The organism is Novosphingobium sp. BL-S-32, assembly GCF_056857055.1.
The window spans coordinates 2045001-2100567 of the sequence record NZ_CM166476.1; the positions used below are offsets into that span (position 1 = coordinate 2045001).

General features: G+C 65.4%; 57 protein-coding genes, 2 tRNA genes and 1 pseudogene (2 of these 60 only partly in view). 28 read left to right on the forward strand and 32 right to left on the reverse strand.

Annotated elements, in window-relative coordinates:
- The 5 genes from AC1VVK_RS09400 to AC1VVK_RS09420 form a co-directional block, all read right to left on the reverse strand.
- Window positions 1-1945 carry the 5' portion of a TonB-dependent receptor gene (locus AC1VVK_RS09400; protein WP_482902776.1) on the reverse strand. It extends 617 nt beyond the left edge of the window, so the window shows 1945 of its 2562 coding nt (coding positions 1-1945); its start codon is at window positions 1943-1945; its stop codon lies beyond the left edge, outside the window.
- Window positions 1946-2040: 95 nt separating this feature from the next.
- The gene (locus tag AC1VVK_RS09405) at window positions 2041-2241 is read right to left on the reverse strand and encodes a YezD family protein (protein ID WP_132387513.1); all 201 of its coding nucleotides are present in this window, start codon (window positions 2239-2241) and stop codon (window positions 2041-2043) included.
- 218 nt (window positions 2242-2459) lie between these two features.
- The gene (locus tag AC1VVK_RS09410; protein WP_132387515.1) at window positions 2460-2903 is read right to left on the reverse strand and encodes an RrF2 family transcriptional regulator; all 444 of its coding nucleotides are present in this window, start codon (window positions 2901-2903) and stop codon (window positions 2460-2462) included.
- Between the two features lie 157 nt (window positions 2904-3060).
- Window positions 3061-3549, reverse strand: a complete 489-nt coding sequence (locus tag AC1VVK_RS09415) for a hypothetical protein (protein ID WP_482902777.1) — start codon at window positions 3547-3549, stop codon at window positions 3061-3063.
- A 13-nt stretch (window positions 3550-3562) separates the two neighbouring features.
- The gene (locus AC1VVK_RS09420; RefSeq protein WP_482902778.1) at window positions 3563-4354 is read right to left on the reverse strand and encodes an SDR family NAD(P)-dependent oxidoreductase; all 792 of its coding nucleotides are present in this window, start codon (window positions 4352-4354) and stop codon (window positions 3563-3565) included.
- A 326-nt stretch (window positions 4355-4680) separates the two neighbouring features.
- On the opposite strand from AC1VVK_RS09420, the gene AC1VVK_RS09425 reads away from it, so the two are divergent.
- A complete protein-coding gene (locus AC1VVK_RS09425) occupies window positions 4681-5682 on the forward strand; it encodes a GlxA family transcriptional regulator (RefSeq protein ID WP_482902779.1) in 1002 nt (333 codons plus the stop codon).
- A gap of 75 nt (window positions 5683-5757) precedes the next feature.
- On the opposite strand, the gene AC1VVK_RS09430 is transcribed toward AC1VVK_RS09425, so the two are convergent.
- Window positions 5758-5834: transfer RNA gene (locus AC1VVK_RS09430), tRNA-Arg, on the reverse strand.
- A gap of 136 nt (window positions 5835-5970) precedes the next feature.
- On the opposite strand from AC1VVK_RS09430, the gene AC1VVK_RS09435 reads away from it, so the two are divergent.
- From AC1VVK_RS09435 to AC1VVK_RS09470, 8 genes are all read left to right on the forward strand, one after another.
- Entirely contained in the window at window positions 5971-6411 is a 441-nt protein-coding gene (locus tag AC1VVK_RS09435; RefSeq protein ID WP_482902780.1) for a hypothetical protein, read from the forward strand.
- 57 nt (window positions 6412-6468) lie between these two features.
- Window positions 6469-6954, forward strand: a complete 486-nt coding sequence (locus AC1VVK_RS09440; protein WP_482902781.1) for an MmcB family DNA repair protein — start codon at window positions 6469-6471, stop codon at window positions 6952-6954.
- Window positions 6955-7256: 302 nt separating this feature from the next.
- Window positions 7257-8777 carry a DEAD/DEAH box helicase gene (locus AC1VVK_RS09445; protein WP_482902782.1) on the forward strand — a complete coding sequence of 507 codons (1521 nt, stop codon included), beginning with the start codon at window positions 7257-7259 and terminating at the stop codon, window positions 8775-8777.
- Window positions 8778-8867: 90 nt separating this feature from the next.
- On the forward strand, window positions 8868-10112 hold the full coding sequence (locus tag AC1VVK_RS09450; RefSeq protein ID WP_132387527.1) for a murein hydrolase activator EnvC family protein: 1245 nt from the start codon (window positions 8868-8870) through the stop codon (window positions 10110-10112).
- 194 nt (window positions 10113-10306) lie between these two features.
- Window positions 10307-11716 carry a S41 family peptidase gene (locus AC1VVK_RS09455; RefSeq protein WP_482902783.1) on the forward strand — a complete coding sequence of 470 codons (1410 nt, stop codon included), beginning with the start codon at window positions 10307-10309 and terminating at the stop codon, window positions 11714-11716.
- Between the two features lie 11 nt (window positions 11717-11727).
- The gene (locus AC1VVK_RS09460) at window positions 11728-12207 is read left to right on the forward strand and encodes a disulfide bond formation protein B (RefSeq protein WP_132387531.1); all 480 of its coding nucleotides are present in this window, start codon (window positions 11728-11730) and stop codon (window positions 12205-12207) included.
- A gap of 5 nt (window positions 12208-12212) precedes the next feature.
- On the forward strand, window positions 12213-12728 hold the full coding sequence (locus AC1VVK_RS09465) for a demethoxyubiquinone hydroxylase family protein (protein ID WP_132387533.1): 516 nt from the start codon (window positions 12213-12215) through the stop codon (window positions 12726-12728).
- 115 nt (window positions 12729-12843) lie between these two features.
- Window positions 12844-13461 (forward strand): hypothetical protein, encoded by a 618-nt coding sequence (locus tag AC1VVK_RS09470; protein ID WP_482902784.1) that lies wholly within the window; start codon window positions 12844-12846, stop codon window positions 13459-13461.
- 83 nt (window positions 13462-13544) lie between these two features.
- Here the strand turns inward: AC1VVK_RS09470 and fabI are convergent, their stop codons facing one another.
- From fabI to AC1VVK_RS09510, 8 genes are all read right to left on the reverse strand, one after another.
- On the reverse strand, window positions 13545-14348 hold the full coding sequence (fabI, locus tag AC1VVK_RS09475; RefSeq protein ID WP_482902785.1) for an enoyl-ACP reductase FabI: 804 nt from the start codon (window positions 14346-14348) through the stop codon (window positions 13545-13547).
- Window positions 14345-15355, reverse strand: a complete 1011-nt coding sequence (locus tag AC1VVK_RS09480; RefSeq protein WP_482902786.1) for a YihY/virulence factor BrkB family protein — start codon at window positions 15353-15355, stop codon at window positions 14345-14347. The genes fabI and AC1VVK_RS09480 overlap by 4 nt, the downstream gene beginning before the upstream one ends.
- A 73-nt stretch (window positions 15356-15428) precedes the next feature.
- Window positions 15429-16361 carry a bifunctional riboflavin kinase/FAD synthetase gene (locus AC1VVK_RS09485; RefSeq protein ID WP_482902787.1) on the reverse strand — a complete coding sequence of 311 codons (933 nt, stop codon included), beginning with the start codon at window positions 16359-16361 and terminating at the stop codon, window positions 15429-15431.
- Window positions 16362-16373: 12 nt separating this feature from the next.
- Entirely contained in the window at window positions 16374-16856 is a 483-nt protein-coding gene (locus AC1VVK_RS09490; RefSeq protein ID WP_482902788.1) for a dihydrofolate reductase, read from the reverse strand.
- An 11-nt stretch (window positions 16857-16867) separates the two neighbouring features.
- Window positions 16868-17932, reverse strand: a complete 1065-nt coding sequence (locus AC1VVK_RS09495) for a 5-(carboxyamino)imidazole ribonucleotide synthase (RefSeq protein WP_482902789.1) — start codon at window positions 17930-17932, stop codon at window positions 16868-16870.
- A 34-nt stretch (window positions 17933-17966) separates the two neighbouring features.
- Complete coding sequence (purE, locus tag AC1VVK_RS09500; protein ID WP_132387544.1) at window positions 17967-18464, reverse strand: 5-(carboxyamino)imidazole ribonucleotide mutase; 498 nt, start codon at window positions 18462-18464, stop codon at window positions 17967-17969.
- A 1-nt stretch (window position 18465) separates the two neighbouring features.
- Entirely contained in the window at window positions 18466-19152 is a 687-nt protein-coding gene (gene gpmA / locus AC1VVK_RS09505; protein ID WP_482902790.1) for a 2,3-diphosphoglycerate-dependent phosphoglycerate mutase, read from the reverse strand.
- 75 nt (window positions 19153-19227) lie between these two features.
- A complete protein-coding gene (locus AC1VVK_RS09510; protein ID WP_482902791.1) occupies window positions 19228-19473 on the reverse strand; it encodes a hypothetical protein in 246 nt (81 codons plus the stop codon).
- 103 nt (window positions 19474-19576) lie between these two features.
- Here AC1VVK_RS09510 and AC1VVK_RS09515 point away from each other — a divergent pair.
- Both AC1VVK_RS09515 and AC1VVK_RS09520 read left to right on the forward strand, forming a co-directional pair.
- Window positions 19577-19651 (forward strand) — tRNA-Thr (locus tag AC1VVK_RS09515).
- A 146-nt stretch (window positions 19652-19797) separates the two neighbouring features.
- A complete protein-coding gene (locus AC1VVK_RS09520) occupies window positions 19798-20466 on the forward strand; it encodes a lytic transglycosylase domain-containing protein (protein WP_482902792.1) in 669 nt (222 codons plus the stop codon).
- Window positions 20467-20523: 57 nt separating this feature from the next.
- Here AC1VVK_RS09520 and AC1VVK_RS09525 read toward each other — a convergent pair whose 3' ends face one another.
- On the reverse strand, window positions 20524-21405 hold the full coding sequence (locus tag AC1VVK_RS09525) for a UTP--glucose-1-phosphate uridylyltransferase (protein WP_132387550.1): 882 nt from the start codon (window positions 21403-21405) through the stop codon (window positions 20524-20526).
- Window positions 21406-21543: 138 nt separating this feature from the next.
- Here AC1VVK_RS09525 and murA point away from each other — a divergent pair, with 138 nt between their 5' ends.
- Window positions 21544-22827, forward strand: coding sequence for a UDP-N-acetylglucosamine 1-carboxyvinyltransferase (gene murA / locus AC1VVK_RS09530; protein ID WP_482902793.1), 1284 nt, complete (start codon window positions 21544-21546; stop codon window positions 22825-22827).
- 114 nt (window positions 22828-22941) lie between these two features.
- The gene (locus AC1VVK_RS09535) at window positions 22942-23172 is read left to right on the forward strand and encodes a hypothetical protein (protein ID WP_132387554.1); all 231 of its coding nucleotides are present in this window, start codon (window positions 22942-22944) and stop codon (window positions 23170-23172) included.
- Window positions 23173-23228: 56 nt separating this feature from the next.
- Here the strand turns inward: AC1VVK_RS09535 and AC1VVK_RS09540 are convergent, their stop codons facing one another.
- The 7 genes from AC1VVK_RS09540 to AC1VVK_RS09570 all read right to left on the reverse strand — a co-directional run bounded on the left by AC1VVK_RS09540 (window position 23229) and on the right by AC1VVK_RS09570 (window position 30007).
- Window positions 23229-24641, reverse strand: a complete 1413-nt coding sequence (locus tag AC1VVK_RS09540) for a PAS domain-containing protein (protein WP_482902794.1) — start codon at window positions 24639-24641, stop codon at window positions 23229-23231.
- 109 nt (window positions 24642-24750) lie between these two features.
- A complete protein-coding gene (locus tag AC1VVK_RS09545; protein WP_482902795.1) occupies window positions 24751-26052 on the reverse strand; it encodes an MFS transporter in 1302 nt (433 codons plus the stop codon).
- Window positions 26053-26102: 50 nt separating this feature from the next.
- Window positions 26103-26798 carry a sterol desaturase family protein gene (locus AC1VVK_RS09550; protein WP_482902796.1) on the reverse strand — a complete coding sequence of 232 codons (696 nt, stop codon included), beginning with the start codon at window positions 26796-26798 and terminating at the stop codon, window positions 26103-26105.
- Between the two features lie 159 nt (window positions 26799-26957).
- The gene (locus AC1VVK_RS09555; RefSeq protein ID WP_132387560.1) at window positions 26958-27383 is read right to left on the reverse strand and encodes a 23S rRNA (pseudouridine(1915)-N(3))-methyltransferase RlmH; all 426 of its coding nucleotides are present in this window, start codon (window positions 27381-27383) and stop codon (window positions 26958-26960) included.
- A gap of 127 nt (window positions 27384-27510) precedes the next feature.
- Window positions 27511-27909 (reverse strand): ribosome silencing factor, encoded by a 399-nt coding sequence (gene rsfS, locus AC1VVK_RS09560; protein ID WP_207904688.1) that lies wholly within the window; start codon window positions 27907-27909, stop codon window positions 27511-27513.
- Window positions 27910-28022: 113 nt separating this feature from the next.
- On the reverse strand, window positions 28023-28721 hold the full coding sequence (locus AC1VVK_RS09565) for a nicotinate-nucleotide adenylyltransferase (protein WP_482905146.1): 699 nt from the start codon (window positions 28719-28721) through the stop codon (window positions 28023-28025).
- Window positions 28718-30007, reverse strand: coding sequence for a glutamate-5-semialdehyde dehydrogenase (locus AC1VVK_RS09570; RefSeq protein ID WP_482902797.1), 1290 nt, complete (start codon window positions 30005-30007; stop codon window positions 28718-28720). Before AC1VVK_RS09570 ends, AC1VVK_RS09565 begins: the two co-directional genes overlap by 4 nt.
- Window positions 30008-30334: 327 nt before the next feature.
- Between AC1VVK_RS09570 and AC1VVK_RS09575 the strand changes: the two genes are divergently transcribed.
- Both AC1VVK_RS09575 and AC1VVK_RS09580 read left to right on the forward strand, forming a co-directional pair.
- Window positions 30335-31471 carry a M23 family metallopeptidase gene (locus AC1VVK_RS09575; RefSeq protein WP_482902798.1) on the forward strand — a complete coding sequence of 379 codons (1137 nt, stop codon included), beginning with the start codon at window positions 30335-30337 and terminating at the stop codon, window positions 31469-31471.
- A 4-nt stretch (window positions 31472-31475) separates the two neighbouring features.
- Window positions 31476-31886, forward strand: coding sequence for a bactofilin family protein (locus tag AC1VVK_RS09580; RefSeq protein ID WP_132388525.1), 411 nt, complete (start codon window positions 31476-31478; stop codon window positions 31884-31886).
- A gap of 345 nt (window positions 31887-32231) precedes the next feature.
- On the opposite strand, the gene AC1VVK_RS09585 is transcribed toward AC1VVK_RS09580, so the two are convergent.
- Window positions 32232-32939, reverse strand: a complete 708-nt coding sequence (locus AC1VVK_RS09585; protein WP_132387566.1) for a DUF1013 domain-containing protein — start codon at window positions 32937-32939, stop codon at window positions 32232-32234.
- A 240-nt stretch (window positions 32940-33179) separates the two neighbouring features.
- The gene (locus tag AC1VVK_RS09590) at window positions 33180-34157 is read right to left on the reverse strand and encodes an NAD(P)H-quinone oxidoreductase (protein ID WP_482902799.1); all 978 of its coding nucleotides are present in this window, start codon (window positions 34155-34157) and stop codon (window positions 33180-33182) included.
- Window positions 34158-34270: 113 nt separating this feature from the next.
- On the opposite strand from AC1VVK_RS09590, the gene AC1VVK_RS09595 reads away from it, so the two are divergent.
- The 5 genes from AC1VVK_RS09595 to AC1VVK_RS09615 all read left to right on the forward strand — a co-directional run bounded on the left by AC1VVK_RS09595 (window position 34271) and on the right by AC1VVK_RS09615 (window position 40358).
- Window positions 34271-34489, forward strand: coding sequence for a DUF1192 domain-containing protein (locus tag AC1VVK_RS09595; RefSeq protein ID WP_132387570.1), 219 nt, complete (start codon window positions 34271-34273; stop codon window positions 34487-34489).
- Between the two features lie 166 nt (window positions 34490-34655).
- On the forward strand, window positions 34656-37025 hold the full coding sequence (gene clpA / locus AC1VVK_RS09600; protein WP_132387572.1) for an ATP-dependent Clp protease ATP-binding subunit ClpA: 2370 nt from the start codon (window positions 34656-34658) through the stop codon (window positions 37023-37025).
- A 68-nt stretch (window positions 37026-37093) separates the two neighbouring features.
- On the forward strand, window positions 37094-38098 hold the full coding sequence (locus tag AC1VVK_RS09605) for a ligase-associated DNA damage response exonuclease (RefSeq protein ID WP_482902800.1): 1005 nt from the start codon (window positions 37094-37096) through the stop codon (window positions 38096-38098).
- Between the two features lie 189 nt (window positions 38099-38287).
- A complete protein-coding gene (locus AC1VVK_RS09610) occupies window positions 38288-39880 on the forward strand; it encodes a cisplatin damage response ATP-dependent DNA ligase (protein ID WP_482902801.1) in 1593 nt (530 codons plus the stop codon).
- Window positions 39881-39956: 76 nt separating this feature from the next.
- Window positions 39957-40358, forward strand: coding sequence for a group II truncated hemoglobin (locus AC1VVK_RS09615; protein WP_482902802.1), 402 nt, complete (start codon window positions 39957-39959; stop codon window positions 40356-40358).
- Window positions 40359-40470: 112 nt separating this feature from the next.
- Here AC1VVK_RS09615 and AC1VVK_RS09620 read toward each other — a convergent pair.
- The 5 genes and pseudogenes from AC1VVK_RS09620 to AC1VVK_RS09640 form a co-directional block, all read right to left on the reverse strand.
- Window positions 40471-40752: pseudogene (locus tag AC1VVK_RS09620) on the reverse strand (DUF167 domain-containing protein).
- Window positions 40752-41315 carry a gamma carbonic anhydrase family protein gene (locus AC1VVK_RS09625; RefSeq protein ID WP_482902803.1) on the reverse strand — a complete coding sequence of 188 codons (564 nt, stop codon included), beginning with the start codon at window positions 41313-41315 and terminating at the stop codon, window positions 40752-40754. The pseudogene AC1VVK_RS09620 and the gene AC1VVK_RS09625 overlap by 1 nt, the downstream one beginning before the upstream one ends.
- A gap of 16 nt (window positions 41316-41331) precedes the next feature.
- Window positions 41332-41895 (reverse strand): GNAT family N-acetyltransferase, encoded by a 564-nt coding sequence (locus AC1VVK_RS09630; protein ID WP_482902804.1) that lies wholly within the window; start codon window positions 41893-41895, stop codon window positions 41332-41334.
- Window positions 41896-41899: 4 nt separating this feature from the next.
- On the reverse strand, window positions 41900-42895 hold the full coding sequence (hemB, locus tag AC1VVK_RS09635) for a porphobilinogen synthase (protein ID WP_482902805.1): 996 nt from the start codon (window positions 42893-42895) through the stop codon (window positions 41900-41902).
- Between the two features lie 100 nt (window positions 42896-42995).
- Window positions 42996-44549, reverse strand: a complete 1554-nt coding sequence (locus tag AC1VVK_RS09640) for a peptidoglycan DD-metalloendopeptidase family protein (RefSeq protein ID WP_482902806.1) — start codon at window positions 44547-44549, stop codon at window positions 42996-42998.
- 287 nt (window positions 44550-44836) lie between these two features.
- Between AC1VVK_RS09640 and AC1VVK_RS09645 the strand changes: the two genes are divergently transcribed.
- From AC1VVK_RS09645 to AC1VVK_RS09665, 5 genes are all read left to right on the forward strand, one after another.
- On the forward strand, window positions 44837-47404 hold the full coding sequence (locus AC1VVK_RS09645) for a helicase-related protein (protein WP_482902807.1): 2568 nt from the start codon (window positions 44837-44839) through the stop codon (window positions 47402-47404).
- Window positions 47405-47438: 34 nt separating this feature from the next.
- Window positions 47439-47732: an RNA-binding S4 domain-containing protein gene (locus tag AC1VVK_RS09650; RefSeq protein ID WP_132387590.1), complete on the forward strand. Its 294-nt coding sequence runs from the start codon at window positions 47439-47441 to the stop codon at window positions 47730-47732.
- An 18-nt stretch (window positions 47733-47750) separates the two neighbouring features.
- Entirely contained in the window at window positions 47751-48089 is a 339-nt protein-coding gene (gene fdxA / locus AC1VVK_RS09655) for a ferredoxin FdxA (RefSeq protein WP_132387592.1), read from the forward strand.
- A gap of 333 nt (window positions 48090-48422) precedes the next feature.
- A complete protein-coding gene (locus AC1VVK_RS09660) occupies window positions 48423-48956 on the forward strand; it encodes a CarD family transcriptional regulator (protein WP_132387594.1) in 534 nt (177 codons plus the stop codon).
- A 154-nt stretch (window positions 48957-49110) separates the two neighbouring features.
- Window positions 49111-49437, forward strand: coding sequence for a DUF6726 family protein (locus AC1VVK_RS09665; RefSeq protein WP_482902808.1), 327 nt, complete (start codon window positions 49111-49113; stop codon window positions 49435-49437).
- A 12-nt stretch (window positions 49438-49449) separates the two neighbouring features.
- Here AC1VVK_RS09665 and AC1VVK_RS09670 read toward each other — a convergent pair whose 3' ends face one another.
- Entirely contained in the window at window positions 49450-50397 is a 948-nt protein-coding gene (locus AC1VVK_RS09670; protein ID WP_482902809.1) for an L-threonylcarbamoyladenylate synthase, read from the reverse strand.
- A gap of 49 nt (window positions 50398-50446) precedes the next feature.
- Here AC1VVK_RS09670 and AC1VVK_RS09675 point away from each other — a divergent pair, with 49 nt between their 5' ends.
- On the forward strand, window positions 50447-52180 hold the full coding sequence (locus tag AC1VVK_RS09675; RefSeq protein ID WP_482902810.1) for an acyl-CoA dehydrogenase family protein: 1734 nt from the start codon (window positions 50447-50449) through the stop codon (window positions 52178-52180).
- A complete protein-coding gene (locus AC1VVK_RS09680; RefSeq protein WP_132387600.1) occupies window positions 52177-53004 on the forward strand; it encodes a DUF815 domain-containing protein in 828 nt (275 codons plus the stop codon). The genes AC1VVK_RS09675 and AC1VVK_RS09680 overlap by 4 nt, the downstream gene beginning before the upstream one ends.
- A gap of 60 nt (window positions 53005-53064) precedes the next feature.
- On the opposite strand, the gene AC1VVK_RS09685 is transcribed toward AC1VVK_RS09680, so the two are convergent.
- The gene (locus tag AC1VVK_RS09685; RefSeq protein WP_482902811.1) at window positions 53065-54552 is read right to left on the reverse strand and encodes a PQQ-dependent sugar dehydrogenase; all 1488 of its coding nucleotides are present in this window, start codon (window positions 54550-54552) and stop codon (window positions 53065-53067) included.
- 62 nt (window positions 54553-54614) lie between these two features.
- Between AC1VVK_RS09685 and AC1VVK_RS09690 the strand changes: the two genes are divergently transcribed.
- Window positions 54615-55097, forward strand: a complete 483-nt coding sequence (locus AC1VVK_RS09690; RefSeq protein WP_482902812.1) for a GAF domain-containing protein — start codon at window positions 54615-54617, stop codon at window positions 55095-55097.
- A 237-nt stretch (window positions 55098-55334) separates the two neighbouring features.
- Here the strand turns inward: AC1VVK_RS09690 and AC1VVK_RS09695 are convergent, their stop codons facing one another.
- Window positions 55335-55567, reverse strand: the 3' portion of a protein-coding gene (locus tag AC1VVK_RS09695) for a ParB/RepB/Spo0J family partition protein (RefSeq protein ID WP_132387606.1). Its footprint extends 739 nt past the window's final position; 233 of the gene's 972 nt are visible here — the last part of the coding sequence; its start codon lies beyond the right edge, outside the window — the gene reads right to left on this strand; the stop codon is at window positions 55335-55337.

A 55567-nucleotide genomic window follows, 5' to 3' on the forward strand; every position in this document is an offset into this window, starting at 1 on the left:
GGCCGTTGGTGACGTTGGCCTGGTAATTGCCAATGTCGGAGCGGAAGATCGCCAGGTTGAAGGTCGCACGGCGATCCCAGAACTGGGTCTTGATGCCGACTTCGTAGTTGTGGACCGATTCCGGCTTCACCGTCTGCGCGGCGAGGATCGGGTTATTCTGCGAATCGACCGGCACGCCGTTCAGGTTGATGCCACCCGACTTGAAGCTCTTCGCATAGGTCGCATAGACGAGGATGTCGGGCGTGACCTTGTAGCTGACGTTGAAATCGTAGCTGAAGTTCCAGTCGCTGAACTCGGGCGAAATTTCCTGCGGGGTGTAGATCGCCAACTGGGCGGTCTGGCGCGCGGTATAGGACGGCAGTCCCAGCAGCAGTTCGTTACCCTGCCCGTCGAACACGCGGCGCTGGTAGTAGCCCTCCTTCTTGTCGTAGTTCAGGCGCACACCGGGCTGCACGGTCAGTTCGGGCGTGACGTGCCAGCTGAGCTGGCCATACAGCGCGGCGCTGGTGTTCTTCAGGTACTGCGTGTTGTAGGCGGTCAGCCCATTGAGCACCGTGGGATCGCAGGCCAGCTTGTTCGATGCGCTGGGGCCGCAGCCCGACGATCCCGGCGGGACCTGGGCATTGGTGCCGGGATTGATATTCCAGCGGCTGGCGGCCGAGCCTTGCGATTCGGTGCCCTGCGTATCGATCCGCTGATAGAAGCCGAAGGCGCCGACCACGAAATCGAAGTGCTTGCCGCTGTAGTTGTAGCGCAGTTCCTGCGTGTACTGGTTCTGCTGCGACGGGTTCTGTGAGAGCGTGACGATCGGCAAAGCGGTGAAGTCACGGTCGTTCGACGGATCCCAGTCCCAGAAGCGCCAGGCAGAAACGGAGGTCAGCGTACCGGGACCGACATCCCACTTCACGCGCACCGAAGCGCCGCCGATCTTGTTCTTCGCCCTCAGCGGCGTGTCGAGGTCGGTCAGGCGATCGTATGGATTGGTGCTGGGCGGCGTATAGCCGAGCGCGGCGGCCAGCGCCGGGTACTGGCGGTTGCTGGCGCGCTGGGTGGGGCCATAGCCGACGAAGACCGAGCCGCAGCAATTCGCATCCTGGGTGGAATAGTCACCGGCGAACGTGATCGCCAGATCTTCGGTGGGCTTCCAGAGCACCTGCCCGCGCAAACCGATATTGTCCTGGCTCTGGATCCACTGGTTGGTCGTCACATTGTAGATCGTGCCGCGACGATCGGTGGTCGAGGCCGCGATACGGATCGCCACATTGTCGGTCAGCGGGCCGGAGACGGCGACCTTGGCCTGCTTGAAGTTGTAATTGCCGACCGAGACCTCTGCCTTGCCCTGGAAATCGAAGGTCGGCTGGTTGGTCGTGATGTTGATCGCGCCGGCCGTGGTGTTCTTGCCGTAGAGCGTACCCTGCGGGCCGCGCAGCACTTCGATCTGGGCAACGTCGAGGAAGTCGAACGTGGCGGAGGCGACGCGCGAATTGTAGACGTCGTCGATATAGATGCCGACGCCCTGCTCGATGCCGTCGTTGGTGAGACCGAACGGCGCGCCGAGGCCGCGGATGTTCACCGCCGTGTTGCGCGGGTTCGACGAATAGAACTGCAAGGTCGGTGTCAGCTGTTGCAGGCGGCCAACGTTGAAGGCGCCCGTTGAATCAAGGTGTTCGCCGCCCACGACCGAGATCGCCAGCGGCACTTCCTGACTCGATTCCTGACGGCGCCGCGCGGTGACGAGAATCTCGCCGCCACGGTCATGGGCACCGGTGCCGACCGACGTGGGCGATTCCTGTTCGGCATCCGCCGAAGTCGTCGCGGCGGCGGCAGAAGTCGCGGCAGCCGGCGCTTCGGATGCCAGCGCCGGCGTAGCGGCCAGTAGCAGCGTAAACGAAAGGCAGGCGAGCGGAAGCGGGGCCGGCAGCGGCCCGCGGACGTGTCTTCTCATGAAGTCCCCCTTGGATTTGTTGTATGGTTAGGGGCCTCACATCCGGCGGTCCGGTCTGCTCGGCAGATTATCGGTGTTCTGTGTGGCGCGCGCCTTTAGGAGGCGAAGCGCTTGCGTTCGGTGATGTCGAGCTGGACCAGCTTGCCATCGTGGACTGTCAGCTGGATGACGCCGTAGCGCATCGTGCCGAGAGCATCGGCAACCACCTGGAGCGGTGCCGGCTTGGGAATGGCGCTCTCGGAATCCCTGGAAAGGTGCAGTCCCGATCGCTGGGTGTCCGTTGACGGTTGAGCCATTGCGAATCTTCCTCTGAGCGCGGCGTTTGAGCGTCGCATTCGCATTGGTATTCTCAACCTAAAAAGTTGACAATACCCCTACCCGAAAGTTTCTGGTTTTCGCGCCAGAGCAAAAACTATTTGCGCCGAAGCGATGCTCCGGCGCGGGCTTGATTCCGAAAGGGGTAGAGGCTGCCAGAAAGGGCAGGAAACCGCCAAAAAGCCGAAGAAATCCGGGATCAGGCGGCTTCGTCTTCTTCCTGCGCGGGGACCAGATCGATACGGTCGGACAGGCGGATTCCGTCAAGGAGATCGGCGGTGCGATCTCGCACTTCGAGCATCAGCGCGCGTGTGCGGCACTCGCCTTCTTCAAGGCAGTTCTTGCATTTTTCATGCGCAAAGCGGCTGGCGCAGGGCACGAGTGCCAGCGATCCGCGCATGATCCGGATAAGGTCGCCATAGGTGATGTCGACCGGCGCCACCGCCAGCCAGTATCCGCCATCCTTGCCACGCTGCGAATCGACAATGCCGAAGCGGGTCAGCTCGGACAGGATCGTCGTCAGGAACTTGGCGGGGATGTTCTGCGCCTCTGCGATCGGCGCCAGTTGTATCGGCCCCTGACCGTAGTGGTCGGCGAGGTGCTGCATGGCGCGGATGGCGTAGCGGGTCTTCTGCGAAAGCACGAAGCCCTCATGCCCCAAGCCGCAAGGCCCATGCAAGCGCGCGCAAGCCCGATTCGCACTTTGTCAGCCATTGCGGTTGGGAATTCGGTGGATAGCTTGCGCGCGCAGGATCCGAAGGTTCCTGCGCGCGCTGCAAGGCCGGTTCTTTCAGCCCCGGTCAGGCCCGGCGCGCGGCGCGAAACGAGAGCGTTCCCAGTCCGATCATCGCCGCCAGCATCACCACTTGCGCCACCAGGAAAGGCGGCTCGGTTCCCGAAGGTGCCAGCGCGTGGAGCGGCGGTACCTTGAGGAATGCCTGAGTCACGAAGGCCAGCAGATTGAAGTAGAGCGCGATGCTGGCGCTCACCGCGTAGACGGCCGCCGCCCTGCCCCGCAGCTTGCATCCGAAGTAGGCGGCGAATGCCACGGCGAGCACCGGGATGGAGATGACGCCGGTGACGAAGGCCGGGGTCGGTCCGTTGAAGGGGAACAGGAACCCCGTCAGCGTTGTCGCCGCCGTGGTAATCAGGAACAGGCCGGAGAGCCCGGCGATGCGCCGCCGTCCGCCAGCGAAGGCGAGGAGGACCACCAGGCCGCTGGCGATTCCCACAAGGCTGATCGCGACATGGAGCGCAGTGAACTGGCCCAGCGTGAGACCGAGGATCATGGCGCGCCCTCCCTCAGTTAGCGAAGACCGCGCCGTAGCGCGCGGCGGGTTTTGCCAGCGAAAGACCGGGGCGCAGCGCCGTGCGGGCGGCGATATAGGCCTCGTACTGCGCCATGTCTGGCAGAGCCGGGATCGTCACCGCCTCCCCCATGTCGAGCCCCGTAAGCGCGGCATCGACCATATCTTCGGCCTCCATGACCATGTGCGCGGGCAGCGCGGCCATCTTCTCCTCGGTCCAGATCGGAGTTCGGGTGATCCCGGGCAGCACGGCCTGCACGCGCACGCCCTTGGGCCCCAGTTCGGCGGCCAGCGCCTCGGACAAGGCCAGGACATAGGCCTTGGTCGCGGGATAGACCGCCGTGAATGCCTCCGGCATCAACGCGGTAACCGAAGTGACGTTGACGATGGTCCCCTCACCCGCCGCCGCCAGCCGGGGCGCGATGGCCGCCGAAAGGCGCGTGACGGCGCGGATATTGAGATCGATCATGGCCGAGAGGTAATCGGGGTCCGCCTCCAGGATCGTGCCCTCGTTGGCGATCCCGGCATTGTTGATGAGGCCGACGATGGCCGCATCTTCGCGCAGCCGCTGTTCCACGTGCAACAGGTCGCCGGCATTGGCGAGGTCCGCGCCGATCACCTCCACCGAGACTCTCGTCTCCGCTTCCAGCCGGGCGGCAAGATCGGCCAGCTTGTCCTTGCGGCGCGCCACGAGAATCAGGTCGTGGCCCCGGCGGGCCAGCCGGTCTGCATAGAGCGCACCGATACCGTCGGATGCCCCGGTGACGAGATAAGTCTTGCTGGTCATGCCATTACTCCTTTTCGGGAGGAGCCCGGCGATCATCGCTGCCACCGGGTCTCCAGGGTTCGGGGTACGGATGGAATCGAGAAGATGGGCATTGAAGCGGTCGGCCGCGACCTGCGTCAGGCCATGACAGCTCCGCTTGTATACCTTGAGTATGGCCTGCTTGACGATTCCTGCCGTTTCGAGCGCGGAGGCAACGATCCAATGGTCCTTGTCATCCGGGACCACCTTTGCGCTCCATGGGATTGAAGGTACGCTCGGCCGGTTCCGCCCGGAATTGTCGCATGCGACATTGAACAGGCCGATTACGACACAGGAGCATGGCGACGATGACATCGGCCTCCGCGAATTTGGGCCCGCATACCCGCGAAATAGGACTGGTGCTTTACCGGGACTGTCAGGCGGCCATGGTCCACGGCATCACCGACCTTTTCGCGATCGCCTCGCTCTTCTCCACGCGCAACGGCGGACCGGCCCTGCGGATCAGCCACTGGCAACGCGGCAACGACGGCACTTTCGCGCGCTGTCATGACACCGCACCCGAGGAAACCGGCGAACCGGCCGTACTGATCGTGCCGGGCCGCCTGACCGGTCCGGCCGACCGCGACGAAGCCGCGCCCTATGCCGATTGGCTGCGGGACCGCCATGCCCGCGGCACCACACTCGCCTCGAACTGCGGCGGCGCCTTCATCCTTGCCGCCACCGGCCTGCTCGATGGCCGCCCGGCCACCACGCACTGGCTCTTCGCACGCGAGTTGCAGGACCGCTTCCCCGAAGTGCGGGTCGATGCCGACCGAATCGTTATCGAGGATGGCGACCTGATCACCGCCGGCGGCCTGATGGCCTGGACCGATCTGGGCTTGCGGCTGGTCGACCGCCTGCTGGCCCCCACCGTCACGATCGAGACCGCCAAATTCCTGCTGATCGATCCCGCCGGGCGCGAGCAGCGCCACTATTCCAGCTTCGCCCCCCGCTTCACCCATGGCGACGAGGCGATTCTCAAAGTCCAGCACTGGCTGCAATCGCGCGCCGGCCGCGCAACGAATCTTGCCGAGATGGCGCAACAGGCGGGTCTGGAGGAACGCACACTGCAACGCCGCTTCAAGGCCGCCACCGGCATGAAGCCGATCGAGTACGTCCAGCACCTGAGAATCGGCAAGGCGCGCGAGCTGCTGGAATTCACCCGCCGCCCGATCGATCAGGTCGCCTGGACCGTGGGATACGAGGACGCGACCGCGTTTCGCCGCACCTTCCACCGCATCCTCGGCCTGACACCGGGCGATTACCGCGCACGCTTCCACAGCGGCGCCGATCTCGCGGTCGCGGCGTGAAACGGGCCATGTCTTGATGGGGTGACGCAAGGCCGGGCGGGCGGATGTCCGCGCTGAGGCCGAAATATGGGAAAATGGTGCACCCGACAGGATTCGAACCTGTGGCCTCTGCCTTCGGAGGGCAGCGCTCTATCCAGCTGAGCTACGGGTGCAGTGCGGGGGCGACTAGCAGAGCATGCGCAGCGTTTCCAGCCACAAATGATTTCATCCACCGCGAGAATGCCGTAAAATTCTCAGGCCGCACCGGGTTAGGGAATTGGCAAGGGGCTTCGCGCTATGAATCCGGCCATGGACGCAACGGGTATCATCTCGGACGGACACTGGTCGGACGCTCAGGCGTCCGAGCACGACTTCGTCGACTCCTGGCCCCAACCGGCAGAAGCGGAGTCCGCCCCCGCCGCGTTGGGATCCATCGCCATCAAATGGGCGGCGCTGCATCAGGCCGGGCAAGTGGTGGCCGCCATTGCCGGTATCGAGGGCGAGAGCCCCAGCCTGGAAGCCCGCGCCTTCCCCGCCATCATGCGCGAAACCGGCGGCTGGCGCTGCCGCCTTGCCGAACAGGGCATCGAAGACCTGACCGCGATTATGGAACCGGGCCTTTCTGCCCTGATCGCCGCGCTCGATCGCGGTGCCGATCCCCGCGCGGCGGCGCGGTCGCTGTGGACCGAATTCGTCGCCGCGCGCGATGCCATGGTTGCACTCGCCCCGCCGGACGCACTCAAGCTGTAAAGCCACCGGCCCCATCGGCCGACTTGTAAGTTCCTGCTATGTTCTTATTATAGGGACATGGCCGACGTCGATTCTCCCCTTTCCTCGTACACCTCGGTCGACGTCGCACGCGGCGTCGGACGGCTGTTTGCCCGCAACGACATCTGGTGCTTGCCGGAAATGCCGCTGCGCTGCGGCCGCCGGGCAGACCTCATGGGAGTCGATGCCAAGGGCCATGTCATCATCGTCGAGATCAAGGTCAGCCGCGCCGATCTGCTGGGTGACGGGAAGTGGACCGACTATCTCGATTATTGCGACCGCTTCTACTGGGCGCTTCCCCCTTCGCTCGATCGCGCGCCGCTGGAAACCGAGCTGTTTCTGCCGGAGCGCTGCGGCGTGATCGTCGCCGATGGCTATGATGCCGAAATCCTGCGCCCTGCCCCGCTCCACCAGCTTGCCGCCGCCCGCCGCAAGGTAGAGACCGAGCGCCTTGCCCGCGCGGCGCTGCGCCGGCTGGTGACATCGGGCGATCCGCAGACCCTACAATGGGGCAGCGAAGCCTGAAGCGAGCGGGCCCGCCAGCGCGATGATTCCCGTCAGCGCGACCCTCATTCCCCTAACGCGCAATTTTCTTGCGTTTTGCCGCGCCGCACACTAAATGCGCGTCAAGCAACCGGCGCGCGGGATCCGTTTTCCCGCCGCAATCCGAGAGCAGCGTGAGGTTTCCGGCGTTCGACGCCAGATCCGGCCCGGACGAGCGGTTGCACCTGAACCAGCTTCCTTCTTCACGCAGGGTCGCCAAAACGACACCTAGCTCCGCGCGCCATTTCCTATCCGCGCGCCCGGGCTGCTTGTGAAAGTGACTTATGTCCTATTTCTCCGAACTTGGTCTGGCCGAGCCGATTCTCCGTGCGCTCGAGGCCAAGGGCTATACCGATCCCTCGCCGATTCAGCGCCAGGCCATTCCCGCGCTGCTTGAGGGCCGCGACATTCTTGGCATCGCGCAGACCGGCACCGGCAAGACCGCCGCGTTCTCGCTGCCCTCGCTGCACCGCCTTGCAAACGATCCCAAGCCGCGCACCAACGCCGGCTGCCGCATGCTGGTGCTTTCGCCGACCCGTGAACTCGCGGCGCAGATCGCCGACAACATGCGCGGCTATGCCAAGTTCCTGAACCTTTCGGTCCAGTGCATCTTCGGCGGCGTTCCCGCCGGCAAACAGGCCCGCGCGCTTGAGCGCGGCACCGACATCCTCGTCGCCACGCCCGGCCGCCTGCTCGACCTGATCGACAGCCGCGCGCTGACGCTGCGCAATGTCGAGATCTTCGTGCTCGACGAAGCCGACCAGATGATGGACCTTGGCTTCATCGTTCCGCTGAAGCGCGTCGCCGCGCTGCTGCCGAAGCAGCGCCAGAGCCTGTTCTTCTCGGCCACCATGCCGCAGGCGATCGCCGAGCTGGGCAAGCAGTTCATCAACAACCCGGTCAAGGTCGAAGTCGCTCCGCAGTCGACCACCGCCGAGCGCGTCGAACAGTACGCCACGTTCATCAACCAGGCCGAAAAGCAGGCCCTGCTGACCATCCGTCTGCGTGAAGGCCTTGCGCCCGACGCCGCCGAGAAGGCCGAGCACGGCGCCATCGACCGCGCACTGGTCTTCACCCGCACCAAGCACGGCGCTGACCGCGTAGTGCGTCATCTGGTCGCCGCCGGCATCCCCGCCGCCGCGATTCACGGCAACAAGAGCCAGGCCCAGCGCACCGCCGCACTGGGCGGCTTCCGCCAGGGCACCGTGCGCGTGCTCGTCGCCACCGACATTGCCGCGCGCGGCATCGACGTGTCGGGCGTCAGCCACGTCTACAACTTCGAAATCCCGAACGTGGCCGAACAGTACGTCCACCGCATTGGCCGCACCGCGCGTGCAGGTGCCGACGGCGTGGCCGTGAGCTTCGTCGCGCCGGACGAGAAGCCCTATATCCGCGACATTGAGAAGCTGACCCGCGTCAAGCTGACCGCGCTCGGCCTGCCCGAGGACTTCATGAAGGAAGCCTCGCGCCTTCCCGCTCCCTCGCGTCAGGCACCCGCCGCGCCGCAGGGTGCACGCGGCAACGGCCAGGGCAAGCGCAACGGCGGCAATGGTGGCAGCGGCAACCGCAGCCAGCAGCCGCGCGGCGATCGCCGTCCCGGTGGCGAAGGCCGCCGTGACGATCGTCCGCGCAGCGAACCGCGTGGTGACGACCGTCGCCGTGACGACCGCCCGCGCGGCGACGCCCCGCGTGGCGAACGCCGCGAAGCCGGCACCGAAGAGCAGGGCGAGCGCAAGCGTCGTTTCCGTCCGCGCGGCGGCAACGGCGTCGGTGCGCACAAGAACGCCGTTCGCCGCGCTGGGTAAGCAGCAGGCCGGAGGGTTTCCTCCGGTTGTTGCCCTTCCCGCCTTTCGCCCCTCTTTCCGTCGGACTCCGAGTGCTCTAATCGAGCACTCGTGAGCCCACGCAACCGCACAATTCTGGCAGCTTCGACCGCCGTCGCCATCGGCGCGGTCGTGCTTGCCGGACAGGGCCTCAGCCGGGTCGGCGCTCTTGCGGTGCTGGACCCGGCGGTCGATGCGACCCGCGCCCAGCAGGACATGATCGCCGCCCGCCGCGATGGCGAGGCTGCACGGCGCCGCGCCGAAGCGCTTGAGGCCAAGGCACGCGGCGTCAGCGCGCAGGCCGAAAAGACCGGACGCGAGGCCGCTGCCCTTGCCGCGCGCATTCAGGAAACCGAAGCGGGAATCGCCGCGCAGCAAGCCAAGATGCGGCTGATCGCCTCTCAGCGCGTCGCCTTGCGGGAACGGCTTGCGGTCCGGCAGGCCCCGCTTGCCCGGCTGACCGGCTCGCTGCAATTGCTGAGCCGCCGCCCGCCGATCCTCGCCATGTTCCGGCCCGGCTCGGTGCAGGATGCGGTCTATCTGCGCGCCCTGCTCGACACCATGCTGCCGCAAGTCCGCCGCCGTACCGCCGGCCTGCGCGCCGAGATCGAGCGCGGCCACGCGCTGGAGAGTCAGGCGTTGGCCGCCCGCGAGGAACTCACCGCCTCCGAAGCACAGATGCGCGAGCGGCGCGGCAAGCTGGCCGTACTCGAAACGCGCCAGCGGCTCGCCAGCCGCGAGGCCAGCGGCATTGCCGCGCGCGAGGCCGAACACGCGCTCGCCTTGGCCGAAACCGCGCGCGATCTGGGCGATCTGGTCGACGAAGTGGGCCGTCAGGGCACGCTGCGCGAACAGCTGGCCGCCCTGCCCGGTCCAGTCATGCGGCCCGACCGGCCCGAGGATGCGCGCGTCATCGAAGCCTCCCGGTTCGATGCGCCGCCCGAAGGGCTGGCGAGCTATATCCTGCCGGTGACCGGCCGCGTGGTGACGGGCTTCGGCGAAGTCCTGCCCGGGCAGGCGCCGTCGCGCGGGCTCTCGCTGGCGACGCGGGCCAATGCGCAAGTCGTCGCACCGGCGCCGGGCCGCGTGGCCTATGCCGGGTCTTACAGCGGCTTCGGACGCATCGTCATCATCGAACACGAGGGCGGCTGGACCTCCCTAGTCACCGGCCTTGCCCAGCTGGACGTGGCGGTGGGCGACAGCATCGTCGCCGGATCGCCGCTGGGCGCGACCGGCCCGGGCGATCCGCGCGTGCAGGTCGAACTGCGGCGCGGCGGCGTGCCGGTCAATCCGCTGCAATATGTCCGTTCGCTCTGAGATTGCGGTGCCGATCCGCCCGCGCCCGGTCTCATCCTCCCATTCATCACGCCGCTGGCAATTGCTGCGGCGCATCGGTAGAATGCTGCGTTGACTGACACGTGCAGCATGACAGTCGAGAATGTCCCCGGCCCTCATCATGGCCCCCATCCCGGTCGTTGCCGGACGCGATTCACGAGAGGCGATCAAGCCCGATGAAATTTGGCTCTACCAAGTTCGTTTCCTTCCTCCGTGCGACCCTGCTGGTTTCCGCGGTTGCCGTGCTTCCCGCGGCAACGTCCGGACTGGCGGCGGTGGACGGCAATGCCGACCGCGAATTCCAGAAGCTCTTCACCATCTACGAGCTGATCAAGGCGAACTACGTAGACCCGGTTGACGACGACAAGCTGCTCAAGGGCGCGATCGACGGCATGCTGGCCAGTCTCGATCCCCATTCGAACTATCTCGACGGTCCTGCCAAGCAGCGGCTGGAAACGATGATCGACGGCAATTACACCGGCCTCGGCCTCTCGGTGGTCGAAGATGACGGCGCCGTGAAGGTGGTTTCGCCGTTCAAGGGCAGCCCGGCCGAGAAGGCGGGCATCAAGGCGGGCGACTACATCACCCACCTCGACGGCGTGCTCTATTACGAGCGCGACCTTGACGAGGCGGTGGAGAAGATGCGCGGCACCGCCGGCACCTCGATCCGGCTGACGATCTTCCGCCCCGGCCGCGACCAGCCTTTCGACGTGACCGTCACGCGCGGCGTGATCGAGCTTGAGCCGGTCACCTGGGAACTGAAGGACGATGTCGGCGTCATCTCGGTCAACGAGTTCTCGCGCGATGTCGGCAACTTCGTGAACAAGGGCATTGCCGACCTGAAGCTTCAGGCTGCCAAAAAGGGCACCAAGCTGGACGGTCTGGTGCTCGACCTGCGCTCCAACCCCGGCGGTTCGCTGGATGAGGCGGTGGCGCTGTCCGACTTGTTCCTCGATCACGGCACGATCGTCTCGCAGCGCGGCCGCATCGCCAGCGAAAACCAGTATTACCGCGCCGAAACGGTGTTCAAGGGCGATGTCGTCAAGGGCATGCCGCTGGTCGTTCTGGTGGACGCGGGGTCGGCCTCGGCCTCCGAGATCGTGGCCGGCGCCTTGCAGGACCTGCACCGCGCGGTGATCATGGGCGACCGCACGTTCGGCAAGGGCTCGGTCCAGTCCTACATCCCGCTCGACAAGGACAGCGCGGTCAAGCTCACGACCGCCCGGTACTACACGCCGTCGGGCCATTCGGTGCAGGAAGGCGGCATCGTGCCCGACATCAAGGTGCCGCAGCTTTCCGATCCGGACGCGCGCTCGCGCGCGGAGCGGGCTGTGCGCGAATCCGACTTGCGCAGTCACCTGATCAACGAGGCGGCGATCAACGACAAGGAACTGGAAACCGACAAGGCCGACGATCCGCGCTTCAAGATCAGCGCGGATGAGCTGAAGAAGCGCGGCATTACCGACTTCCAGCTTACTTACGCGATCGACACGCTGCGCCGCACCGCCGGCAAGCCCGCGCTGGCCACCGCCGCAACGCCCGCCACGCCGGGCTCCATCCCGAGCGCCAAGCCGGGTAAGGACTGAAAGCGCCCGCAATGACCGTTGCCGTTGCCGCTCCCCTGCGCGCCGCCCGCCTGCTTGCGCTGGCGATCCCCGTCATCGCGCTGGGCGGGGCCTACCTCAGCCAATACGGCTTTGGCCTCCACCCGTGCGAGATGTGCTGGTGGCAGCGCTACGGCCAGATGTTCGCGCTGCCCTTCGCCGCGCTCGCCTTCTTCTGGCGGCCGGTGCGCCCGCTGGTGGCGGTGGCGGCGCTGGGCATCCTGACTTCGGGCCTGATCGGCGGCTTCCACGCCGGCGTCGAATATGGCTGGTGGGAAGGCTTCACTGCCTGCACAGCCAGCCCCTTCGCGGCCGGCGGCGATCCGATGGCCGCGATCATGGCCGCCCCGCTGATCCGCTGCGATGTCGCCCCCTGGACTCTGGGCGGTGTTTCGCTCGCCGGTTTCAACTTCCTGCTTTCCACTTTCGGCGCGCTGGCGGTCTTCGCCCTTGTCGCCCGCAGCAAGGACTGACCGTCATGACGTCCCCCAAAGCCGCGCGCATGCTGCGCGTCGATCAGGCCGGCGAATATGGCGCAGTGTGCATCTATTCCGGGCAGATGGCGGTCATGGGCGCCCGCGCCCCGCTTTCGACCGAGATTGCCGGCATGGCCGAGCAGGAGGCCGAGCATCAGGCCCGTTTCGACAAGATGATTGCCGAACGCGGCGTGCGCCCCACCCTGCTTCAGCCGGTATGGTCGGTCGCGGGTTATGCGCTGGGCGCGGCAACCGCGCTGATCGGGCCCGAGGCGGCGATGGCCTGCACTGCCGCGATCGAGACCGAGATCGACCGCCACTATACCGAGCAGCTTGAGGATCTAGGCGACGAGGATCCCGAACTGGGCGAGGTGATCCGCAAGTTCCGCGATGACGAGCGCGAGCACCGCGACGCGGCTCTGGCCGCCGGGGCCGAGCGGGCACCTGCCTATCCCCTGCTGTTCAATGCCATCCGACTGGGATGCCGCGTGGCCATCAAACTATCCGAAAGAATCTGATTTTTCGGAGAGATGTTGACGCAGCCTGTCGGATGGGCGCACGCTTGCGCTACCTTTCAAAGGCCACATACCCTATATCATTGACTGCGACATACTCTCGACTGGAGCAATTCCGATGACGCGCCTCCTGACCACCGCCTCAGCCATTGCCACTTTCGGCCTCGGGTTGGGGCTGACCATGGGCGCGCCACTCGCAGCAGCGCAGGCACCCGCCGCACAGGAACAGTCCGAAGACACGGGCGGCGAGCGGGTCAACCAGCTCATCATCTACGGCAACGACACTTGCCCGAAGTCGAGCGCCAACGAGATCACGGTCTGCGCGCGCAAGTCCGAATCGGAGCGCTACCGCATTCCCGAACCGCTGCGCGGTCTCGATTCCCACGCCTCGGAAGCCTGGTCGAACCGCGTCCAGGACTATGAGACCGTCGGCGCTTTCGGTAACATGAGCTGTTCGCCGGTCGGTCCCGGCGGCGCGTCGGGGTGTACCCAGAAGCTGATCAACCAGGCTTACTCCGAACGCGCGAATGCTTCCGACGTCCGCTTCGGCGAACTGATCTCTGCCGAGCGCCAGAAGCGCCTCTCGACGATCGACGCACAGGCCGCAGCCGACCAGAAGCGCGTCGAGGAAGCGGAAAAGGCCTACTTCGACCAGCAGGCACGCCAGCAGGCCCAGACCGATGCGGCAGACGCAGCCTCAAGCAAGACCGACACGCCGCTGCCCAAGCCGAAGTAAGGCTGCTTCTCTCGGGAGCGCCCATGAAAAAAGGGCCGGAGGATCGCTCCCCCGGCCCTTTTTCGTATCTTCGGGACGCGCGCTCAGCTCAGCGCGATATCCGGCGCATCTTCCTGCTTCATGCCGACGACATGGTAGCCCGCGTCGACATGGTGGACTTCGCCGGTGACGCCCGCCGAAAGGTCCGAGAGGAAATAGAGGCCCGAGCCGCCGACGTCTTCGATCGTGACATTGCGGCGCAGCGGCGAGTTCAGCTCGTTCCACTTCAAAATGTAGCGGAAATCGCCGATCCCGCTGGCCGCCAGAGTCTTGATCGGGCCTGCCGAGATCGCGTTGACGCGGATGTTACGCGGGCCAAGATCGTTGGCGAGGTACTGCACCGAGGTTTCCAGCGCGGCCTTCGCCACACCCATGACGTTGTAATGCGGCACGACCTTCTCGGCGCCGTAATAGGTCAGCGTCAGGATCGAGCCGCCATCCGACATCATCTCGATCGCGCGCTTGGTGACGGCGACCAGGCTGTAGGCCGAGATGTTCATCGTCATCAGGAAGTTATCGAGCGTGGTGTCGTAATAATGGCCGCGCAGCTGGGTCTTGTCCGAATAGCCGATGGCGTGGACGATGAAGTCGATCGTCTCCCACCGCGCCTTGAGCTGGCCGAATGCCGCGTCGAGCGCGTCCATGTCGGAAACGTCGCAATCGATGAGGAAATCGCTGCCAAGGCTTTCCGCCAGCGGCTTGACGCGCTTGGCTAGGGCTTCGCCCTGATAGGAGAAGGCCAGTTCGGCGCCCTGTTCGTGCAGCTTCTTCGCGATGCCCCAGGCCAGGGACTTATCATTGGCAAGGCCCATGATCAGGCCGCGTTTACCCTGCATCAGACCGGTCATTCGTGTTCTTCCTGTGCTTCGTTGTTCTTGACGGCAGAACCGCCATTACCGTTCCCGCCCCCGGCAAGCATTTCCTGCTCCTCGGGGCTGACGGTGAGGGCCGCGTTGAGTTCGGCACCCGCAACCATCCCTAGTCCGACAAACCAGAAAAAGAAAAGCGCGATCATCACTCCGGCAAGGCTTCCGTAAGTCAGATCGTAAGCGATGAAATTGCGCAACACTCTGGGGAGTGCCCATGCGGTGGTGAGCCACCATGTCGTCACCAGTACCGCGCCAGGCCACCGGGGGAACCCTCGGCCCTGATAGCGCGTCGGCGCAAGCATGTAAAAAAGCACGTAAAGCGAGCCGAACAGCGTGCCCGTGGTGATCAGGCGCGACATCGCCAACTGGTAGTCGAAACGGGCGAGACGCGGGAACAGATCAAGCAGCACTTCCTCGATCAGCGAGATGAAGACCTGCGAAGACAGCGACAGCAGCATCAACAGCACCGCGCCAAAAATCAGCCCACCCGATATCAGCCGGTTGCGCCAGAACGCCCGGCGCTTGGTGATTCCATAGGCACGATGGAGAATATCGCGGATCGTTTCGATCAGGCTGGTCGCCGTCCACACCCCCAGCGCGCCGCCGACCCAGAGCAGCCAGCCGTGCCGCGCCCGCACTGCATCGCGCGCGACCGGGGCCAGCGCTTCTTCCACGCGCGGCGGCAAGGCCGCAAGCAGGGCCGAGATCGACTGGTCGAGCTGGCCCTGTTCGCCGAAGGCCGAATAGATCGCCGCCACCGCGATGCAGAACGGGAAGAGGGCAACGATCGTCATGTAGGCCAGATTGCCCGCGTGAATGAACCCGTCTTCCCAGGTTCCCTCGATGACGCGGCGGATAATGACGAACGGGCGCGTGGTCAGGTTGGGACGCGGAATGCGCGGCCCACGCCCCTCATGCCAGAGCAAGGCTGCCCGCCGCCGCGCCTCAGGCGTGATCGGGGGCTCGTTCGGCGGATCGACCTGCACCGGGCCGACATAGGCATTGTGAGCGAGTTGTTCAAATCCGGTAAGGATTTGAACATCATTTAACCGGCGAGATTTACACCAGATTGGCGAGCAATTCGCGCGCGCGGTCGCAATCGAGCGCCATCTGGGCCTTCAGGGCGTCGATCGAATCGAACTTCGCCTCGCCCCGCAGATAGTGGTGGAAGGCCACCTCGATTTCCTGATCGTAGAGATCGCCGGAAAAATCGAAGAAATGCGGCTCCAGCAATTCCTTGGGCGGGTCGAACGTCGGGCGAATGCCCATGTTGGCCGCGCCCATGACCACGCGGCCGCCGGGAAGATGGCCGGTCACCGCATAGATGCCGTAGCGCGGGCGCAGATAGTTCGCCATGTCGAGATTAGCGGTGGGGAAGCCGATCACGCGGCCGCGCTTGTCGCCGTGCTGGACGTGCCCACGGATCGCGAAAGGCCGCGTGAGGAGGCGCGCGGCCGTCTCGCAATCGCCCGAAGTCAGCGCATCGCGGATGCGGCTGGAACTGACCGGCTCACCCTGATCGAGCACGGCACCGACCGCGCGCGATTCGATGCCGAATTCGCCGCCCACGTCCCGCAGAACGCCGGGATTGCCGCTGCGCGCCTTGCCAAAGGTGAAATCGTCGCCGGTGACGACGCCCGCTACGCCAAGCTGCGCCGACAGGATCTTCTCGATCCACTCGGTGGCGGGCATGCCGGCCATCGCGCCGTCGAAGTGGAACACCAGCATGGCATCCGCCCCGGCCTTGGCGAAGAGTTCCTGCCGCTGGTCCAGCGTGGTCAGGCGGAACGGTTCGGCATCGGGCTGGAAATGACGGACGGGATGCGGATCGAACGTGGCGACGATCGCCTTGCGCCCGGTCGTCCGCGCCCAGCGAATCGCCTCGCCGACGACGGCCTGATGGCCGAGGTGGAATCCATCGAAGTTGCCCAGCGCCAATATGGCACCGCGCATGGCATCGGGAACGGGTTCACGGTTGTCGAGGCGAATCATGTCGTTTCGGGCCTATAAGTCGCGCACGAGCGTCACGAAAGCATATGCGGGGCGCTCGCCTTCCGCCGCATGGTCTTCGCGGGCGATCTGATGCCATTCGGGGCCGGTCTCGGGCATGAAGGTATCGCCTTCATAAGTCCCGTGAATCTCGGTCAGTTCGATACGCGCGGCGAGCCCGGTGAAGAGCCCGTAGATTTCGGCTCCGCCGATAACCGCAACCTCGCCATCGCCCGCCAGCTCGCGGGCCTGCTCGACACTATGCGCCACTTCGGCGCCGTCCGCCTGCCACGATTCGTCGCGGGTGAGCACGATGTGCCGGCGGCCGGGAAGCGGCGCGGGGAAGCTCTCGAACGTCTTGCGCCCCATGATCATGGGCTTTCCCATGGTGAGCGCCTTGAACCGCTTGAGATCGGCCGGAAGCCGCCAGGGCAAAGCCCCGTCGCGGCCGATCACGCCGTTGGCGGCGCGGGCATAGATGAGGAAAAGATCCTGCACCCGGCCGCCGGTCAGTCCTGCCCGAAGACGAGGCGCGTCACGTGCCCCATCTTGCGGCCTGGGCGGGCGGCCTCCTTGCCGTAGAGGTGAAGGTGGTTGGCCGGATCGGCAAGGATCGTCGGCCAGTCATGCGCCTCGTCACCGATCAGGTTGCGCATTTCCACCTTGTTCGCGGCGAGCCCGGTACCGCCCAGCGGCAGTCCGCAGATCGCGCGCACATGGTTCTCGAACTGCGAGGTGACCGCGCCTTCGATTGTCCAGTGCCCGGAATTGTGCACGCGCGGCGCCATCTCGTTGAACACAGGGCCGTTTTCGGTCGCAAAGAATTCGAGCGTGAGCACGCCGACGTAATCGAGCGCTTCGGCCACCTTGGCGGCAAGCGCGCGGGCAGCGGGAAGCTGCTCAAGAATCGCGGGCGATGCCGGAACCGTGCTGAGCGCGAGAATCCCGCTTTCGTGGACGTTCTCGGCCGAATCGAAGTAGCGGATATCGCCATCGGCGCCCCGGCACAGGATCACCGAGAATTCGGCGAAGAAAGTGACGAAGCCTTCGTAGATCAGCGGCTGGGCCGGAAGGTCGAGCCCTTCGGCGTCCGCCGGCGTCATGATCCGCCACTGGCCCTTGCCGTCATAACCGTCGCGCCGGGTCTTGAGGATGCCGGGCGTGCCGATCTGGGCAATCGCAGCCGCCAGATCCTCGGCCGAATCGACCGGGAAGAACGGCGCGGGCGTGCCGCCCAGTTCGGTGACGAAACGCTTCTCGTTCAGCCGGTCCTGCGCGGTTTCGAGCGCACGGGCATGGGCCAGCAGCGGCACGTCGCCCAGCGCCGCCAGCGGCGCGACAGGCACGTTCTCGAACTCGTAAGTCACGACGGCGCAGTCCGCCCCGAACTTCGCCATCGCCTCGGCATCGTCCCATGCGGCGCAAGTGAAGGCTGCGCTCACTTCGGCGGCGATAGAATCGGCCTCCGGCGCGTAGATGTGGCAGCGGTAGCCGAGCTGCGCGGCGGCCATCGCGATCATTCGGCCGAGCTGGCCGCCGCCGAGAATGCCGATGGTTTCGCCGGGGGGTATCATTACGCCGTTACTCGATATGTCAGGAGGGAAAGGGTCAGGACGGGCGGACAGCCACGCTTTCGGTCTGCGCGGCGCGGAAAGCCTTGAGCCGTTCGGCCAGCGCCGCATCGGTGATGGCCAGAATCGCGGCGGCGAGCAGGCCCGCATTGGCCGCGCCCGCTTCGCCGATGGCCAGCGTGCCGACCGGGATACCGGCCGGCATCTGGACGATCGAGAGCAGGCTGTCCTGCCCCGAAAGCGCCTTCGACTGGACCGGCACGCCCAGCACCGGCAGGTGCGTGAGCGCGGCAACCATGCCCGGCAGATGCGCAGCACCGCCGGCCCCGGCGATCACGACCTTGAAGCCTTCGTCGGCCGCACCCTTGGCGAAGTCCACCATGCGCTCAGGCGTACGGTGCGCCGAAACAATGCGCGCGTCATAGGCAATGCCGAGCTTGTCGAGCATCTCGGCGGCCTTGCCCATGGTCGGCCAGTCGGACTGGCTGCCCATGATGATCGCGACCGGCGGAGTGCCCGTTTCCGAAGCGGCCATCTCAGCGCTCCGAGAGATAGTAGCGGTCGAGCACCGTCAGATCGTCAGCCAGTTCGTAAACGATTGGCTGGCCGGTCGGGATCTCCAGACCGGTGATCTCGTCGTCCGAGATGTTCGAGAGGTGCTTCACCAGCGCGCGCAGCGAATTGCCGTGTGCTGAGACGAGCACGTCGGCGCCCGCCTTCAGGTGCGGCACGATCGATCCCTGATAGTAGGGCAGGACGCGCGCGATGGTGTCCTTGAGGCTTTCGGTCTGCGGCACGTCGATCCCGGCGTAGCGCGGATCGGTGGAGAGATCGAACTCGCTGCCCTTCTCCAGCACCGGCGGCGGCGTGTCGAAGCTGCGGCGCCAGATCTTCACCTGATCCTCGCCATGCTTGGCAGCGGTCTCCGCCTTGTTGAGGCCGGTGAGCCCGCCATAGTGACGCTCGTTGAGGCGCCAGTCCTTGGTTTCCGGGATCCACAGCAGGCCGGCAGCTTCCAGCGCGAAGTGCAGCGTGCGGATCGCGCGCGTTTGCAGCGAGGTGAAGGCGACGGTGGGCGCGATGCCCTTTTCCTTGAGCAGCGCACCGGCGGCGCGGGCCTCTTCCTCACCCTTTTCGGTAAGGTCCACGTCCCACCAGCCGGTGAAACGGTTTTCGAGGTTCCATTGGCTCTGGCCGTGGCGGACGAGAATCAGGCGAGGCAAGGCATCACTCCGAGGTCTGGTCGGCGCCCGGGGGAACGCCGGAAGGCAGGCGGACGTTATCTCCGCGCGCAGCCCCTAGCTTTCCGGGGACGATTTGGAAAGCCTGTCCGATTCGCAATCGTCGCCGATCGCGCGGTCGGCGCGCAGGTGAGTCTCGGCATCTTCGCTATCGACAGTCAGGGCCCGCGCCTGCGCCTTGCGGCGATGCAGATTTTCACGAAGCTTTGCCGCAAGCCTTTCCTCGCGGGTTTTCGCCGATTGTGCGTCTTTGGGCCGGCCGTTCATGCCGTTTTCAATGGCCTTGCGAAAAAGAATGCGCAAGCACCGCTTGACAATTGTCCCGCCCCCAGACATTAGCGCGCCCCTGCCCCGGGTCGCCGGCGGCAGGCGCTGAAGCGCTGGCCGAAAGGCCTTCGGATCAGGCGCTGCTGTAGCTCAGTGGTAGAGCGCGTCATTGGTAATGACGAGGTCGGGAGTTCAATCCTCCCCAGCAGCACCATTCCTTCCCTTTTACATTTTTGGAATCGGTGTCCGCCACGCGGTGGGCGATTCGCGCTGCGTCGGCACTTCACCGGGCGCGGCGATGCTTGAGCCTTGCCCATAGTCCGGGGTAAAGACGCCGCGATGGTGAGGGAATCGAATCGGATGGACCGGGCTCCGGCCCCTGCTTCGGCGGCCGGTATGCTGGCGGCGCTGATTCTCGCCGCCGTGCCGGGGATGGCCAAGGCCGATGTGCTCGAAATCGGCAAGGGCGGCACCTATCAATGGGTTGCCGGAGGGCCCGCGCGGGCCGCCATTGATCCCCTGACTCCGAATTCCGATGGCACGGGCACGGCCGAATTCACCGACAGTGCCGCGCCTCCTCCCGAAGTCGAAGCCGCCGCGCTTGCGCCGCAATCGATCACCGATGCGCTCGATGCCGCCGGTCCCACGCGCTGGCGTGCCCGCATCGCCCAGCTCGCCGCCAAGTACGACATCAGCCCGACTCTGCTGGAAGCGGTGGTCTGGCAGGAAAGCCGGTGGAATGAACTTGCCGTCTCGCCCGTAGGCGCGCGCGGCCTTACCCAGCTGATGCCCGGCACGGCCGCACAGATGGGCGTGAATGCGGGCGACCCCATGGCCAACCTCGAAGGCGGCGCGCGCTATTTGCGCATGCAGCTAGACGCCTTTGGCGGCGATATCGAAAAGGCGCTGGCCGCCTACAATGCCGGCCCCGGCCGCGTCGCCAAGGCTGGCGGAGTCCCCAATATTCGCGAAACCCGCGCGTATGTCGCAGCGATCATGGCGCGCCTCACGGATCCGGTGCGCCAATAAACGAGCCGCATCCGGGGACCTGTTGGTCCCGGACACGATTCCTGAAGCGCTTTGACGTCAATCCAGCAGGCGCTTTGCGATTCGGCGCACTTCCTCGCCCATGTCGGCACGGTCGAGCGCGATGGCGAGTGTCGCCTCGACGAAGCCCACTTTCGAACCGCAATCGAAGCGCTGGCCTGCAAAAGTCACCGCGTGGAACGGCTGCTGGCCGATAAGCTTGGCCATCGAATCGGTGAGCTGAATCTCGCCCCCCGCGCCCTTGCCCTGGTTGGCGAGCAGATCCATCACTTCGGGCTGTAGGATATAGCGCCCCGAAACGATCTTGTTCGACGGCGCGTCCTCGACCTTCGGCTTTTCGACCAGGCCCTTCACTTCGGTAAGATTGCCTCGCGATTCGCCCGGCGCGATCACGCCGTAGCTGGAGACTTCCTCGCGCGGCACTTCCAGCACCGAGACGAGGTTGCCGCCCACTTCATTGTAGGCCTCCACCATCTGCGCCATGCAGCCCGGCGAACCATACATCAGCTCGTCCGGCAGGAAGATCGCGAAAGGTTCGTCGCCCGTCACGGCACGCGCGCACCACACCGCATGGCCGAGCCCGAGCGGCACCTGCTGGCGCACGGTCACGAGATTGCCCGGCTGGATACGGGTGGGATCAAGCGCGTCGAGCGACTTGCCCCGCGCGCTCATCGTCGCTTCCAGTTCGTAGGCCGTGTCGAAATGCTCGACGATCGCGGTCTTGCCGCGGCCAGTGACGAAGATGAATTCCTCGATCCCCGCCTCCCGCGCTTCGTCCACCGCGTACTGGATCAGCGGCCGGTCGACGACCGGCAGAAGTTCCTTGGGGATGGCTTTGGTTGCGGGGAGAAATCGAGTGCCCAGGCCGGCAACGGGAAAGACGGCCTTGCGAACGGGCTTTTTGAACTGTTCTGCCGACATAGCCGAAAGTCTGGCTCCTTGATGTTTCGATGCGATTAAAGACACTTCGCAGACGCAGCGCAACTGTCCATCGCCGATCTGCTCCGGAACTGCCGAGGTGTGCTTGCTGCGGGCCCAAATCCCGCTAAAGGACGGGAAATGGACAAGATCATCATCGAAGGCGGCAAGCGCCTTTCCGGCACGATTCCTGTTTCGGGCGCGAAGAACGCGGCGCTGACCCTGCTGCCCTGCGCCCTGCTGACCGAAGAACCGCTGACGCTGCGCAATCTGCCGCGTCTGGCGGACATCGACGGGTTCCAGCACCTGATGAACCAATTCGGCATCTCGACGATGATCGCCGGCAACCGCCCGGAAGATTTCGGCCGCGTGATGACGCTTCAGGCGACGCGCATCACCAGCTCGGTCGCGCCTTACGACCTCGTGCGCAAGATGCGCGCCTCGATCCTCGTGCTCGGCCCGATGCTGGCGCGCATGGGTGAGGCCACCGTCTCGCTGCCCGGCGGCTGCGCCATCGGCAATCGCCCGATCGACCTGCACCTGAAAGCGCTCGAAGCGCTTGGCGCCCAGATCGAGATGGCGGCGGGCTACGTCCGCGCCGTTGCACCCGATGGTGGCTTGCCCGGCGGGCGCTATTCCTTCCCGGTGGTCTCGGTCGGCGCGACCGAGAACGCGCTGATGGCCGCCGTGCTCTGCACCGGCACCTCGACGCTCCATAATGCCGCGCGCGAGCCGGAAATCGTCGACTTGTGCAACCTGCTCGTCGCGATGGGCGCGCAGATCGAGGGCATCGGCACTTCCGACCTCACCATCCACGGCGTGAAGCGCCTCCACGGCGCGACCTACATGGTCATGCCCGATCGTATCGAAGCGGGCTCCTATGCCTGCGCGGCCGCGATCACCGGCGGTGAAGTCACGCTCAAGGGCGCCAAGATCGAGGACATGGAAGCGACCGTGCAGGCCCTGCGCGACGCCGGCGTCCATGTCGAGCAGACTGCAGGAGGCCTCCACGTCGCCGCCGATGGTCCGTTGAAGCCCGTCACCCTCTCGACCGCGCCCTACCCCGGTTTCGCCACCGACATGCAGGCCCAGCTCATGGCCCTGCTTTGCCGCGCCGAGGGCTCCAGCGTGCTGACCGAAACGATCTTCGAGAACCGCTACATGCACGTTCCCGAACTCAATCGCATGAGCGCACATATCGAGACCAAGGGCCGCACCGCGATCGTCCACGGCGTGCCGAAGCTGACGGGTGCCGAAGTCATGGCGACCGACTTGCGCGCTTCGATGAGCCTGGTGATCGCCGGCCTCGCGGCCGAGGGCGAGACGCAAGTCCACCGGCTCTATCACCTCGATCGCGGTTATGAGCGGCTTGAGGAAAAGCTCGCTCTGGTCGGCGCGCAGATCGAACGGATCGGCGGCGACTGAGGCAACCGCGCCCAGCGTCCTGCGTTGCTTCACGTGGAACACCCCCGGAATGGCAATTCCATGCAGACACCGGGGGCCTGGTGGGGCCACGTCCCCCAAAGAGGAGCAGGACCGATGGGACTGATCAAGTTGGCCGTCGCCGGTGCCGCCGGCTACGCGCTCTATAAGTACGCAACCCGGGACCAGGAAGAACCGCTGGCGGCCACCGCCGGCAACGGAACCGCGTGCCCGCCGGTACGCGATGCGGGCCCCGAAAACATGACAACCAAGCCGAAGAAGTGGTCGAAGACCGACGAGGCGATCGACGAGAGCTTCCCCGCCAGCGATCCGCCTTCCACCTATTAAAACCCTCCACATGCAAAAAGGGCGGCAACTTCGCAGTTGCCGCCCTTTTTGCATGTTCATTCCAGCAGACGGCGCGCGGCACGGTCCAGCAACGTCTCATCGTCGCTGACTTCGCCCAGGAGTACCACCTCGCCACGTTCGTCGCGGCGGGCAATGAGAATGGTGAATTCGCTGTCCTTGCCCACTTCGCTCAGCGCCTTGGGCGATAGCGCGCGCAGGCCGCGCACCATGCGATCATGGCGCGTCTCGCCCTGTGCGGCACGGTCGCTCTCCTCGCGGCGCAGGCGGCGTTCGTCGCGGACGACGGCCTTGATGCCGCCCGGTTGCGCGGCCAGGAACGGCGTCAGATCGCCCCGTCCGAGCCCCAACCGCTGGGCATGGGCAATGACTCCGGCGAATTCGGTCAGGCGGGTCTTGTCATAGTCGGCGCCGAACACGAGCTTCATGAGCGGCACCAGCGGCGCACGGTCCTGCACCTTGAGGCCCGCATCTTCCAGCAATTCGGCAAGTTCATCGGGCGCGTCAGAGGCCGCCAGCACGAAGTCGTAGGCGCGGCCGATCGCCGCATAGAGCGCCTGACGAGAGCGATCCTCGGCCCCCACCGCCGCCTGCGCCAGTTCGCGCGCGGAGGCCAGCCAATCGGCCAGTTCCATGTCGGCGGTGAGTTCGAGGATATCCAGTTCGCCGGTTTCATCGAGCATGCCCGGTTCGCCGAGCATAAACGTGTCATCGAGCACGAACTCGCCATCGCCCGAGCCGCCGAAAGCCTCACCCTCGCCGAAAGCCACATCGGGCAGGGCCCCGCCCGCACCCGCGATTTCGGCCGGGCCATCGGCCCAGCCGCCGAGCGGCAGCGGCTCGCGCGGGAGCGGCGAACGTGCGACGAGCATATCGTCCACCTGCCGCATCAGCGCGTCGGTGCTCGCCTGATCGGCGATCTCCTTCCAGTTGATGACGCCGTAGATCCACTCGATCCGCGAAGGATCCCGCGCGAAAGGCAGCAGGATGCCGCGATAGAGCACTGTCGCCCCGCGCAGATTGACGAATTCCGCCTCGAATCCGATCGGCGCCTCGTTGGCGAGAATCTGCATGTAATGGTCGGTAATGCGCGAGAGCAGCGAGCGACTGGGCACTTGCCCCAGACTGCCGATTTCGCCCTGCGCGCCGCATTCCTCGGCCAGTGCGGCGCCGAGCCATGCGATCCGGGGATCGTCGATACCGCCGGAAAAGTCGAGCAGGACGCCGTGAGGGCCGAAATCGGGGTGTTCGTCCGGCCTCAGGTCGGCAATGTCGGGGAACTGGCGGTCCCCCAGCAGGCTGGCCCAGAAGTTATAGGCGCGCACCTGCATGCGCCGTTCGTCGCCCATGGCGAAAGACGAGCGGGTCTCATGCCCGCCGATGCTGTCGTCCGAATCATAGCCACTATCCGGCCCATCCCGGGTGGTGAACTCGCCGCGCAACGTATCCATCGTCGGAAAACCCCATTTCAGTGGTTCCGATTGTGATCCATCGTGGTGAATCATTCTTTAAAGCGCGGCAGGAAATGCCGCGTAGCAATGCCCTGTCTCGCGAACCCCGTCAGCGCGGTCGCAGCACGCCCTCGCCCGGGCGCGGCATCGGCGCTATGAATCGCAGCACGATGAAGGACACGAACAGCAGCACCGCCCCGCCGTGGAGTGCGAACGGCAGTCCCTTCCAGTCCGCCAGCGTGCCCCATGTTCCGGCCCCCATCGCCATGCCGCCGAACGTCACCGCCTGATAGATCGACAGGCAGCGGCCCAGCACCTCATCGGGCGAGCGCATCTGCACGGCGGTGTTGATCGTGGTGAGAATCAGCACCCAGCTCACCCCGGCCAGAAAAGCGCTGGGCATGACCGCCACCAGCGTATGCCCCGCCGCGGCAATCAGCAGCGCCACGATATAGAGCGACGCCCCCAGTGCGAGAATGCCCTCCAGCCCCAGCCTACGGCGAATCGGGCCGATCGACGGCGCCGCCAGTATCGAGCCGATGCCGAACAGGCCGAGCATGATTCCATAATCGACCTCGCTGCCGTGGATCGACGTGTTCACCACCCCCGGAAGCAGCGACTGGAAAGTTGCAAGGCAAAAGCCCAGCCCGAAGCCGCGAATCAGGATCCGTCGCAGCGGCACGGACCGCGCGCAAAAGGCAATCCCAGCACCGACGGCGGGCAGGATCGGGCGGGCATTGATGGTCCGCGCCTCGGGCCGCCACCAGAGCAGCACAACGATCAGACCGATATAGCTCACCGCATTGATCGCGAATGCGAAAGCCGGATTCCAGATCGAGATCAGTAGCCCGCCCAGTGCCGGGCCAACCGAGCGCGCGATGTTGAACGAGATCGAATTGAGCGCGATCGCCTGCGGCAATTGCTCGGGATCGACCTGTTGCCGCACCGAGGCCTGCCACGCGGGCGAATTGAGCGCTGTGCCCGTCCCCACGCCGAACGTGAAGCTCAGCAGCAGGTATGGCGTCATCCACCCGGCATAAGTCAGCACCGCCAGCAGCGCCGAGACCACCAGCATGCCCACTTGCGAGATGAGCATGACCATGCGGCGGTCGTAATTGTCGGCGATAGCCCCGGCGAAGACGCCCAGAAACATGATGGGCACAGTTGCCGAGGCCTGCACCAGCGCAACCAGTTTGTGCGACGTGGTCAGCTCGGTCATCAGCCAGGCCGCTCCCACGCTCTGGAGGGTCGAGCCGAGGTTCGAGAACAAGTTGGCGATCCAGATCGCGCGGAACACCGGATAGCGGAACGGCGAGAATGTGCCGTGCGCGGGGCGCGGGACCAGCCCCGAGGTCGCCGCGTCGACGACGTCCTCGATCAGTTCCTCGACGATATCGTGCTGCTTGGTCACCCTACCGCGTTAAGCCGCAAGCGCCTGATCGGCAACCGCCCGGCCTGCTTTCACGGCGTGGCGATGCCGCGATCGGTGCCGCAGAGGTGATCCCAGAAGCGGAAATAGAGTCCATAGTTGCAGCGATAATGCTCGTGATGGCGATGATGGTGGCTCGCCGTGATCAGCCAGTGCCCCAGCCGCGAGGTAACCAGCCGGCGCGGGAACATTTCCCAGCCCATGTGATTGGCGATTCCCATCACCGTCATGATTGTCAGCACCAGCCCCAGCATGCCGACGTGAATCGGCACCACGAAGACCAGTGCCGGGATGACTACCGCGCCGGTCACCGCTTCCAGCGGATGGAAACTCATCGCCGCCCATGCCGTCGGCGGGCGGCTTGCGTGGTGGACCGCATGCATCATCCGAAACACGCGCGGTCGGTGCATCCAGCGGTGAGTCCAGTAAAACCAGGTGTCATGGAGGAAGAGGTAGACGAGCAGTGAAAGCGGCATCCACCAGAGCGGAAAGGCGCGCGGATCGGTGTAGATCCGGGTCCATCCGTGTGCCTGCCAGCCCCAGGCGACCACGCCCGCCGGGATTCCGTAGATCGCGCTCGACAGCAGCGACCAGCGGATCTCGGCGCAAACCTGCCCCTGCATGCCCGAGTAGAGTCCGGGCCGCACCCGCGCGGTGATCCACGCGAAGAGTCCCGAAGTGCCGAGATAGCGCAGGCCGACGATCGCCGTCATGCTGACGGCAGACATGCAAAGCGCCCAAAGGCCGGGACCGGAAATCGAAGGCATTGGGGGCTTATGCGCTGTCAGATCGATCGTGGCCAGCACGCAACCGAAGCTCCTCCCCTACAAGGGGAGGTGGCAGCGCGAAGCGCTGACGGAGGGGTGTCACCGCTGGAGAGGAACCCCTCAGCCGGACCGATGGTATGGATGCCCCGCCAGAATGGCGGTCGCCCGCCACAACTGCTCGGCCAGCATCGCGCGGGCCAGCAGATGGGGCCAGGTCATCCGGCCGAAGCAGAGAAGATGGTCGGCCCGGGCGCGGGCCTCGTCGCCGTGGCCGTCCGCCGCGCCGATCAGGAAGCGGCACTCGCGCACGCCCTCATCGCGCCAGCGACCCAGAAGTTCGGCGAATTCCTCGGAACTCATCACCTTGCCGCGTTCGTCCAGCAGGACTTCGCGGAAAGGCGTAAGCGAGGGCGGCGGCACTTTGCCGCCGGTATCGGGCAGTTCGGTGTGCCTGAAAGGCCATGTGAGACGCTTGGCATAGCGGTCAAGCAGCTCGGCCTCGGGCGAGCGGGCGATCTTGCCGCGGGCGATGATGTGGAGAAGCATTCCTCCAGCATCGTCCCCCGGTGCGGAGCGCGCAAGCCCCGGTGGCGCATGGAGATGCGCCATCTTGCCGTTTCAGGGCCCGGCCACGCGTCGCGGCCGGGCTATCCCATCAGGCCCTGTCTAAACCTCAGGCGGCGCCGGAAGGACCGTCAAAGCCCCACATGCGTTCAAGGTTATAGAAGCTGCGCACTTCCGGGCGGAACAGGTGAATGACAACGCTGCCGGCGTCGACCAGCACCCAGTCCGCTGCAGGCAGACCTTCGATGCGGGCATGACCGAAGCCGCCCTGTTTGAGTCGTTCGCCGAGTTTCTGTGCCATCGCCGCCACCTGGCGGGTCGAACGGCCCGAAGCGATCACCATAAAATCGGCGATGCTCGACTTGCCTTCGAGGTCGATGGTGACAAGGTCCTGCGCCTGATCGTCGTCAAGGCTTTGCAGGACGAGGGCCAATTGCGGGTCGTCGGACTCGACAATGGCCGGGGGCTTGGCGCCGGTTTCGGCCGGCTGTATCTGTGCCTGTGGCATCTAGTGGGGTACTGCTCCTTTCTCACGACCGTCAGGGCAGGATCCGGGGATCCTGCCACCTTCGATCTCACTTTCGATATGCGGACGTGCGAAAGAAAGGCAAAATGCCCCACTCACGCTGCATGTCCGGGGATACGGTGGTGCGTGACACCATCCCGAAGGAAGCCGGCGCGCGAAAGTCTTTCCATGGACTTTCGGTCCCACTCCGGATCGGCCTGGCGGATCGCCGTGGCCGACCGCTCATCGGGGTCGAATCGCAATGTCACCAGCGCGGGTGCGCTCCACCTTTCCGGACTGCGAAGACTGTGCTGGGGCCTCCGGAATCTCCCCAACCAGGCCATCGCGGGGCTCGCGAAGGCAGCGCCATCATACCCCGGACGGGCAATTACCGCAATCGGCATGAGTCTCGCGATGGCGCGCCAGTCTTTCCACTGGTGGAACTGGGCCAGATTATCGGCCCCCATCAACCACACAAAGCGCCGCCGGGGGTAGCGCCGCAGCAGTGCGCGCAGGCTGTCGACCGTGTAGCGGGTGCCCAGTTCGCGCTCGATCACGGTCGCCCGGATTTGTGCACGCCGCGCCTGCTTCGCGGCCGAGTCCAAGCGGGCGGCAAGCGGTGCCATGCCGGCCTTGGGCTTGAGCGGGTTACCGGGCGAAACCAGCCACCAGACCTCGTCGAGCCCCAGCGCTTCGGCTGCGAAAAGGCTGATCCGCCGGTGCCCGCCATGCGCCGGATTGAAGCTGCCGCCCAGCAGCCCGGTAACGGGGCCGACGCGCCGATGGGACACCTCGGTCGAGAAAATGCCGCTCAGGGTCGGGCCTGCCCGGTGCCGCGCACGATCCACTTGTATGTCGTCAGCCCTTCAAGCGCGACCGGTCCGCGCGCATGAAGACGGCCCGTGGCAATGCCGATCTCGGCGCCGAGCCCAAATTCGCCGCCATCGGCAAACTGGCTCGATGCGTTGACCATGACGATGGCGCTGTCCACTTCCGCCAGGAAGCGCTCCGCCGTCGCCGCATCCTCGGTGACGATCACATCGGTGTGATGCGACGAATGCGCCGCAATATGATCGAGTGCGGCATCGAGGCCGTCCACCACTGCGACCGAAAGGACCGCATCGAGGTACTCGGTATCCCAATCCTCGTCGCTCGCGGGGAGAATGCGCGGATCGAGTGCCTGCGCACGGGCATCGCCGCGCAGTTCGCAGCCTGCGTCGAGCAGCTTGCGAACTACCGCACCCGAAGCGGAGAACTGCGTATCGAGCAGCAGCGTCTCCATCGCCCCGCAAATGCCGGTGCGACGCATCTTGGCATTGAGCGCAAGACCCACCGCCATCTCCGGATCGGCGGCGGCGTGGATATAGGTGTGGCAGATGCCGTCGAGGTGCGCGAGCACCGGCACCCGCGCATCGGCCTGAACGCGCGCGACAAGGCTCTTGCCGCCGCGGGGCACGATCATGTCGATCAGCCCGGCCGCCGTCAGCATGGCGCCGACTGCCGCACGGTCCTGCGTGGGCATGAGCTGAATCGCCGCCTCGGGCATGCCCGCAGCGACAAGGCCTGACGTCATGGCGTCAAGGATCGCCCGGTTCGAATGAAGCGCTTCGGTGCCGCCGCGCAGCAGCGCCGCATTGCCCGAACGCAAGCAGAGCGCGGCGGCATCGGCGGTGACGTTGGGACGGCTTTCGTAAATGATGCCGATCAGCCCGATCGGAATGCGCACGCGCGAAAGCTGGAGGCCGTTGGGTCGCTCGCCGGTGGAAATCACTTCGCCGACCGGATCGGCGAGCCCCGCCACTTGCTCCACGGCATCGGCGATACCGGCGAGCCTTGCGGAATCGAGGCGCAGACGGTCGAGCATCGCGCCGGTCAGGCCCTTGGCCTCCCCGGCCGCCACATCGATCGCATTGGCGGCAAGAATCGCTGGCGCGGCGCGGCGTAGCGCGGCAGCGGCGGCGCGCAGGGCGTCTGCCTTCTGCGCATCGCTCATCTTCGCAAGGTCGCGCTGGGCGGCGCGGCCTGCGTGGGCCAACCGGGCGACAAGCGCCTCGGGAGCCTCGACAACCTCTTGGGCGGCAAGCGTGGTCTGCTCGGTCATGGAGGCGGCGTAGCACCGTTGCGCGAACCTGTCACCGATGCGGCCGACCGATGCATGTCATGCAATCGTCGCCTGTCAGTCATCCACAGGGAAATTTTGCGAATCTCTGGTACTTTTGCGCGAATTCAACAGGATAGAGCCGCGAATCGAGGTTAATTCTGGAAAACGGTTTGCCGCAAATGCGCAACCGTTCCCTCAATTCATCGCAACCGCGGTCCGTCTCATCCCGTTTTTGCAACCATTCGGGGCGAGTCGATTCGCCTTTGCCCCCCTCCCCTGCTAGCCCGCCGCCCGGGGTCAAGAACAAGCTTTCCAAGCGGGGTCGTTTTGAAGTTCATCTCTGCCGAGACGCTCAAATCGCGTCTCCAGGCGGCTTTTCCCGAACGCGAATTCATCATGCGCTCGCAGGGACAGGTCCGCTTCATCCGCATTTCGTCGCGAATGCAGAAAGTGGCCGCTGGCGCCTGCGCCATGCTGCTGGGCGCTTGGTGCGTGTCGATGGGCGCGGTCGCCGTCTCGCAGTTCAGCTCGACCAGCGAGCATGCCATGCTGCGCATGCGCGAAGCCAATGTCGCCACTGCCGAGAGCCGCGTACAGCAGTATCGCAATAATCTCGACGGCACCGTGGCCGATCTTGCGCGCCGCCAGAAGTTCATCGAGACCATGGTCGAAGCGCACATCGGCGATCTGCCGGAAGACGCCAAGCCCGGTGAAACCGGGGCCGACAGCAGCGCCGAAGCCGCCAAAACCGTCAAGAAAGTCAGCGTCGCGGTGCCCGAGGCCGGCAAGCTCGCCGGGGTGGAAGCCGAACAGCTCGCCTTCGTTGAACGCCTGACCCGCTATGCCGACCGCCGTGCCGCCTCTACCGCCGACACGATCCGCAAGCTCGGACTCAATCCCAACTCTATCGCTGCCGGCAATCGCGGCGGCGAGGGTGGTCCGCTCGAAAAGCTCTCCACGGCGGCCGATGGTTCGATCGACCCGCGCTTCCAGCGTCTTGGCCAGAGCCTTGCCCGCATGGACGCGCTGGAAAACGGCCTCGCCTCGATCCCGCAGGTGAGCCCCGCGCACGTCGCCTACGTTTCCTCCAGCTTCGGCTACCGCGCAGACCCCTTCACCGGCGGCGCTGCGTTCCACGCCGGACTCGACTTCCCCGGCCCGATGGGCTCGCCGATCTACGCCGCCGCCAAAGGCCGCGTGACTTTCGTCGGCCAGCGCCAGGGTTACGGCAACTGTGTAGAGATCAGCCACGGCAATGGTTTGATGACTCGTTACGGCCATCTTTCGGGCTTTAGCGTCCATCCCGGCCAACTCGTCGACGGCGGTACCCGCATCGCCGCAATGGGCTCGACCGGCCGCTCCACGGGCCCCCACCTCCACTTCGAGGTGCGAATCAACAACCGGCCCGTCAATCCGCGCACCTTCCTAGAGGCCGCCCGAAATGTTCAGCAAGAAGCCCGATAACGCTATGGCCAAGACCTTTTCCAGCACAACTGCCCGCACCGGCTCCACGAGCTTTTCGGTGCTCGGCACCGATACTGCCATTACCGGCAACATCGTGGCTTCTGTCGATCTCCATATCGACGGCCGCGTAACCGGTGACATTTCCTGCAAATCGCTCGTCCAGGGCGATGCCAGCGAGATCGCGGGTGCGATCAGCGCCGAGACCGTGCGCATTGCCGGTTTCGTGCGGGGCAGCATCTCCGCACGCGAAGTCGTGATCCTGCGCACCGCGCGCATCGAGGGCGACGTTTCCTACGACGCGCTCACTATCGAACAGGGCGCCCGCCTCGAAGGCCGGCTCAACCCGAACGGCGGGCAGATTCCGCCTGCCATCGCCCAGCTCACCGATGAAAGCGAGCTGGTTCCGGCGGAGTGATATTCGGCGTTTGAGGGGGGGGCATGGGTACAGACCCGTTTATTGCCCTTCCTCTGCGAAAAGCCCCGTCGTTCCCCCGAGCGTTCGTTCATCACCGCGCGCGTGATGAAGCAACTCAGACGTCGCCCCCGCGAAGGCGGGGGCCGCGCTGCCTTTTCGCTACCTCGTAAGAAAAGCGGGGTCCCCGCCTTCGCGGGGACGACGACGTTTGATTTTTGATTTTGCAATCTGGCGTAGGCCTACGCCCGGCATATCCCTCCACCTCCCGCACAAACAAAAAGCCCCGTGACGAACGCATCGTCACGGGGCTTTTTGTATTTCGTCGCGTGGAAGACGAAGGGACGATTACTCGCCCTGATCCCCCGCAGCCTCGGCAGCTCGCTTGGCCTGGAGCCAGGCGGCGACTTCGGCTTCCTGCGCGGCTTCCGAAGCAGCGCGCGAGGCGGCTTCGCGTTCGGCGCGCAGTTCCTCGATCAGCGCTTCGCGATCGTCGACCAGACGCTCATCGCTCAGGCCGTCGTCCTCGATGCCGGCCTTCTTGGCGGCCTTGAAGACGATGAAATCGAGTTCACGCTGCGAGCACAGGCCCAGCGTGACCGGATCCTTCGGCGTGATGTTGGCGATGTTCCAGTGCGAACGATCGCGGATCGCGGCGATGGTGTTGCGCGTGGTGCCGATCAGCTTGCCGATCTGCGCGTCCGAAACCTCGGGGTGATTGCGCAGAATCCACGCAATGCCGTCGGGCTTGTCCTGACGCTTCGAGACCGGGGTGTAACGCGGGCCCTTGGTACGGCTCACGGTAACAGGGGCGCGGTGCATCCTGAGCTTGTACTCGGGATTTGCCTGACCCTTCTCGATCTCTTCCATGGTCAGCTCTCCCGAGCGGACCGGATCGCGGCCGGTATACTTGGCGGATGCCAGATCGTCGGCCATCGCCTGCACTTCGAGCATGTGCAGGCCGCAGAACTCGGCAATCTGCTCAAAGGTCAACGCTGTCGTGTCGACCAGCCACGAGGCGGTCGCGTGCGGCATCAGCGGAGTGGGCTGGCTCATGTCTCTATCTCCGGCGGAAACAATAAGGGCCGCCCCTTCGCGGAGCGGCCGTACGGCTCCGATTTAGGGAAACTTTGCGGCTTCGGCAAGCACAAGCCTTGATTTTGGCAATTCCATCCTGCGTGATTTTGAAACGACTTGGCAAAACCATCAGGGGGACGAGTCAGGATTTGCTCAACCGCGTCACGAAACTACGTGGCAGCGCATCTTCCGTACGCGACTTGCGGACGGCAGCCCGGGTCAGATCTCCAGCACGATCTTGCCGACATGATCGCCCGCCTCCATCCGCGCATGGGCCGCAGCGGCCTCTGCCAGCGGGAAGCACGCATCCATCACCGGGCGCAGTTCGCCGTCCTCGACCAGAGGCCAGGCATTGGCGAGAATTTCCTGCGCCAACAGTCCCTTGAACGCATCCGAGCGCGGACGCAGGGTCGATCCGGTGAGGGTGTAGCGACGGGTCATGACCACGGCCATGTTGATCTCGGCCCGGGTGCCGCCCTGTACCGCGATCGTCACATGCCGGCCGTCGACAGCGAGGCACTTCAGATTGCGCGCGACATAGTCGCCGCCCACCATGTCCAGAACGAGGTCGACGCCCTTGCCATCGGTGATTCGCGCCACTTCCTCGACGAAATCGCTGGTCTTGTAGTCGATCGCATGGGCCGCGCCGATCTCCAGCGCGCGGGCGCACTTCTCGGGCGATCCACAGGTCACGATCACGGTCAGCCCGAAATGCCGGCCCAGCATGGCCGCCATCGTGCCGATACCGCTGGTGCCGCCATGGACCAGCATCGTCTCGCCATCGCGGGCGTAGCCGCGCTCGAACACGTTGTGCCAGACGGTGAAAAGCGTCTCCGGAAGCGCCGCCGCTTCATCCAGCCCAAGCCCTTCGGGCACCGGCAGGCAGTGCACCGCCTTGGCCAGGCAATATTCGGCATAGCCGCCGCCACTGACGAGCGCACAGACCGACTGGCCGGGCAGAAACTCGGTCACCCCCTGCCCCAGCGCGGCGACCTGCCCCGAGATTTCGAGGCCGGGAATCGGCGAGGCGCCCGGCGGCGGCGGATATTTGCCCTGACGCTGTACCACATCGGGGCGGTTAACGCCCGCATAGGCAACCTTGACCAGAACTTCGCCCGGGCCCGGCTCGGGAACCGGCAAAGTGACGGGCTTGAGCACATCAGGACCACCCGGCGCATCGAAGCCGATCGCAGTCATATCTTTAATGGCGTTAACTAACATAGGCATCCTGTTGCCACAGACCCACTATACAAGGGAACATGTTTTGAGACCATTGACAGCAAGCATCTCCGGTCCGATGCTGCAATGCAATGGACGATGATGATCGACCGCGGCGGCGGTCGCCCGAGGTAGAACTCGGAGCCGCCAGCCTTCTCGCCAGCGAAAGCCTGGAGCGCTATTCGCTGGACGAACTCGGCGCACGCATCGCCCTCCTCGAAGCAGAAATCGAACGGATCCGCGCGCATCGCCGCGCGGCCCAGGCACACATGCTCGCGGCCGATGCCCTGTTCAGGCCCAAGACGCCATGACGGGCGCGAGCTTCACCCCTCGCCCGGGCGAACATCTCGCAACCGTCGCGAGCATGCCTATATGGAGCAGGAAACCCGAAACCGAACATTCCATATCTTGCCTCAAGCTCCCCCGCCCCAAGCTTTCCCCCAAGGAGAGTCCCACTCCCACATGAAAGTTTCCTAGATGCCCAGCTTCGCGCAAAGCCTAGAAAAGACCCTTCACGCCGCGCTCTCGCACGCTTCAGAGCGCAGCCATGAGTACGCAACGCTCGAGCACCTGCTGCTCGCCCTGATCGATGATCCGGACGCGGCACAGGTCATGCAGGCATGCGGAGTGGACCTTGGCGACCTCGGTGACGTCGTACGCCAATACCTCGACCAGGAATACCAGTCGCTGAAGACCGAGGAAAAGGGCGATCCCGCCCCCACCGCCGGCTTCCAGCGCGTGATCCAGCGAGCGATCCTGCATGTCCAGTCCTCCGGCAAGGACACCGTGACCGGTGCCAACGTGCTGGTTGCCCTGTTCTCCGAGCGCGATTCCTATGCGGTCTACTTCCTGCAACAGCAGGACATGAGCCGCCTCGACGCCGTCAGCTACATCAGCCACGGCATCGGCAAGGGCGGCAAGCGCGTCGAGGATCGCGCCCCCAAGGGCAGCGAAGACCAGGCGCCGACTCCCGAAGAGAAGGCCGAAACCAAGAGCGCGAACAAGAAGGATTCCGCGCTCGACCAGTTCACCGTCAATCTCAATGAGAAGGCGCTGCTGGGCAAGGTCGACCCGCTGATCGGTCGCGGCCCCGAAGTGGACCGCACGATCCAGATCCTCTGCCGCCGTTCGAAGAACAACCCGCTCTACGTGGGCGATCCCGGCGTCGGCAAGACCGCCATCGCCGAAGGTCTGGCGCGCAAGATCGTCGAAGGCGAAGTGCCCGAGGTGCTTTCCGAAGCGGTGATCTACTCGCTCGACATGGGCTCGTTGCTGGCGGGCACGCGTTATCGCGGTGACTTCGAGGAACGCCTGAAGCAGGTCGTCTCCGAACTGGAGAAGATGCCGCACGCGATCCTGTTCATCGACGAGATCCACACGGTGATCGGCGCCGGCGCCACCAGCGGCGGCGCGATGGACGCTTCGAACCTGCTGAAGCCCGCACTGTCGGGCGGCACGATCCGCTGCATCGGTTCGACCACCTACAAGGAGTTCCGCAACCACTTCGAGAAGGACCGCGCCCTGTTGCGCCGGTTCCAGAAGATCGACGTGAACGAACCCACGGTGGAAGACACGATCAAGATCCTGCGCGGCCTGCGCACGGCCTTCGAGGAACACCACAAGGTCAAGTACACGCCGGACGCGATCAAGACCGCCGTCGAGCTTTCGGCGCGCTACATCAATGACCGCAAGCTGCCCGACAAGGCGATCGACGTGATCGACGAAGTGGGCGCGATGCAGATGCTGGTGCCCCCCAGCCGCCGCAAGAAGACGATCACCGCGCGCGAAATCGAGCAGGTGATCGCAACGATGGCGCGCATCCCGCCCAAGTCGGTCAGTTCGGACGACAAGAAGGCGCTCGAAAACCTCGAACGCGATCTGAAGCGCGTGGTCTTCGGTCAGGACAAGGCCATCGAGGTGCTTTCCACCGCGATGAAGCTCAGCCGCGCGGGCCTGCGCGATCCGGACAAGCCGATCGGCTCGTTCCTGTTCTCCGGCCCCACCGGCGTCGGCAAGACCGAGGTCGCCAAGCAACTCGCCTCGATCATGGGCATCCCGATCCAGCGCTTCGACATGTCCGAATATATGGAGCGTCACTCGGTCAGCCGTCTGATCGGCGCCCCTCCGGGCTACGTCGGCTTCGATCAGGGCGGTCTGCTCACCGATGCGGTGGACCAGCAGCCGCACTGCGTGCTCCTTCTCGACGAAATCGAAAAGGCGCACCCCGATCTGTTCAACATCCTCCTGCAGGTGATGGACAACGGCAAGCTGACCGACCACCACGGCAAGACCGTGGACTTCCGCAACGTGGTCCTGATCATGACCACCAACGCGGGCGCGTCGGACATGGCCAAGCAGGGCATCGGTTTCGGTGACACGTCCAAGGCGGATGCCGGGGACGAGGCGGTGAAGCAGATGTTCAGCCCCGAGTTCCGCAACCGTCTCGATGCCATCGTGCCCTTCGCCTATCTCGCCAAGGAAACGATCAGCCGGGTGGTGGACAAGTTCATCCTTCAGCTGGAACTCCAGCTGGCGGACCAGAACGTCCACATCCAGTTCGACTCCGACGCGCGCGAATGGCTGGGCCATCGCGGCTATGACAAGCTCTACGGGGCGCGGCCGATGGCCCGTGTCATCCAGGAGAAGGTCAAGCAGCCGCTGGCGGAAGAGCTGCTGTTCGGCAAGCTGGCCTACGGCGGCGAAGTCCATGTTTCGGTCAAGGAAGACGGGCTGAACTTCGAACTGGCCCCCGCCGCCCCCAAGGTGGTCAAGGCCAAGAAGAAGCCCGCCGTGAAGAAGACGGTGAAGAAGCCCGGCACCCAGCCGGAACCCAACACCGACGACTGAGACGGCGCTGCTGCACTCAAGAGAAAATGGGGTGGGAACCACGCGGTTCCCGCCCCATTTTTCCATTCATGGCCCGTGATTTCGCCTGGATCAGACCGGAGCCCCAGGGCATCCACATCGCTCCGGCCGATTGCTGGATCGATCCCTCGATCCCCGTTGCCCATGCGCTGGTGACGCATGGTCATTCCGATCACGCGCGCGGTGGCCACGGCGTGACCGTGGCGACGCCGGAGACGCTGGCGATCATGGAACTGCGCTATGCCACCAACGAAGGCGCCCAGCCGGTGCTTTATGGCGAGACGCTACGCCTGCCGGGCGATGTCTCGGCCACGTTCTTTCCCGCCGGACACGTGCTGGGATCGGCGCAGATCCTGCTCGAACACGCGGGCGAGCGCGTCGTCATCACCGGCGATTTCAAGCGCCGCCCCGATCCCACCTGCGCGCCTTTCGAGGTGGTGCCTTGCGACGTGCTCGTCACCGAGGCGACCTTTGCGCTTCCGGTGTTCCGCCATCCGCCCGTCGAGCACGAGATTGCCAAGCTGCTCTCTACTCTTGCCGCCAATCCGGAACGCTGCGTGCTTGTCGGCGCCTATGCACTGGGCAAAGCGCAGCGCCTGATCGCGGAACTGCGCCGCGCGGGACATACCACACCGATCTACCTCCACGGGGCGATGGAGGCGATGTGCCGCCTCTACGCTCGCTTCGGGATCGATCTTGGCGACTTGCGGCTGGTGAGTGACGTCAAGACGCCGGAACTCGCCGGGCAGATCGTGATCGCGCCGCCTTCGGCGCTCAATGACCGCTGGAGTCGTCGCCTGCCTGACCCGATCACCGCCATGGCCTCCGGCTGGATGCGCGTCCGTCAGCGCGCCCGCCAGCGGATGGTTGAGCTTCCACTCGTCATCTCGGATCACGCCGATTGGGACGAACTCACCCGGACCATAACCGAGGTGAATCCGGCCGAGACATGGATCACTCATGGCCGCGAGGATGCGATGCTGCGCTGGTGCGAGTTGAACCAACGCCGGGCACGGGCACTCGCGCTGGTGGGTTACGAGGACGAGGATGATTGAGATGGCGCAGATGCCCTCCCATCCGACACTTCCTTTCCTCCAAAACCCCGTCGCCCCCGCGAAGGCGGGGGCCCCGCTGCCTCTTTGCCACGCCGCAAGAAAAGCGGGGTCCCCGCCTTCGCGGGGACGACGAGGGTTATGGAAGCATAGAGGTTCGTACGGGGCAGATCGCCCCCAGCCGGTCCGTCCATGAGACGCTTCGCCGCCCTGCTCGATGCGCTGGTCTATACCCGCAGCCGCAACGCCAAGCTCAAGCTGCTGGCGGATTACTTGCGCGAAACCCCCGATCCCGATCGCGGCTGGGCGCTGGCAGCGCTGACCGACGGACTCGACTTTCCGGCCGTGAAAAGCGCCACCATCCGCAATCTGATGACCGAACGCGTCGATCCGGTACTCTGGGCGCTCAGCCGCGATTATGTCGGCGACACGGCGGAGACCGCGAGCCTGCTCTGGCCCGGGCCGGATATCGCCGAAGATCCACCCACCGTGAGCGAGGCGGTCGACAGGCTATCGCGCATGACTCGCGCCAACGTCATGATGGAACTGCCCCGGCTGCTCGACCGGCTCGACGCGGAAGAGCGCTACGCCCTGCTCAAGCTCGCGACCGGCGCCATGCGGATCGGCATTTCCGCCAGACTGGCCAAGACGGCCTTCGCATTGGCGTTCGACGTGTCCGTGGAGGACGTGGAGGAACACTGGCACGGCCAGTCCGCCCCCTATGCCGCGCTGTTCGGCTGGGCCGCGCACGGCGCCGCGCCGCCCTCGGCCGAGCACTTGCCGCTGTTTCGCCCCTTCATGCTCGCGCATCCGCTGGAGGCCGCCGAACTCGACCTTGCGGGCTATGCCGCAGAATGGAAATGGGACGGCATCCGCGTCCAGGTCGTTCACGTAAACGGCGAAACGCGAGTCTATTCGCGGTCAGGCGACGATATCTCCGGAAGCTTCCCCGAGATCGCCGAAGCGCTTCACATCGATGCCGTGCTCGATGGCGAATTGCTGGTGCGCGGCGCCCATCAGGGCCGCGAGGAAGGCGGCGCGGCAAGCTTCAATGCCTTGCAGCAGCGGCTCGGGCGCAAGACGGTGTCGAAGAAGATGCTGGCGGATTATCCCGCCTTCGTCCGGCTCTACGACGTCCTGATTCTGGAGGGCGAGGATCTGCGCCCCCTGCCCTGGAGCGACCGCCGCGCACGGCTGGAGGAACTGATTGCCCGGCTCGATCCGGAGCGCTTCGATCTCAGCGCAGTGATTCCGGCTGCCGATTTCGCGGAACTCGCCGCGATCCGCGAACGCGCGAGAGAGGATGCCATCGAAGGCGTCATGCTGAAGCGGCGCGACAGCCCTTATGTCGCCGGGCGCAAGACCGGGCTCTGGTACAAGTGGAAGCGCGATCCACTGCTGATCGACTGCGTGCTGATGTATGCCCAGCGCGGCAGCGGCAAGCGCAGTTCGTTCTATTCGGACTATACGTTCGGCTGCTGGGAGGGCGATCCGGATTCAGGCGCGGAACTCTTGCCAGTGGGAAAGGCCTATTTCGGCTTCACCGACGAGGAACTGAAGTGGCTGGACCGCTATGTCCGCAATCACACGGTCAACCGCTTCGGCCCGGTTCGCGAAACCGACAAGTCGCTGGTGCTCGAAGTGGCTTTCGATTCCGTCCACGCAAGCAAGCGCCACAAGTCCGGCCTTGCCATGCGCTTCCCCCGCATCCACCGCATCCGCGCCGACAAGCCCGCCCACGAGGCCGACCGCATCGCAACGCTGCAGGCGATGATCCGCGATTGATCGGAATCAAGTTCCACGTGGAACCGATGGACTATTCCATCCGCATCCCCATCTGCGTGTCTGAGAGATTCTATTCGTGACCACCGACAACTCCCCCGCCGCAACACCGCACGACCTGCTCGGCGGCGCGCCCGTGTTCGCGGCGATCGCCAATCGCTTCTATGACCTGATGGAGCGGGATCCGGCTTACGCCGGACTGCGGGCGATGCATGCCGAGGATCTCGGTCCGATGCGCGAGAGTCTGCCGCGCTTTCTGGCCGGTTGGGCCGGCGGTCCGCGCGACTGGTTCGAAGCCAATCCGGGCAAATGCATGATGAGCCTGCACAAGAATTTCCCGATCGATCGCGCGACCGCCATGCAATGGGCCGAAGCGATGGCCCGCGCGGTGGCCGATGTGGCACCGGAACCTGCCAACGTGGCGCAGGCCATGACCGACGCGCTGACTCGCATGGCGCGGAGCATGGCAAGGCCGGGCTGAATACCCTCTCCCGAGCGATTCCGCTCATCCTGAGCTTGTCGAAGGATCAAAGCCACACCTAAGGATGCAAGCTCCCTCCGTCAGCGCTTCGCCTCCCGTTCCAGGGCGGACATCAAAGATCCACGTGAAACTGCTTCTCGCGCGAAGTTGCGCCGCGCAACAATTCGATTCGTGAGGGCGCCAGATCCAGCGCCGCGGCGAGAAGCTTGCGCACAGCCTCGTTGGCCTTGCCGTCCTCGGGCTTGGCGCGCACTTTCGCGTGGAGACGCCCTTCGGCAATCTCCAGCGCTTCCCCTTTCGCCCCCGGCGTGACCCGCACGGCCAGCCGCTATTCGCTGTCCACCAGCGCGCGGATCGCTTCGACAGGCGGAAGCGCGCCCTTGGGCTTCGCCATCAGCCGTTCAGGCCCAGCGCCTCGGCGTGCAGACGGCCGTTGATGACGTAGCCTTTCACGCCCGCCTGATTGGCTGCGATGGTCTCGTCATCGAGATCGCGCAGATATTTCGCCGGGCGCCCCATCCACAGCTGCCGCGCACCGATGCGCTTGCCGGTAAGCTGGGCCCCGGCCGCCAGCATGCCGTCGGACTCGATATAGCTGCCATCCATGACAATGGCGCCGAGGCCCACGAAAGCGCGATCTTCCAGCGTCGAGCCATGGACCATCGCCATATGCCCGATCAGCACGTCCTCGCCGATCAGCGTCGCATAGCCCTCGGGCCGAGAAGGCTTAGGGCTGTCGCAGTGAATCACCGTGCCGTCCTGCACATTGGTCCGCGCGCCGATGACGACGCGGTTCACGTCGGCGCGGATCACGCAGTTGTACCAGATGCTGACATCCGGCCCGATCTCGACATCGCCGATGATCCGGCAGCCGGGGGCGATAAAGGCGCTGGAGTGAATTCGCGGCGCCTTGCCGTTGAAGGCCGCCACGGTAATGTCGGTGCGATTCATGGTCATTCCTCTCCCCCGGATGTCAGCGCGCCTGCGCCGCCCATTCGGCCTGCGTGATCGAATAGACGATGTGCGGCCGCAAGGGATCTTCAGGCGCAAGCGCGGGATGATCGAAATCCTGATCGTGGCGGCGAGTCATGCCCAATCGCTCCATCAATCCCCATGACCGGCTGTTGCCCAGCACCGTCATCGCCAGGATCGCATCCGCCCCGAACACGGTGAAGCCCCAGTCGAGGCTCGCCGCTGCCGATTCACGCGCATAGCCCTGCCCCCAGGCCTCGCGCGCCAGTCGCCAACCGATCTCCACACGGCCTTCCAGCGGCGTACCGACCGGCCCCGGCTTCAGGCCGCAGAAGCCGAGGAATTGCCCGTCTGACTTGCGTTCGATGGCCCAAAAGCAATGCCCATGGTCGCGCTGGAAACCCTGCTGCCGCGCGATGATCTCCGCCACTTGGGCGGCGCTGGCGAGCGGGCCGAGGAATTCCATCACGGCCGGATCGCTGCACATGGCCAGGAACGGCGTGGCGTCTTCGTCTGTCCAACCGCGCAATACCAGCCGGTCGGTCTCCAGCAGAAAGTCCGTCATCACATCATTTCTGCAAGAGACGCGCTGCGTGGACGGCATGGTAGGTCAACACGCCCGAGCAGCCCGCGCGCTTGAAGGCGAGCAGCGTTTCCAGCACCATCGCGTCCCGCTCCGCAGCACCGGCCGCCACCGCCGCCTCGATCATCGCGTATTCGCCCGAGACCTGATAGGCGAAGACCGGAACCTCGAAAGTCTCCTTCACCCGGCGCACGATGTCGAGGTATGGCAGTCCCGGCTTGACCATGACGCTGTCCGCGCCCTCGGCCAGGTCCATCTCCACCTCACGCAGCGCTTCCTCGGCGTTGGCCGGGTCCATCTGGTAGGTCTTCTTGTCCCCCTTGAGCAGGCCGCGCGTGTTCACCGCATCGCGGAACGGGCCGTAGAAGGCCGAAGCATACTTGGCGGCATAGCTCATGATCTGGACGTTGATGTGGCCTTCGTCCTCCAGCGCGTCGCGGATCGCGCCGATACGGCCGTCCATCATGTCCGAAGGCGCGATGATATCGGCGCCCGCCGCCGCCTGATTCAGCGACTGGCCGACCAGCACTTCCAGCGTCTCGTCATTGAGCACGTAGCCCTTGTCGTCCAGCAGGCCGTCCTGCCCGTGGCTGGTATAGGGATCGAGCGCGACATCGGTGAGCAGGCCGATGGAATCGCCGAGTTCATCACGGATTGCGCGCAAGGCGCGGCACATCAGGTTGTCGGGATTAAGCGCCTCGGCGCCGTCGGCGCTGCGGCGCTCGGGCTGGGTATCGGGGAACAGCGCGATGCAGGGAATGCCCAGATCGGCCGCTTCGCGGGCCCGCTGGACAAGCAGGTCCACCGACCAGCGCGAGACGCCCGGCAGCGAGGAAATCGGCTGCTCGACACCCGTTCCTTCGGTCACGAAGACCGGCCAGATGAGATCGGCGGGAGTCAGCACCGTCTCGCGGTGCATGGCACGGCTCCAGACCGTGGCGCGCGTGCGGCGCAGGCGAGTGTGGGGATAGGATCCAGTCATGGCAGCGGTGATTGCCGGAAAAGCCGTGCCTGTTCAATCGGAAGGACTGTCCAAGCGGGCAAGCCTGCTTGCGCTACATGCACCGCTAACGGCGAACCCGTCAGTTCACGGTGTTTTTCGGCTCCAGCCGATCGATTTCGCGCTGCGCGCCGATCGGCGAATTGGTTGCCGGAGCGATCGCGCCCAGCGCGTCGCCGGGCTGAACATTGAGCAATGACTTCATCCGCGCATCGAAGGCGTTCTTTTCCCGGCCGTCGATCTGCGGCCGCGACGTGAAGCGCAGCCCTGCCGGGTTGATCGTCTGACCGCCGCGATAGGCTTCGAAGTGAAGATGCGGGCCGGTCGAGAGCCCCGAGGACCCGACATAGCCGATCACCTGCCCGGCACGAACGTGGCTTCCGGCAGAGACCGCGATCCGGCTCATGTGGCCGTAACCGGTGCCAAGGCCGCCCGCATGCTCGATGCGCACGTAATTGCCGTGGCCGCCGTGGCGGCCCGAGAATGTCACCGTGCCGTCAGCCACGGCATAAATCGGCGAGCCATAAGCCGCGCCGAAGTCGATACCGGCGTGCATCCGCACATAGCCGAGGATCGGATGGCGGCGCATGCCGTAGGGCGAAGTCATGTGCCCCGCCACCGGCATGCCGGCGGGCGTGCTGCTGCCGCTGGAATCGGCAAGGCCCGAGGCGGCAACCATGTCGCCGTCCTGTCCCCAGCGCAGAAGTTGGAGGCGCGCCCTGCCCTCGTGTTCGAGCCCCGCGTAGAGCAGATTGCCGATCTCCCGCTCGCCCTTGGCCGAGCGCTTGTAGGCCACGACGATATCGAACTCGTCGTTCGGGCGGATGTCGCTCTCGAGGCTGAGATACTTGTCGACCGCCTGAAGATAGGCCTGAATCGCGGCGACCGGCGCCCCGGCATTGCGCGCCGAGCGATAGAGGCTGGACCCCACGGTGCCGCGAATGCGCAGCGGCGTCTCGTCGACATGAATCGGGCGGCGCACCAGCGAAAGCCCGCCGCCGCCACGCTGAATCGCAAGATCGAGGTCGAACCGCGCGCGAAAATCCATGGCGTTCAGCGCACGCGGCGCTCCCGGTGCAGGCCGGTTACCCAGCGTCACGTCGAACTGGGTTCCGGGCGCGATCTCGCCAAGCGGCACCGCCTGCCCGACCAGCGCGCCGATCCGCGCGGCGTCATCGTCGCCCACGCCGATCCGTTCGAGCATCCGCGCGAAGCTGTCTCCCTGACCCAGCGTCGCCACCAGATCCACGCTCGGGCGCTCGGGCACGCTGGCAAGCGGACGAACCAACGGACTCGCGCCCATATGGCGACCGGAGTCGGCGCCCAATGCCAGAGGGGCAATCGACTGGCTGCGGAATTCGTCTCGCTCACGCGCGGCGAGCGGCATCGACGTCGCAGCCTCCACTGCGGAGAAATCAGGCCAGAAGGCGAACGCCGCTACCGACAGGCCAAGCATGGTCGCCATGCCCCGCAGCCACCTCCGGCTGCCGATATCGCAGGCAAGGTCAGGAGCGATCTCCACACGCTCGCACCAGTGCTCGATTCCGCATTTCCAGCGCGAGATCCGGTCGGACAGGCGCGCTCTGGCGGAAATGGACGGCTCGACCGGTGCGGGCGCGGACTCGGGGGTAAGCATTTGCGCATGCGACAGCGCCGCGGCTTGCGCGCTGTTGCCGGCCTCTATGCTTCCGCCTTGTCCAAGATCCTTGAACAGATGCCCGTCCCTCTTCCACCCCCGCCGGCCATCGGAAGTGCTCCGAACGGCGGCAGACCCGAGTCCCCAGTCGTGGCCCCGATAAAGGCCGTGCGCACGAGTCCTGCCCGTTCAAGGTTAATTGCTGCCTAACGTTGTGGATTACTGCCCCGATTTTCGGCGAACCGGGCCTTGCGGGTGCGTGGCCGGGATGCCAAATCGGAAGAGTAATGCCTTACGCGCCGCATGCCTCGTCGCGATACGACGCTCCCAGCGGGGTAAAGGCGGTGCTCGGCCCGACGAACACCGGCAAAACCCACCTCGCCATCGAGCGGCTTTGTGCCCATTCCAGCGGCGCCATCGGTTTCCCGCTGCGCCTGCTTGCGCGCGAGGTCTATGACCGTGTCTGCAAGATCAAGGGCGAGAACAACGTTGCCCTGATCACCGGCGAAGAGCGGATCGAGCCGAAGAACGCCCGCTACCTGCTGTGCACGGCCGAGGCCATGCCGGTCACCGACCGTAGCCTCGCTTTCGTCGCCATCGACGAGGCCCAGCTCGCCGCCGACCGCGAACGCGGCCATGTCTTCACCGACCGCCTGCTCCACGCGCGCGGCCGCGAGGAGACGATGATCCTGGGCTCGGCCACCATCGAACCGCTGGTGAAAGCGCTGGTGCCGGGCGTCGAGGTGGTCTCCCGCCCCCGCTTTTCCACGCTCAGCCATTCGGGCGCGAAGAAGCTCAGCCGCATTCCCCCGCGCAGCGCCATCGTCGCCTTTTCGGCCGAGCAGGTCTACGCCATTGCTGAAATGCTGCGCCGCTTCCGGGGCGGCGCCGCCGTGGTGATGGGCGCGCTGAGCCCGCAGACGCGTAATGCCCAGGTCGCGCTCTACCAGTCGGGCGAAGTCGATTACCTCGTCGCCACCGATGCCATCGGCATGGGCCTCAATCTCGATATCGAACATGTCGCCTTCGCCGGACTCTCCAAGTTCGACGGCCGCCGCCATCGCCGCCTCACCACTGCCGAGATGGCGCAGATCGCCGGGCGCGCCGGACGCCACCAGCGGGACGGCACTTTCGGCACCCTGACCGGATCGGGCGGGCACGATTCCGAATTCGAGCCGGAAGAAGTCTATGCGATCGAGGAACATCGCTTCCCGCCGCTGACCAAGCTGTTCTGGCGCGATCCGGAACCCCGCTTCGACAGTATCGCCACACTGATTGCCGATCTGGAGGCCCCGCCAGAACGCCCCGAACTGGCCCCCGCGCCAGAGGCCATCGACCTTGCGGTGCTGAAGCGCCTTGCCGAAGACCCGGACATCGCCGGCACCGTGAACGGGCGCGCCCAGATCGCCCGGTTCTGGGAAGTCTGCCGTCTGCCGGACTTCCGCCAGCAAGGCTCGGAAACCCATGCACGCTTCATTGCCCGGCTCTGGCAGGACCTGAAGCAGGGCGAACTGGGTGCGGACTACATGGCGCAGCAGATCGCCCAGCTGGACCGCACCGGCGGTGATATCGACACCCTGCAAGGCCGGATTGCCGCAATCCGTTCATGGGCCTATATCGCCCAGCGCCCCGACTGGGTGCTCGCCCGCGATGAAATGGCGGCGCGCGCACGGGCGGTCGAAGCGCGGCTTTCCGACGCGCTTCATGGCAAGCTTACCGAACGTTTCATCAATCGCAGGACTGCCGTGCTCATGAAGAAACTCGGTCCCGACGCCGGACTGCTCTCGGTCCGTCTCGAAGACGAGGAAGTGCTGGTGGAGGGCGAGCACATCGGCTCGCTGCGCGGTTTCGGCTTCCAGGTCGATCCCGGCGCGCGCCTGACCGACCGCAAGCTCCTGCTGGCCGCCGCCGAAAGGCACTTGCCCGCCCTGCTCCAGGCCCGCGCCGATGCGCTGGCTGCCGCCATCCACGAAGGCGGCGCGCCGCTGACTCTCGATGGCGGCGCTATCAGCTGGGAGGGCGAGCGGATCGCCACCCTGACTGCCGGGCGCTCGCTGCTGGCCCCGGTGCTGGTGCCCGAACGGGTGCTCGATGCGATTCCCGCGCCATCGCGCAAGGCGCTTGTCGCCGCGCTGGAAGCTTGGCTCGAGACCGCGCTGGAACCGCTCGCCCCGCTGCGCAAGCTGGACGAAGCGAGTCGCTCGGAGGAAGCCGGCCCGGACTTGCGTGCACTGCTGATCTCGCTGGTCGAACGCGGCGGCATGGCCGCGCGCGAAGAAACCGGTGTGGACCGGCTCGACAAGGGACGCCGCACCATGCTCGCGCGGATCGGCGTGCGCGTCGGCGCGCTCGATCTCTTCCTTCCCGCAATGCTGCGCCCCGGCCCGATCGCGCTCTGGCGCCAGCTCGCCCGGGTCGCCGGCAAGCAGGCACCCGGTGGTGAGCCCGATGCGGCGATGCCCCCCGCGATGGACGCGGCCAAGCGCCAGCGCGCGCCGGGCTATCGCAATCTCGGCAAACAACTCATCCGGCTCGACATGGCCGAAAAGCTCCTGCGCGAAGCCCATGAGGCACGTGGCACTGGGCCTGCCTCACGCGATTTCGCGCTCGATCCGGCGCGTGCAGTCTCCATGGGCCTGACCACCTCAAGCTATGCGCGGCTGCTGCGCATGGCCGGATTCCAGCCCGTGATGCCGCGCCCGCTTGCCGAGGACGCGCATGGGCCGCCCGCGCCGGTGCGCTGGCGCTGGCGGCCGCCGCGGCGCCAGGTCGAGGAAGTGCGGGTGCAGCCGGTCCGCGCGGACAGCGCCTTCGCAGCGCTTGGCGAACTAATCGGGGCCGACAGGGGGCGCTGATGACGGGCCCGGCGCGCAAGATACGGGGGCTGCGTTGAGGATCGACAAGCTGCTTTGGTTTCTGCGCCTTTCGAAGACGCGCCCGCTGGCCCAGGCCATGGCCGAGGCCGGGCATTTGCGGATCAACGGCAGGCGTGTCGAACGCGCCCACCAGAAAGTTTCTGTCGGCGATGTACTCACCGTACCTACAGCGGAGGGTGTCAGGGTGATAGAAATCCTTGCCCTGCCAACACGTCGAGGACCCGCCCCGGAGGCGCACACGTGCTATAGAGTGCTTGACGGGGTACCCGGTGATCCCATAGCAGCGGCCAATCGAAACGAGGTCTGAAAAGAGGAATTCGCAGCCATGACGTATGTCGTCGTCGACGCCTGCATCAAGTGCAAGTACATGGACTGCGTGGAAGTGTGCCCGGTGGACTGCTTCTACGAGGGCGAGAACATGCTGGTGATCAATCCCAGCGAGTGCATCGACTGCGGCGTCTGCGAGCCTGAGTGCCCGGCCGAAGCGATCCTGCCCGATACCGAGAGCGGACTCGAGCAGTGGCTCGAACTCAACGCCAAGTATTCGGCTGAGTGGCCCAACCTGACCACGAAGAAGGATTCGCCGGCCGACGCCGACGAGTTCAAGAACGTCGAAAACAAGTTGGAAAAGTACTTCTCGCCCGAGCCCGGCGAAGGCGACTGAGCCTTTCCGGACGGGTTTCAGGGGGAACCGGTTTCCCCCTTGCCTGAGGGACTTGCGAGCGATACCGGTACCACGCGGGGCACGCTCGGCGTGGTGCAAGGTTAATTCCTTGCACGCCTCTGGTAATTTTATCACATCGGTGCTATATAATCCCGCGACTGCCCGGGCTCCCCGCCCGTTTGGCAGGCATTTTCATTGCGAGGCAGGGTTCGAAAGCAGACGGTTGGGAGAGTTATCTGACCGGGCGGTGGAGACTTATCGTCTCCATGTCGCACCACCCGGGTTTCTCCCACCGTAAGTAAGGCAACGAACCTGCAGGTGAAAGGACGATAAATGGCAACCAAGGCCGATGCCTTCGATGTTGGAGATTACGTCGTTTATCCCAAGCACGGCGTGGGCCGTGTTATCGAGCTCCAGAAGCAGGAAATTGCCGGGATGCAGCTCGAGCTTTACGTGCTTCGGTTCGAAAAGGAACGCATGACTCTGCGCGTTCCCATGAACAAAGTCGAAGCAATCGGGATGCGCAAGCTGTCTTCCGACAAGACACTGCGCGAAGCACTCGACACGCTCAAGGGTAAACCCAAGGTCAAGCGCACCATGTGGTCGCGCCGCGCCCAGGAATACGAAGCCAAGATCAACTCGGGCGACCTCGTGTCGATCGCCGAGGTGACCCGCGACCTGTTCCGTGCCGATGACCAGCCCGAACAGAGCTACTCGGAACGCCAGATTTTCGAAGCCGCATCCTCGCGCCTCGCGCGCGAACTCGCGGCGATGGAAAAGACCGACGAACCGGCTGCGCTCAAGAAGATCCTCGCGATCCTCAACGAGTATGCACCCAAGTATTACGACAGCGCCGAAACGGTCTGATCCGCCGGGGCTTTCGTAAAAAGGACACAAGGGCCGCTCCCGCAAGGGGGGCGGCCCTTTCCTTTTGGGGCCTTTACGCCCTTACGGTTCCCCACATGGTTGGCGGGGCCGTTCATTGCCATGTCAGCAGAGGCGTGACAGGTTCGCGCCCAATATGACGCGCAACTCTGCTCTTCGCTTCGCTTTTCCGCTGACATGTGTGGCTGCCTCGTTCGCACTGAGCGGCTGCATCAGCACTGTCGGCAAAGTCGTGACCGCGCCCGTGCGCATCGCCAGCTCGGCTGTCGACATGGCCACTACCAGCCAGTCCGAAGCGGACGAGAAGCGCGGCCGCCAAATGCGCGAACGTGACGAAAAGCTGGGCAAGTTGCAGCGCCAGTATCAGCGGCACCTCAAGGAATGCGACAAGGGCGAACGCGATTCCTGCTCGAAGGCCCGCGACGATTACGCCGACATCCAGAACCTCAGCGGCTCCGCCTGAAACGACCCCGGATCAGGCCGCCGCGCGGCGCAGGCGGTCGTTGATCGCGGCCCCTATTCCTTCTGACGGAACAGGCGCCACGGCCACGCGGGGAAGCTGCGAAGCCGCCGACTCATGCAGCAGCGCGTAGAGCCGCGAAGCTGCTTCCGCGAGGTCTCCCGAAGGCGAGAGCGATACATGTCCCTCGACCGGGCCGAAACCGATGTGGAACTCGTCCCCTTCCGCCTCGCAGGCGTCCAGCCTGACCGGTTTTCCGGGCGCATAATGGCTGGCGAGTTGGCCGGGTGCCTCGATCTCATGTGACGTCACGGCGTCAGGCTCGGTGCCGAGGACATCGCGGATCCGCGCGACCGGGATTGGACCCGGGCGCAGGATTTGCCAGCGACCGTCCTCGCGCAGCGCGACGATCGTCGATTCCAGGCCCGCCTCGCAAGCACCGCCATCCACCACCGCATCAATGCGGTCGCCCAGCGAGGCAACCACATGCGCGGCCGTGGTCGGACTCACGCCGCCGCTCCGGTTCGCGGAAGGCCCCGCCAGTGGCAGGCCGGATTCGATGATCACCTCGCGCATGATCGGATGGGCGGGGCAGCGCAGCGCCACCGTGGGCAGTCCCGCCGTCACGGCCGAGGCAATCGCCGCGCCCTCGTTCAAAGGCAGCACCATGGTCAGCGCGCCCGGCCAGAACGCGGCAGCAAGCATCAATGCGCGCGCGTCGAACCGCGCGATACGCTGCGCAGATTCAAGATCGGCGATATGCACGATCAGCGGATTGAAACTGGGCCTGCCCTTGGCGCGATAGATCGCGGCAACCGACTCATCACGGTCCGCCCTTGCGGTCAGACCGTAGACCGTCTCGGTCGGCACGGCGACCAGACCGCCCTCGCGCAGCAGCGTGGCCGCGCGGGCTAGCCCTGCGGAATTGGCGGCGAGTTGCTCGGGTCGACTGGTGCGCTCCATGCCCTGCCGCTATAGCGCGTTGCGAGGAATGCCAAGGAAAACCGCGAAAATGACCTTCAATCCCCCCAGCATCGATCAGGTGCTTGCCCTGCGCGTCAACGCCGGACTCGACGACCTTGCGGAAACCGATCGCTTCGCCGCCGCCAGCGCCGATGTGGTGCAGGCCGTCGTCGAAAGCGCCGGACAGTTCGCGGCCGGCGAATGGGCGCCACTCAACCGCAAGGGAGATGCCGAAGGCGCCCGTATTGCAGACGGCACCGTAGTGCTGCCCGAGGGCTTCGCGCAGGCCTATACCGATTTCGTCGCGGCAGGATGGAACGCGATCTCCGCGCCCGAGGATTTCGGCGGCCAAGGCCTGCCCCAGTCGCTGGCCGTCGCCGTGCTCGAATGCATGGGCACGGCCAATATGGCGTTCTCGCTGCTGCCCATGCTCACGGTCGGCGCGATCGAGGCGCTGATCCATCACGGCAGTGCGGCGCAGCAGGAGACCTATCTCGCGAAGATCGTCAGCGGCGAATGGTCCGGCACGATGAACCTGACCGAACCGCAGGCCGGGTCCGATGTCGGCGCCCTGCGCACCACGGCGGCGCCGATCGCCGAAGGCCCGCATGCCGGCAAGTATCGCATCGCCGGGCAAAAGATCTTCATCACTTGGGGCGAGCACGAGCTGGCCGAGAACATCGTCCACTTGGTACTGGCACGCACCCCCGGCGCCCGTGCCGGATCGCGCGGGATCTCGCTGTTCCTCGTTCCGAAGTTCCACGTGGAACGCGATGGCACGCTCGGCGCCCGCAACGATCTCAAGGTCGTCAGCCTCGAACACAAGCTTGGCATCCACGCCTCTCCCACATGCGTGATGAGCTACGGCGACCATGGCGAATGCATCGGTGAACTGGTCGGCGCGGAAAACGAAGGCCTTCGCTGCATGTTCACGATGATGAACAACGCGCGCATCAATGTCGGTGCCCAAGGCGTGCAGATTGCCGAACGCGCCCTGCAGCAGGCCACGGCTTATGCCGCCGAACGCGTGCAGTCCGCCCGCGCCGGATCGCCCGACAAAAACCCCGTCGCCATCATCGAGCATCCCGATGTCCGCCGCATGCTGCTGCGCATGCGCGCACTGACCGAAGGTGGACGCGCCCTGCTCTATTACGCCACCGGGCAGCTCGATCGCGGCGGCATGGGGGACGAAACCGCTCAGCAACGCGCTGAGCTGCTGGTGCCGCTGGTCAAGGCCTGGTGCACCGACATGGGCGTCGCGGTTACCAGCCTGGGCATTCAGGTCCATGGCGGCATGGGCTTCATCGAGGAGACCGGTGCCGCACAGCATTACCGCGATTCCCGCATCGCCCCGATCTACGAAGGCACCAACGGCATTCAGGCGGCCGACCTCGTGACTCGCAAGCTCGGCATGGAGCGCGGCGGCGTGCTTTTTGCGCTGATGGACGCGATCGCCGCCGATGGCTCCGCACCGCTGCGTGCTCTCGCGCTGGGCTGCAAGGCCACGGGCGAGGGCTTCCTTGCCGGACCGCTCGACGACCGGCTCGCTGCCAGCGTGCCCTTCCTCGATGCCTGCGCCGTGGCTGTCGCTGCGTGGCAGCTCGAACGTCAGGTCGCTGCCCTCCCCTCGCTCGACGTTCCTGAGGCCTTCGCCAAGCGCAAGCGCATCGTCGCCCGTTACTTCGTCGAGCATATCGTGCCCGAGGCCATGGGCGCGCTCGTACAGGCCGAAAAGGGCGCCGCCCTGCTCTACGATCTCACCACCGAGGAACTGACCGCGTGACCGACCAGACCGACGTTCTTACCCGCATTGCCGACGCGCTTGAAAGACTGACCCCTCCCCCCGTTGCCACCGTCGATTGGCTGGCCCACCCGGCCTACGTCTGGACCGGAACCGAAGCCCGCGCCGTCGCCACGCTGGAAGCGCCGAAGCTCGACATGCTGCGCGGCATCGATACCCAGAAGGAACGCGTGGTCACCAATGTCGAGCGCCTCGCTGCCGGGCATGCCGCGCATGACATGCTGCTCTGGGGTTCGCGCGGCATGGGCAAGTCGGCGGTGATCCGCGCCTCGATCCGTGCGGCACAGGACAACCATCCCGGACGCATCGCCCTCGTGCAAGTGGCGCAGGAAGCTCTCCACGGCGTCACCGCGCTCTTCACGCTCCTGGGCAAGGTAGACCGCCAGTTCCTCGTCTACATCGACGATCTCGGCTTCGAGGAGAATGACGGCACCGGCCCGCGCCTGCTGCGCTCCTGGCTCGAAGGCGGGGTGGAGGCACGTCCGGCCAATGTCCGCCTTGCCGTGACTTCCAACCGCCGCGCCATCGTCGGCCGGACGATGAGCGAGCAGGACGACCCGATCAACCCGCGCGACGTGATCGACGATCGCCTGGCGCTGGCCGACCGCTTCGGACTCTCGATCGGCTATCACAACTGCGATCAGCCCGCCTACCTTGCGATCATCCACGGCTATGCCGAGCAGTACGGACTCGCGTTCGAGGAAAGCGACGCTCTCGAATGGTCGCGCCGCCGGGGCGCGCGCTCCGGACGTGTTGCGTGGCAATACGTGACCGAACTGGCGGGACGGGCCGGGAAGGTCCTCTAAGCGGATAGAAAAAGGGCTGGGAAGCCGAAGCTTCCCAGCCCTTTTTCGTTTTCGGCACCCTCAGGGCAGGATCTTGTCCGGCTCCTTGTGGAAGCCCGCAACAGTGCCGGTATCGGCACCCGGAACCGTCGGGTCCTTCAGTTCCTTCAGCGGCTCCATATGCGCCGCCACCACCGGCTTGATCTCCGCCGAGGGCTTCGCGCCCGGGGCATTCACACGCCAGATGGTGCCTGCGGTATCGTCGCTGACGAGCAGGCTGCCGGTCTTGTCGAAGGCCAGCCAGGTCGGGCGGCCGTGGGTGTGCGAGGCATCCTTGAGGAAGCCCGTCAGCACCGGCACCGGCTTCACGTTCTTCGGATTGCCGTGATCGTCGAAGGGCACGAAGACCACATCGTAACCGACGGCCGGACGGCGATTCCACGAACCGTGACGCGCCACGAAAGCACCGTTGGCGAACTTGTCGCCCATGATGTTGCCGCCGCGCGCGAAGACCATGCCGAGCACCGCCGCATGCGCGCCCATCGCGTATTCGGGCTTGCGGGTATATTCCAGCATGTACGTTTCCATCGGCCACTGGACCCGATCATCGAAGGTCGTCTTCCAGTAGATCCACGGCCAGCCATACTGCGCGCCGACGGGCACATTGGTCAGATAGTCCGGCACCAGGTCCGGGCCGAGCATGTCCCGCTCCTGCACCGTGGCCCAAAGCTCACCGGTCGAGGGATTCCAGCCGAGGCCGTTGGGATTGCGCATGCCTGCCGCGAACGGACGACGGCGGGCGGTTGCAACGTCGATTTCCCAGATCTGGGCGCGGCCCGCTTCGGCTTCCATGCCGTTATCGGCAATATTGGAGGACGATCCCACCGCGACATAGAGATGCTCGCCATCGTCGCTCAGCAACAGATTGCGCATCCAGTGATTCCCGCCGGCGGGCAGGTCCATCATCTTGCGCAGCGGCTTGCCGACAAGCTGGGTCTCACCGGGCTGGAACGCGAATTCGAACACGGCGTCATGGTTGGCGATGTAGAGCTTGCCATCACGATAGGCCATGCCCGAGGGCGAGTGCATACCATCCGTGCGGAAGTCGAAGCGCTGTTCGGCCTTGCCATCGCCATCGGCGTCACGCAGCAGCACGATCTTGTCGGGCGAAGGCACATCGGCGCCGACCTGGCTGAACATCCAGCCCATCACCATGCCGGTGAACCCGCGCGGCCGGTTATCGGCCGGGGCGTTGGTCAGGGCCACCAGCACGTCGCCATTGGGCAGCGTCAGCATGGTGCGCGGGTGGTCCAGCCCTTCGGCAAAGCGATTGACGGCAAGACCCTGCGCGGGCGTGGGCGCCTCACCCTGCGCCCATCCCACGGTCTTCACCAGCTTGACGCTGGGAATCCATTGCGGGCTGGCTTCGACGAGTTTGGGGTCCTTACCCGTGGTCGCATCGAGCGGCAGGTCGGACGTGTTGGAATATTGTGCCCAGGCGATCACCCCGACAATGGCGAGGATGACGATCAGCAGGACGACGGCGGCTTTGATGAGTATCGAGCGCATGGGCCATGGAATAGGCCTGACCCGGCTAGGCGGCAACAGCGACTTGGAGTAACGCCTTTCCCATGTACGACTTCGCACCCAAGGGCGATACGCCCAAGCCCGAACTCTATGGTGAGCTTGTGGAGGCCGCGCAGGCGCTGATCGCCGGCGAGCCCGATCCGGTCGCCAACATGTCCAACCTTGCGGCCCTGCTGTGGCAGTACCTGCCCGACCTCAACTGGTCCGGATTCTACCGCACGATCGAGGGCGAGCTGGTGCTCGGGCCCTTCATCGGCAAGCCTGCCTGCATCCGCATCCCGCTCGGTCGCGGCGTCTGCGGTACCGCGGCGGAAACCGGTATGACCCAGGTGGTGCCGGACGTTCACGCCTTCCCGGGCCACATCGCCTGCGACGCGGCGAGTCGCTCGGAACTGGTGGTGCCGGTGCTGCGGGATGGTCAGGTGATCGCGGTGATCGATCTCGATAGCCCCCTGCCCGGTCGTTTCGACGAAGCAGACGCGGCGGGAATCGAAAAGTTCGCGGCGGCAGTGGCTGGAGCGATCTGATTCTGCTCAGAAAGCTATCCGGAACAAGATGTTAATGTGAGAGTGCGGGGGAGCCACGCTCCCCTGCCAATCTTCGTACCTGAGCGCTGCGCCTAGCGGCCGAGAATGGCCAGGCGATGAGCCCTAACGGTACATCCTCGTCGCCCCCGCGCAGGCGGGGGCCCCGCTACCTTCAGCTACATCGCAAGAAAAGCCGCCCCCCGATCGCCACCGGGATCGTCGGGGTACCGGCCCGCTTTAAATCGCCCCACCCGTAAGCCGCTGGCAAACCAGATCGAGCTGATCGAGAGTCGCGTAACGGATCGTCACCGTCCCCGACTTCGGATCGGAATCGGCACTAATCTTGACCGGCATTCCGAGGAATTCCTCAAGATGGTTCTGCACGGCGGCGATATCGGCGTCGTCCGAAGCATTGCGCGCGGCACGCGCCCGGCGCGGGATGACATCTCCGCGCAGCTTCTTGCGGACAA

Coding starts and splice junctions, on each gene's coding strand:
- AC1VVK_RS09405 (WP_132387513.1), bottom strand. CDS start 2,241: ATGGCTCAACCGTCAACGGACACCCAGCGATCGGGACTGCACCTTTCC.
- AC1VVK_RS09415 (WP_482902777.1), bottom strand. CDS start 3,549: ATGATCCTCGGTCTCACGCTGGGCCAGTTCACTGCGCTCCATGTCGCG.
- AC1VVK_RS09420 (WP_482902778.1), bottom strand. CDS start 4,354: ATGACCAGCAAGACTTATCTCGTCACCGGGGCATCCGACGGTATCGGT.
- AC1VVK_RS09425 (WP_482902779.1), top strand. CDS start 4,681: ATGACATCGGCCTCCGCGAATTTGGGCCCGCATACCCGCGAAATAGGA.
- AC1VVK_RS09435 (WP_482902780.1), top strand. CDS start 5,971: ATGGACGCAACGGGTATCATCTCGGACGGACACTGGTCGGACGCTCAG.
- AC1VVK_RS09440 (WP_482902781.1), top strand. CDS start 6,469: ATGGCCGACGTCGATTCTCCCCTTTCCTCGTACACCTCGGTCGACGTC.
- AC1VVK_RS09445 (WP_482902782.1), top strand. CDS start 7,257: ATGTCCTATTTCTCCGAACTTGGTCTGGCCGAGCCGATTCTCCGTGCG.
- AC1VVK_RS09455 (WP_482902783.1), top strand. CDS start 10,307: ATGAAATTTGGCTCTACCAAGTTCGTTTCCTTCCTCCGTGCGACCCTG.
- AC1VVK_RS09460 (WP_132387531.1), top strand. CDS start 11,728: ATGACCGTTGCCGTTGCCGCTCCCCTGCGCGCCGCCCGCCTGCTTGCG.
- AC1VVK_RS09465 (WP_132387533.1), top strand. CDS start 12,213: ATGACGTCCCCCAAAGCCGCGCGCATGCTGCGCGTCGATCAGGCCGGC.
- AC1VVK_RS09470 (WP_482902784.1), top strand. CDS start 12,844: ATGACGCGCCTCCTGACCACCGCCTCAGCCATTGCCACTTTCGGCCTC.
- fabI (WP_482902785.1), bottom strand. CDS start 14,348: ATGACCGGTCTGATGCAGGGTAAACGCGGCCTGATCATGGGCCTTGCC.
- AC1VVK_RS09485 (WP_482902787.1), bottom strand. CDS start 16,361: ATGATTCGCCTCGACAACCGTGAACCCGTTCCCGATGCCATGCGCGGT.
- AC1VVK_RS09495 (WP_482902789.1), bottom strand. CDS start 17,932: ATGATACCCCCCGGCGAAACCATCGGCATTCTCGGCGGCGGCCAGCTC.
- purE (WP_132387544.1), bottom strand. CDS start 18,464: ATGGCCGCTTCGGAAACGGGCACTCCGCCGGTCGCGATCATCATGGGC.
- AC1VVK_RS09520 (WP_482902792.1), top strand. CDS start 19,798: ATGGACCGGGCTCCGGCCCCTGCTTCGGCGGCCGGTATGCTGGCGGCG.
- AC1VVK_RS09525 (WP_132387550.1), bottom strand. CDS start 21,405: ATGTCGGCAGAACAGTTCAAAAAGCCCGTTCGCAAGGCCGTCTTTCCC.
- murA (WP_482902793.1), top strand. CDS start 21,544: ATGGACAAGATCATCATCGAAGGCGGCAAGCGCCTTTCCGGCACGATT.
- AC1VVK_RS09535 (WP_132387554.1), top strand. CDS start 22,942: ATGGGACTGATCAAGTTGGCCGTCGCCGGTGCCGCCGGCTACGCGCTC.
- AC1VVK_RS09540 (WP_482902794.1), bottom strand. CDS start 24,641: ATGGATACGTTGCGCGGCGAGTTCACCACCCGGGATGGGCCGGATAGT.
- AC1VVK_RS09550 (WP_482902796.1), bottom strand. CDS start 26,798: ATGTCTGCCGTCAGCATGACGGCGATCGTCGGCCTGCGCTATCTCGGC.
- AC1VVK_RS09555 (WP_132387560.1), bottom strand. CDS start 27,383: ATGCTTCTCCACATCATCGCCCGCGGCAAGATCGCCCGCTCGCCCGAG.
- rsfS (WP_207904688.1), bottom strand. CDS start 27,909: ATGCCACAGGCACAGATACAGCCGGCCGAAACCGGCGCCAAGCCCCCG.
- AC1VVK_RS09570 (WP_482902797.1), bottom strand. CDS start 30,007: ATGACCGAGCAGACCACGCTTGCCGCCCAAGAGGTTGTCGAGGCTCCC.
- AC1VVK_RS09580 (WP_132388525.1), top strand. CDS start 31,476: ATGGCCAAGACCTTTTCCAGCACAACTGCCCGCACCGGCTCCACGAGC.
- AC1VVK_RS09585 (WP_132387566.1), bottom strand. CDS start 32,939: ATGAGCCAGCCCACTCCGCTGATGCCGCACGCGACCGCCTCGTGGCTG.
- AC1VVK_RS09590 (WP_482902799.1), bottom strand. CDS start 34,157: ATGACTGCGATCGGCTTCGATGCGCCGGGTGGTCCTGATGTGCTCAAG.
- AC1VVK_RS09595 (WP_132387570.1), top strand. CDS start 34,271: ATGGACGATGATGATCGACCGCGGCGGCGGTCGCCCGAGGTAGAACTC.
- clpA (WP_132387572.1), top strand. CDS start 34,656: ATGCCCAGCTTCGCGCAAAGCCTAGAAAAGACCCTTCACGCCGCGCTC.
- AC1VVK_RS09605 (WP_482902800.1), top strand. CDS start 37,094: ATGGCCCGTGATTTCGCCTGGATCAGACCGGAGCCCCAGGGCATCCAC.
- AC1VVK_RS09610 (WP_482902801.1), top strand. CDS start 38,288: ATGAGACGCTTCGCCGCCCTGCTCGATGCGCTGGTCTATACCCGCAGC.
- AC1VVK_RS09625 (WP_482902803.1), bottom strand. CDS start 41,315: ATGACCATGAATCGCACCGACATTACCGTGGCGGCCTTCAACGGCAAG.
- AC1VVK_RS09630 (WP_482902804.1), bottom strand. CDS start 41,895: ATGACGGACTTTCTGCTGGAGACCGACCGGCTGGTATTGCGCGGTTGG.
- hemB (WP_482902805.1), bottom strand. CDS start 42,895: ATGACTGGATCCTATCCCCACACTCGCCTGCGCCGCACGCGCGCCACG.
- AC1VVK_RS09640 (WP_482902806.1), bottom strand. CDS start 44,549: ATGCTTACCCCCGAGTCCGCGCCCGCACCGGTCGAGCCGTCCATTTCC.
- AC1VVK_RS09645 (WP_482902807.1), top strand. CDS start 44,837: ATGCCTTACGCGCCGCATGCCTCGTCGCGATACGACGCTCCCAGCGGG.
- fdxA (WP_132387592.1), top strand. CDS start 47,751: ATGACGTATGTCGTCGTCGACGCCTGCATCAAGTGCAAGTACATGGAC.
- AC1VVK_RS09660 (WP_132387594.1), top strand. CDS start 48,423: ATGGCAACCAAGGCCGATGCCTTCGATGTTGGAGATTACGTCGTTTAT.
- AC1VVK_RS09665 (WP_482902808.1), top strand. CDS start 49,111: ATGACGCGCAACTCTGCTCTTCGCTTCGCTTTTCCGCTGACATGTGTG.
- AC1VVK_RS09670 (WP_482902809.1), bottom strand. CDS start 50,397: ATGGAGCGCACCAGTCGACCCGAGCAACTCGCCGCCAATTCCGCAGGG.
- AC1VVK_RS09675 (WP_482902810.1), top strand. CDS start 50,447: ATGACCTTCAATCCCCCCAGCATCGATCAGGTGCTTGCCCTGCGCGTC.
- AC1VVK_RS09685 (WP_482902811.1), bottom strand. CDS start 54,552: ATGCGCTCGATACTCATCAAAGCCGCCGTCGTCCTGCTGATCGTCATC.
- AC1VVK_RS09690 (WP_482902812.1), top strand. CDS start 54,615: ATGTACGACTTCGCACCCAAGGGCGATACGCCCAAGCCCGAACTCTAT.